This is a genomic window from Paracoccus broussonetiae, assembly GCF_031854425.1.
Taxonomy (GTDB): Bacteria; Pseudomonadota; Alphaproteobacteria; order Rhodobacterales; family Rhodobacteraceae; genus Paracoccus; species Paracoccus broussonetiae.
In genome coordinates, this window is record NZ_JAVRQI010000008.1 from 1 (window position 1) to 56,439 (window position 56,439).

52 protein-coding genes and 1 pseudogene are annotated in these 56,439 nt (G+C 64.0%); 23 read left to right on the forward strand and 30 right to left on the reverse strand.

The features are described 5' to 3' along the window. From RM190_RS11240 to RM190_RS11260, 5 genes and pseudogenes are all read right to left on the reverse strand, one after another. A pseudogene (locus RM190_RS11240) lies at positions 1-130 on the reverse strand (bifunctional methylenetetrahydrofolate dehydrogenase/methenyltetrahydrofolate cyclohydrolase); the annotation flags it as partial. Next, complete coding sequence (locus RM190_RS11245; protein WP_311759536.1) at positions 127-675, reverse strand: sarcosine oxidase subunit gamma; 549 nt, start codon at positions 673-675, stop codon at positions 127-129. The gene RM190_RS11245 and the pseudogene RM190_RS11240, both read right to left, overlap by 4 nt. Next, positions 668-3,598 carry a sarcosine oxidase subunit alpha family protein gene (locus RM190_RS11250; RefSeq protein WP_311759537.1) on the reverse strand — a complete coding sequence of 977 codons (2,931 nt, stop codon included), beginning with the start codon at positions 3,596-3,598 and terminating at the stop codon, positions 668-670. Before RM190_RS11250 ends, RM190_RS11245 begins: the two co-directional genes overlap by 8 nt. After that, positions 3,595-3,876 (reverse strand): sarcosine oxidase subunit delta, encoded by a 282-nt coding sequence (locus tag RM190_RS11255; RefSeq protein ID WP_311759538.1) that lies wholly within the window; start codon positions 3,874-3,876, stop codon positions 3,595-3,597. Before RM190_RS11255 ends, RM190_RS11250 begins: the two co-directional genes overlap by 4 nt. Before the next feature lie 25 nt (positions 3,877-3,901). Continuing rightward, positions 3,902-5,152 (reverse strand): sarcosine oxidase subunit beta family protein, encoded by a 1,251-nt coding sequence (locus RM190_RS11260; protein WP_311759539.1) that lies wholly within the window; start codon positions 5,150-5,152, stop codon positions 3,902-3,904. A gap of 136 nt (positions 5,153-5,288) precedes the next feature. On the opposite strand from RM190_RS11260, the gene RM190_RS11265 reads away from it, so the two are divergent. Then, a complete protein-coding gene (locus tag RM190_RS11265) occupies positions 5,289-6,266 on the forward strand; it encodes a GlxA family transcriptional regulator (protein ID WP_311759540.1) in 978 nt (325 codons plus the stop codon). Between the two features lie 246 nt (positions 6,267-6,512). Then, positions 6,513-8,309 carry an APC family permease gene (locus tag RM190_RS11270; RefSeq protein WP_311759541.1) on the forward strand — a complete coding sequence of 599 codons (1,797 nt, stop codon included), beginning with the start codon at positions 6,513-6,515 and terminating at the stop codon, positions 8,307-8,309. A gap of 52 nt (positions 8,310-8,361) precedes the next feature. Here RM190_RS11270 and RM190_RS11275 read toward each other — a convergent pair whose 3' ends face one another. The 6 genes from RM190_RS11275 to RM190_RS11300 all read right to left on the reverse strand — a co-directional run bounded on the left by RM190_RS11275 (position 8,362) and on the right by RM190_RS11300 (position 15,967). Next, a complete protein-coding gene (locus tag RM190_RS11275; RefSeq protein ID WP_311759542.1) occupies positions 8,362-9,402 on the reverse strand; it encodes a heme-dependent oxidative N-demethylase family protein in 1,041 nt (346 codons plus the stop codon). 12 nt (positions 9,403-9,414) lie between these two features. Then, positions 9,415-10,344, reverse strand: coding sequence for a PDR/VanB family oxidoreductase (locus RM190_RS11280; protein ID WP_311759543.1), 930 nt, complete (start codon positions 10,342-10,344; stop codon positions 9,415-9,417). Next, positions 10,344-10,946, reverse strand: a complete 603-nt coding sequence (locus tag RM190_RS11285) for a dimethylamine monooxygenase subunit DmmA family protein (RefSeq protein WP_311759544.1) — start codon at positions 10,944-10,946, stop codon at positions 10,344-10,346. The genes RM190_RS11280 and RM190_RS11285 overlap by 1 nt, the downstream gene beginning before the upstream one ends. Before the next feature lie 69 nt (positions 10,947-11,015). Then, positions 11,016-12,155, reverse strand: a complete 1,140-nt coding sequence (locus tag RM190_RS11290) for an aminomethyltransferase family protein (protein WP_311759545.1) — start codon at positions 12,153-12,155, stop codon at positions 11,016-11,018. Between the two features lie 38 nt (positions 12,156-12,193). After that, positions 12,194-14,566: a DUF1989 domain-containing protein gene (locus RM190_RS11295; RefSeq protein ID WP_311759546.1), complete on the reverse strand. Its 2,373-nt coding sequence runs from the start codon at positions 14,564-14,566 to the stop codon at positions 12,194-12,196. 57 nt (positions 14,567-14,623) lie between these two features. Next, complete coding sequence (locus RM190_RS11300) at positions 14,624-15,967, reverse strand: NAD(P)/FAD-dependent oxidoreductase (protein ID WP_311759547.1); 1,344 nt, start codon at positions 15,965-15,967, stop codon at positions 14,624-14,626. Positions 15,968-16,134: 167 nt separating this feature from the next. Between RM190_RS11300 and RM190_RS11305 the strand changes: the two genes are divergently transcribed. Continuing rightward, positions 16,135-17,400: an ABC transporter substrate-binding protein gene (locus tag RM190_RS11305; RefSeq protein ID WP_311759548.1), complete on the forward strand. Its 1,266-nt coding sequence runs from the start codon at positions 16,135-16,137 to the stop codon at positions 17,398-17,400. Here the strand turns inward: RM190_RS11305 and RM190_RS11310 are convergent. From RM190_RS11310 to RM190_RS11340, 7 genes are all read right to left on the reverse strand, one after another. Then, complete coding sequence (locus tag RM190_RS11310; RefSeq protein WP_311759549.1) at positions 17,384-18,031, reverse strand: FadR/GntR family transcriptional regulator; 648 nt, start codon at positions 18,029-18,031, stop codon at positions 17,384-17,386. The two genes, RM190_RS11305 and RM190_RS11310, sit on opposite strands and share 17 nt — an antisense overlap. Before the next feature lie 175 nt (positions 18,032-18,206). Next, entirely contained in the window at positions 18,207-19,550 is a 1,344-nt protein-coding gene (gene glnT, locus RM190_RS11315; RefSeq protein WP_311759550.1) for a type III glutamate--ammonia ligase, read from the reverse strand. A 55-nt stretch (positions 19,551-19,605) separates the two neighbouring features. After that, positions 19,606-20,931 carry an FMN-binding glutamate synthase family protein gene (locus RM190_RS11320; protein ID WP_311759551.1) on the reverse strand — a complete coding sequence of 442 codons (1,326 nt, stop codon included), beginning with the start codon at positions 20,929-20,931 and terminating at the stop codon, positions 19,606-19,608. An 11-nt stretch (positions 20,932-20,942) separates the two neighbouring features. Further along, positions 20,943-21,626 carry a GXGXG domain-containing protein gene (locus RM190_RS11325; protein WP_311759552.1) on the reverse strand — a complete coding sequence of 228 codons (684 nt, stop codon included), beginning with the start codon at positions 21,624-21,626 and terminating at the stop codon, positions 20,943-20,945. A 1-nt stretch (position 21,627) separates the two neighbouring features. Continuing rightward, entirely contained in the window at positions 21,628-22,515 is an 888-nt protein-coding gene (locus RM190_RS11330) for a class II glutamine amidotransferase (protein WP_311759553.1), read from the reverse strand. A gap of 255 nt (positions 22,516-22,770) precedes the next feature. Next, complete coding sequence (locus RM190_RS11335) at positions 22,771-23,067, reverse strand: hypothetical protein (protein ID WP_311759554.1); 297 nt, start codon at positions 23,065-23,067, stop codon at positions 22,771-22,773. Positions 23,068-23,185: 118 nt separating this feature from the next. Continuing rightward, positions 23,186-25,474, reverse strand: coding sequence for an arginine/lysine/ornithine decarboxylase (locus tag RM190_RS11340; protein WP_311759555.1), 2,289 nt, complete (start codon positions 25,472-25,474; stop codon positions 23,186-23,188). A gap of 290 nt (positions 25,475-25,764) precedes the next feature. Between RM190_RS11340 and RM190_RS11345 the strand changes: the two genes are divergently transcribed. Continuing rightward, positions 25,765-26,154 carry a DUF6152 family protein gene (locus RM190_RS11345; protein ID WP_311759556.1) on the forward strand — a complete coding sequence of 130 codons (390 nt, stop codon included), beginning with the start codon at positions 25,765-25,767 and terminating at the stop codon, positions 26,152-26,154. 4 nt (positions 26,155-26,158) lie between these two features. Further along, positions 26,159-26,629, forward strand: coding sequence for a DUF2214 domain-containing protein (locus RM190_RS11350; RefSeq protein ID WP_311759557.1), 471 nt, complete (start codon positions 26,159-26,161; stop codon positions 26,627-26,629). Between the two features lie 20 nt (positions 26,630-26,649). On the opposite strand, the gene ald is transcribed toward RM190_RS11350, so the two are convergent. Together ald and RM190_RS11360 are read right to left on the reverse strand one after the other, a co-directional pair. Continuing rightward, entirely contained in the window at positions 26,650-27,768 is a 1,119-nt protein-coding gene (ald, locus tag RM190_RS11355; RefSeq protein ID WP_311759558.1) for an alanine dehydrogenase, read from the reverse strand. 162 nt (positions 27,769-27,930) lie between these two features. Next, the gene (locus RM190_RS11360) at positions 27,931-28,395 is read right to left on the reverse strand and encodes a CYTH domain-containing protein (RefSeq protein ID WP_311759559.1); all 465 of its coding nucleotides are present in this window, start codon (positions 28,393-28,395) and stop codon (positions 27,931-27,933) included. A gap of 153 nt (positions 28,396-28,548) precedes the next feature. On the opposite strand from RM190_RS11360, the gene RM190_RS11365 reads away from it, so the two are divergent. Next, on the forward strand, positions 28,549-29,607 hold the full coding sequence (locus RM190_RS11365) for a bifunctional transcriptional activator/DNA repair enzyme AdaA (RefSeq protein ID WP_311759560.1): 1,059 nt from the start codon (positions 28,549-28,551) through the stop codon (positions 29,605-29,607). 6 nt (positions 29,608-29,613) lie between these two features. Here the strand turns inward: RM190_RS11365 and RM190_RS11370 are convergent, their stop codons facing one another. Continuing rightward, on the reverse strand, positions 29,614-30,075 hold the full coding sequence (locus RM190_RS11370) for a YaiI/YqxD family protein (protein WP_311759561.1): 462 nt from the start codon (positions 30,073-30,075) through the stop codon (positions 29,614-29,616). 152 nt (positions 30,076-30,227) lie between these two features. On the opposite strand from RM190_RS11370, the gene arfA reads away from it, so the two are divergent. From arfA to RM190_RS11395, 5 genes are read left to right on the forward strand one after another with little or no spacing between them, the layout of a single operon-like run. Continuing rightward, positions 30,228-31,727: an arabinosylfuranosidase ArfA gene (gene arfA, locus RM190_RS11375; RefSeq protein ID WP_311759562.1), complete on the forward strand. Its 1,500-nt coding sequence runs from the start codon at positions 30,228-30,230 to the stop codon at positions 31,725-31,727. Positions 31,728-31,730: 3 nt separating this feature from the next. Further along, positions 31,731-32,798 carry an ABC transporter ATP-binding protein gene (locus tag RM190_RS11380; RefSeq protein ID WP_311759563.1) on the forward strand — a complete coding sequence of 356 codons (1,068 nt, stop codon included), beginning with the start codon at positions 31,731-31,733 and terminating at the stop codon, positions 32,796-32,798. A gap of 43 nt (positions 32,799-32,841) precedes the next feature. Next, positions 32,842-34,122, forward strand: coding sequence for an extracellular solute-binding protein (locus RM190_RS11385; RefSeq protein WP_311759564.1), 1,281 nt, complete (start codon positions 32,842-32,844; stop codon positions 34,120-34,122). Positions 34,123-34,177: 55 nt separating this feature from the next. After that, the gene (locus RM190_RS11390; protein WP_311759565.1) at positions 34,178-35,062 is read left to right on the forward strand and encodes a carbohydrate ABC transporter permease; all 885 of its coding nucleotides are present in this window, start codon (positions 34,178-34,180) and stop codon (positions 35,060-35,062) included. After that, complete coding sequence (locus RM190_RS11395) at positions 35,059-35,889, forward strand: carbohydrate ABC transporter permease (protein ID WP_311759566.1); 831 nt, start codon at positions 35,059-35,061, stop codon at positions 35,887-35,889. The genes RM190_RS11390 and RM190_RS11395 overlap by 4 nt, the downstream gene beginning before the upstream one ends. On the opposite strand, the gene RM190_RS11400 is transcribed toward RM190_RS11395, so the two are convergent. Beyond that, positions 35,879-36,649: a FadR/GntR family transcriptional regulator gene (locus tag RM190_RS11400; protein ID WP_311759567.1), complete on the reverse strand. Its 771-nt coding sequence runs from the start codon at positions 36,647-36,649 to the stop codon at positions 35,879-35,881. The genes RM190_RS11395 and RM190_RS11400 overlap by 11 nt on opposite strands. Positions 36,650-36,907: 258 nt before the next feature. Here RM190_RS11400 and RM190_RS11405 point away from each other — a divergent pair, with 258 nt between their 5' ends. After that, entirely contained in the window at positions 36,908-38,074 is a 1,167-nt protein-coding gene (locus RM190_RS11405) for an HPP family protein (RefSeq protein WP_311759568.1), read from the forward strand. Positions 38,075-38,131: 57 nt separating this feature from the next. Here RM190_RS11405 and RM190_RS11410 read toward each other — a convergent pair whose 3' ends face one another. Next, a complete protein-coding gene (locus tag RM190_RS11410; RefSeq protein ID WP_311759569.1) occupies positions 38,132-38,407 on the reverse strand; it encodes a hypothetical protein in 276 nt (91 codons plus the stop codon). Between the two features lie 2 nt (positions 38,408-38,409). After that, the gene (locus RM190_RS11415; RefSeq protein WP_311759570.1) at positions 38,410-38,649 is read right to left on the reverse strand and encodes a hypothetical protein; all 240 of its coding nucleotides are present in this window, start codon (positions 38,647-38,649) and stop codon (positions 38,410-38,412) included. A 270-nt stretch (positions 38,650-38,919) separates the two neighbouring features. Between RM190_RS11415 and RM190_RS11420 the strand changes: the two genes are divergently transcribed. Next, entirely contained in the window at positions 38,920-39,546 is a 627-nt protein-coding gene (locus tag RM190_RS11420) for a dihydrofolate reductase family protein (RefSeq protein WP_311759571.1), read from the forward strand. A 203-nt stretch (positions 39,547-39,749) separates the two neighbouring features. On the opposite strand, the gene RM190_RS11425 is transcribed toward RM190_RS11420, so the two are convergent. The 3 genes from RM190_RS11425 to RM190_RS11435 form a co-directional block, all read right to left on the reverse strand. Continuing rightward, positions 39,750-40,682, reverse strand: a complete 933-nt coding sequence (locus RM190_RS11425; protein ID WP_311759572.1) for a DMT family transporter — start codon at positions 40,680-40,682, stop codon at positions 39,750-39,752. 108 nt (positions 40,683-40,790) lie between these two features. Then, positions 40,791-41,720, reverse strand: coding sequence for a CDF family Co(II)/Ni(II) efflux transporter DmeF (gene dmeF, locus RM190_RS11430; RefSeq protein WP_311759573.1), 930 nt, complete (start codon positions 41,718-41,720; stop codon positions 40,791-40,793). Then, on the reverse strand, positions 41,717-41,995 hold the full coding sequence (locus tag RM190_RS11435; RefSeq protein ID WP_311759574.1) for a metal/formaldehyde-sensitive transcriptional repressor: 279 nt from the start codon (positions 41,993-41,995) through the stop codon (positions 41,717-41,719). Before RM190_RS11435 ends, dmeF begins: the two co-directional genes overlap by 4 nt. A gap of 112 nt (positions 41,996-42,107) precedes the next feature. On the opposite strand from RM190_RS11435, the gene RM190_RS11440 reads away from it, so the two are divergent. The 8 genes from RM190_RS11440 (at position 42,108) to RM190_RS11475 (ending at position 48,945) form a co-directional block, all read left to right on the forward strand. Further along, the gene (locus RM190_RS11440; protein ID WP_311759575.1) at positions 42,108-42,674 is read left to right on the forward strand and encodes an isochorismatase family protein; all 567 of its coding nucleotides are present in this window, start codon (positions 42,108-42,110) and stop codon (positions 42,672-42,674) included. Positions 42,675-42,761: 87 nt separating this feature from the next. Then, positions 42,762-43,805, forward strand: a complete 1,044-nt coding sequence (locus RM190_RS11445; RefSeq protein ID WP_311759576.1) for a YeiH family protein — start codon at positions 42,762-42,764, stop codon at positions 43,803-43,805. Beyond that, complete coding sequence (locus RM190_RS11450; protein ID WP_311759577.1) at positions 43,802-44,722, forward strand: LysR family transcriptional regulator; 921 nt, start codon at positions 43,802-43,804, stop codon at positions 44,720-44,722. The genes RM190_RS11445 and RM190_RS11450 overlap by 4 nt, the downstream gene beginning before the upstream one ends. Before the next feature lie 200 nt (positions 44,723-44,922). Continuing rightward, complete coding sequence (locus RM190_RS11455; RefSeq protein WP_311759578.1) at positions 44,923-45,288, forward strand: hypothetical protein; 366 nt, start codon at positions 44,923-44,925, stop codon at positions 45,286-45,288. 9 nt (positions 45,289-45,297) lie between these two features. Beyond that, positions 45,298-46,023: a hypothetical protein gene (locus tag RM190_RS11460; RefSeq protein WP_311759579.1), complete on the forward strand. Its 726-nt coding sequence runs from the start codon at positions 45,298-45,300 to the stop codon at positions 46,021-46,023. Between the two features lie 20 nt (positions 46,024-46,043). Then, positions 46,044-46,679, forward strand: coding sequence for a COG1470 family protein (locus tag RM190_RS11465; RefSeq protein WP_311759580.1), 636 nt, complete (start codon positions 46,044-46,046; stop codon positions 46,677-46,679). A 1-nt stretch (position 46,680) separates the two neighbouring features. Continuing rightward, positions 46,681-47,136: a hypothetical protein gene (locus RM190_RS11470; RefSeq protein WP_311759581.1), complete on the forward strand. Its 456-nt coding sequence runs from the start codon at positions 46,681-46,683 to the stop codon at positions 47,134-47,136. Between the two features lie 24 nt (positions 47,137-47,160). Beyond that, positions 47,161-48,945: a PHA/PHB synthase family protein gene (locus tag RM190_RS11475; RefSeq protein ID WP_311759582.1), complete on the forward strand. Its 1,785-nt coding sequence runs from the start codon at positions 47,161-47,163 to the stop codon at positions 48,943-48,945. Positions 48,946-49,262: 317 nt separating this feature from the next. On the opposite strand, the gene RM190_RS11480 is transcribed toward RM190_RS11475, so the two are convergent. Beyond that, on the reverse strand, positions 49,263-49,697 hold the full coding sequence (locus RM190_RS11480) for a hypothetical protein (RefSeq protein ID WP_311759583.1): 435 nt from the start codon (positions 49,695-49,697) through the stop codon (positions 49,263-49,265). On the opposite strand from RM190_RS11480, the gene RM190_RS11485 reads away from it, so the two are divergent. Both RM190_RS11485 and RM190_RS11490 read left to right on the forward strand, forming a co-directional pair. Further along, entirely contained in the window at positions 49,680-50,972 is a 1,293-nt protein-coding gene (locus tag RM190_RS11485; protein WP_311759584.1) for a glycosyltransferase family 61 protein, read from the forward strand. The two genes, RM190_RS11480 and RM190_RS11485, sit on opposite strands and share 18 nt — an antisense overlap. 30 nt (positions 50,973-51,002) lie before the next feature. Continuing rightward, positions 51,003-51,725: a hypothetical protein gene (locus tag RM190_RS11490; protein ID WP_311759585.1), complete on the forward strand. Its 723-nt coding sequence runs from the start codon at positions 51,003-51,005 to the stop codon at positions 51,723-51,725. 15 nt (positions 51,726-51,740) lie between these two features. Here RM190_RS11490 and RM190_RS11495 read toward each other — a convergent pair whose 3' ends face one another. Both RM190_RS11495 and RM190_RS11500 read right to left on the reverse strand, forming a co-directional pair. Continuing rightward, positions 51,741-54,830 (reverse strand): polysaccharide pyruvyl transferase family protein, encoded by a 3,090-nt coding sequence (locus RM190_RS11495; protein WP_311759586.1) that lies wholly within the window; start codon positions 54,828-54,830, stop codon positions 51,741-51,743. A gap of 29 nt (positions 54,831-54,859) precedes the next feature. Beyond that, positions 54,860-56,218: a glycosyltransferase family 61 protein gene (locus tag RM190_RS11500; protein ID WP_311759587.1), complete on the reverse strand. Its 1,359-nt coding sequence runs from the start codon at positions 56,216-56,218 to the stop codon at positions 54,860-54,862. Between the last annotated feature and the right edge of the window lie 221 nt (positions 56,219-56,439).

The following is a 56,439-nucleotide window of genomic DNA, read 5'->3' on the forward strand; positions in this document are numbered from 1 at the left end:
CCGGATCCTCGCCAACAAGCACAACCGCAAGACCGGGAACAATTCCCAAACCAGAAAGCTCGGTGACGTGGTCCGCGACGCGGCCACGGATCGCAGCGGCAAATGCCTTGCCGTCGATGATGTTCGTCATGCCGCGACCTCCAGTCGTTCGGCGGCCTCGGCAAGCCCGTGCCAGATCGTGCCCGCGGCCGAGCGCATGCCCAGGATCGCAAGCCGGTTTTCGGCACGGCGGATGACGAAGATGCTCATATGGTGAAAGCCGGTCCGCGTGGCCGAACCGGCGCCGAAGCGCCCGGCATCGACATTGACCAGCCGTTCCAGCAGCTGGACGATGGCGGGGGCGGGCCCCTCGGCCTCGAAGGCCACGAAGCCGTCGGTCTGTTCGGTCACCGAGGCGCCGGGCGCGCGGGTTGCGATCTCGGCGGCAAAATCCGTCTCGGCGCGGCCCGGACCCTCAACCATCCATTGTTCGGGACCGGTCCAGAACGCGGCAATGCCATCCGCCTCGACCCATTCGCCCGGTCCCGGCAGGGGCAAGGCGGGGGCCGAACCGCCGCGGCGCAGCGCCACCGAGGCAAGCGCGAGGTCAGAATTCTCGGCCAGCGACAGCCCCCCGAAGCGGGCAGTGCGCGGCGTGGGCGCCCCGAGGGCACAGATCGGTTGCAGGTCAGTCACGCAGACGCACTCCTTCGGGGTCGACGAAATGGGCCGAGACGACGCGCATGGCGACGCTTTGCCCTTGCAGCGGGTTTGCGGCGACGATCACCTCGCCCATGCGCTCCGCGCCATTTTCCAGGTAGCCAAGGCCAATGGCCGAACCGACATGCGGCGAGAAGCAGGCCGAGGTGATCCAGCCCTGATCCGTCGCCGTGCCCTGCGCCGCGCCTTCGGTGAAAAGATGCGAACCCGCGACCACCGGTTCGCTGGCATCAACAGGTTGCAGCCCGACCAGCACGCGCCGTTCGGCGACCATGCCCGCGCGCCGCGACATCACCGCGCCGATCGAGTCTTTCTTGGTGCTGACCATCTTGCCCATGCCCAGCATCTGTGCGGTGGTCTGGCCGTTCAGCTCATTCCCGGCGGCATGGCCCTTTTCGATCCGCATGACGCCAAGCGCCTCGGTGCCGTAGGGGGTGGCGCCCAGATCAGCGCCTTTTTCGATCAGCCGGGCCATAAGCGCGTGGCCATAGCGGGCAGGAACCGCGACCTCATAGGCCAGCTCGCCCGAGAAGCTGATACGGAACAGGCGCGCACGCAACCCACCGCAAACCGTCAGGGGTGCGCAGGCCATGAACGGGAAGGCCTCGTTCGACAGGTCGAACCCGTCCACCACGCGCTCGAGCAGTTTGCGGGCATTCGGTCCCGCGAGCGATATCTGCGCCCAGGCGTCGGTGGTCGAGATCAGCTGCACATCCAGATCCGGCCACAGGCCTTGGCGGCAGAACTCCATATGGCGATAGATGGTGCCGGCATTGGCGGTGGTCGTGGTGACGACGTAGTGATCCTCGGCCAGACGGGCACAGGTGCCGTCGTCCCAGGCAAAGCCGTCCTCGCGCAGCATCAGGCCATAGCGGACCATGCCGACTTTCAGGCTTTTCATCGCGTTGGCATAGACGCGGTCCAGGAATTCGGCCGCATCGGCCCCCTGCACGTCGATCTTGCCCAGCGTGGTCACGTCGCAGATGCCAACGCCCTTGCGGGTGGCCAACACCTCGCGATCCACGGTCTGGCGCCAGGTCGTCTCGCCCGGCTGCGGGAAGTATTGCGCCCGCATCCATTGCCCGACCTCGACAAAGACCGCGCCCTGTGCCTTGGCCCATTCATGGGTGGGCGTCAGGCGGCGGGGCCGGAAATGCGGCCCGGTATCGCCTCCGCCCAGAACCGACAGGGAAACCGGGGTATAGGGCGGGCGGAAGATCGTGGTGCCGGTCTGGTTGATGGTCCGACCGGTCAGTTCCGCCATGACCGCCAGCGCCGTCACGTTCGCAGTCTTGCCCTGATCTGTGGCCATGCCCAGCGTGGTCCAGCGCTTCAGATGTTCGACCGGACGCATGTTTTCCTGATGCGCCAGCTTGATGTCCTTGACGGTGACGTCATTCTGGAAATCGACCCAGGCTCGGCCCTTGCCAGGGACATGCCAAAGGGGGTGCTGGTTCTGCGCCGCGTCCTCGGCCTTGGGCAGGTCGGGCAGGGTGGCGGTGATGCCAAGCGCCTCCAGCGCCGCGCGCGCGGCTTCCGCCCCCGAGGCCAGAGCCTGCGTGGTCGTGCCCTTGCCCGCCGCAGCGCCTGCGATGGTCAGGCCCGGGACATTGCCGTCTTCCGCCAGGAAGGCCTGCGCGGCGTCGTCCCATTGCGGGCGACCGCGGTGATGCGAGGCAAGATGCAGGTTCGGGTTCCATCCGCCCGTGACGCCAAGCGCGCCGCAATCCAGCCATTCGGACTTGCCGCCCTGCGTGATCTCGATCCGGGTCAGGCCCAGGCGGCCCTTGCTGCCCGTCACATGCCCGCCGGCGATGGTGCGATAGCCACCCTGCGACGCCGCGCCGCTGCGGGCATCGATCACGGCTGCGATCTCGACCCCCTTGACGGCCAGATCCAGCGCGGTGCGATGGCCGTCGTCATTGTTGGTGAAGATCGCGACGCGCTTGGCCGGGCTGACCGCCCACCGGTTGGCATAGGCCCGCATCGCACCCGCCAGCATGATGCCGGGGCGGTCGTTGTCGGCAAAGGGAATGTGGCGCTCGGTCGCGCCGGCGGCCAGGATGGCGCGCCGCGCGGTGATCTTCCACAGGGTCTGGCGCACGCGCTTACCCGGCACCGCAAGATGGTCCGACACACGCTCGACCGCGCCATAGACGCCGTCGTCGAAGGCGCCCCAGACCGTGGTCCGGCGCATGACGCGCAGATTCGGCAGGCTGGCGAATTCGGCCTCGACACCGGCGATCCAGTCGGGGGCCGGCATCTCCAGCGGGTTGCTTTCGGCAAGCAGGCGGCCGCCGAGGCGGAAATCCTCGTCGGCGAGGATCACGCGGGCCCCGCTGCGCGCCGCCGTCAGCGCCGCCGCAAGCCCGGCCGCACCGCCGCCGATCACCAGCAGGTCGCAATGCAGATAGCCCGCGTCATAGCTGTCCGGATCGGCCTGATGGGTCAGGCTGCCCAGCCCCGCCGCGCGGCGGATCATCGGCTCGTACAGCTTCTCCCAGAAGGCCTTCGGCCACATGAAGGTCTTGTAATAGAAGCCCGCCGCGAAGAAGGGCGACATCAGGTCGTTGACCGCCAGCAGGTCGAAGCTGAGCGAGCCGACGCGGTTCTGGCTTTTCGCCTCAAGCCCGTCGAACAGCTCGGTCACGGTGGCGCGGGTGTTCGGCTCTTGCCGGGGGCCGCTGCGCAGCTCGACCAGGGCGTTCGGCTCCTCGGAACCCGAGGAAAAGACGCCGCGCGGGCGGTGATACTTAAAGCTGCGGCCCATCAGCCGCACGTCATTGGCCAGCAGCGCCGAGGCCAGCGTATCGCCCGCATGGCCCTGATAGGTCTTGCCGTCGAAGGTAAAGTTCAGGCTGCGCGAACGATCCACCAGCCCACCGGAAAGCCGCGTCATGCCGCACCGCCCTTCTTCACGTCGCTGGCCAATTCCGCGCCCAGGATTTCATGCGTCAGCGTGTTGCGGGTCACGACCAGCCACGAGCGGTCGCCCTGTTCGTGGAACCACAGTTCGCGGTGGACGCCTGCGGGGTTGTCCCGCAGGTGGACATATTCATGGAAGCGTGCGGCCGCGTCCGCGGCCATGCCATCGGGCCGGTCCAGCAGCGAGGCATCGCCCAGATAGCTGAATTCCGAAGAATCGCGCGGGCCGAGAAGGGGATGAGGGATCAGCATGTCGGGTTTCGGTCCAGGATTGCGCTCAATGCAGGTTGGGCGTCGCGCCCATGCCTTTTTCGTCGATGGGATAGCCGCGCTCGAACCGATCAAGGCGCAGGAAGCGCGCGGTTTCGTGCGGGGTGTCGGTTGCGAGCAGATGCGCGAAGGCATAGCCGCTGGCCGGTGTCGCCTTGAAGCCGCCATAGCACCAGCCGGCATTCAGGTAGAGGCCCTCGACCGGGGTCTTGTCGATGATTGGACTGCCGTCCATCGACATGTCCATGATCCCGCCCCAGATGCGCAGCAGGCGCGCGCGGCCGATCATCGGCATCAAAGCCATGCCGCCCTGGGCCACGTCCTCGACCACCGCCATGTTGCCGCGTTGGGCGTAGGAGTTGTAGCCGTCGATATCGCCGCCAAAGACCAAGCCGCCCTTGTCCGACTGGCTGACATAGAAATGGCCCGCGCCAAAGGTGATGACACCGTCGATCGTGGGCTTCAGCCCCTCGGACACGAAGGCCTGCAGCACGTGGCTTTCGATCGGCATCCGCATCCCGGCCATCGCCATGACGCGCCCGGTCGAACCGGCGACCGCAACGCCGACCTTGCCCGCCGCAATATAGCCGCGCGAGGTTTCAAGGCCGCGAAGACGCCCGTTCTCGATCCGCATGCCGGTGACTTCGCAGTTCTGGATCAGGTCGACACCGGCCCGATCCGCGCCACGGGCATAGCCCCAGGCGACGCCGTCATGGCGCGCGGTTCCGGCGCGACGCTGCATCAGCCCGCCCTTGATCGGGAAACGGGCATTGTCGAAGTTCAGCCAGGGATACATGGCGCGTACGCCGGCCTGGTCCAGAAGCTCGGCATCGGCCCCGGCAAGCCGCATCGCGTTCCCGCGCCGGCGATAAGCGTCGCGCTGCGCGTCGGTATGCAGCAAGTTCAGAATGCCGCGCTGGCTGACCATCGCGTTGAAGTTGAATTCCTGCTCCAGCCCTTCCCAGAGCTTCATCGAGAATTCATAGAAGGGCTCGTTTCCCGGCAGCAGGTAGTTCGAGCGGATGATCGTCGTGTTCCGCCCGATATTGCCCGAGCCGAGCCACCCTTTCTCCAGGACCGCGATGCGCGCCTTCCTGAAGGTGTTCGCCAGATAATAGGCGGTCGCAAGACCATGTCCGCCGCCACCCACGATCACATAATCATAGGCGGGTTGCGGATCAGGATTGCGCCAGATTGGCTTCCAGCCCTTATGGCCGGTCAGCGCCTCCTTGATGACCCTAAGCCCCGAATATCTCACGGTTCCTGCTTTCTCGCTTCGTTGTCCTTGACCTTCAGATTAGCCCCGGCAAGGGGCGTTCGTTTGCCCTTGGGGGACAGGTTCTTGCCTGTTGCGGACAGGCCGGGATATATTTTCGTGAAGACGAGGTTTCGCCATGCCCACGACCCCGCCAGCGCCCCTGCGCGTCGGCTTCATCCTGACGCGTGATTACTCGCTGATGTCGCTGACCTCGGCGGTCGAGCCGCTGCGCGCGGCGAATCATCTGGCTGGGCACGAGCTTTACCGGCCCGGCTATTACTCGGTCGAAGGCGGCTTCTCGGCCTCGACCTCGGGCGGGGGGTTCCCGACGCTGCGGCTGGCCGAGGCGGGGCCGATGGATCTTGCCTTTGTCGTCGCCGGTGGCAATCCGCTGCGATATGAGGATGCGGCGCTGGCCCGTGGCCTGCGGTCCCTGCAGGCGGGCAAGGTCCGGCTGGGCGGGATTTCCGGCGGGGCCGCAATCCTGGCACGTCTGGGGCTGATGGAGGGGCGGCGCTTCACCCTGCATTGGGCCCATATCGATGCGCTGGCCGAGAACATGCCCGACCTGCTGATCGACCGCGCCCTGTATGTCGTGGACCGCGACCGCTATACATGCGCGGGAGGCGTCGCGGCGCTGGACATGATGTGCGCGCTGATCGCCCGCGACCACGGGGCCGAATTTGCCCGCAGCGTCGCGGACTGGTTCATCCACCCCCGCACCCGCGGCGCGGACGAGCCGCAGCAATCCCCGACCGCGGAACGGTTCGACCTGCGCCATCCGATGTTGGCGGCGGCGGTCGACCTGATGTTCAGCCACCTGTCCGACCCGCTTTCGCCCGGACAGCTTGCCGCGCAGGCCGGGTGCAGCCCGCGCCAGTTGCAGCGGTTGTTCAACGATCAGCTTGGCTGCTCGATGATGCAGTTCTATCGCGAGATGCGGCTGAAAAAAGCCGACGAGCTGATCCAGCAAAGCGCGTTGTCGGTCCTGGACATCGCGCTGATCACCGGCTTTGTCAGCGCCGCGCATTTTTCCCGATGCTTTGCAGAACGATACGGGATGACACCCAGCCGTCGCAGGCAGGGCGCGCGCCCCGGCAGGGCATCGGCCTGATCCCTTCCGCAGCCCGCGTGGACTGGCCGGGAGAGGAAAATAATATTCCTGAGCGTAAGTTTTTCTTGCCTGTCGGGGCCTTTCGGCACAGCCTTTCCGCAAGGGCGAAACGCGACGAATTGACGCAGTAAGGCTGGAAAATCCAACTGCGCGCCGCATGAGCTCCAGCGGGAACGACGGTCCGAGAAACGAGGCCGCGGCCCTGAAAACGATAACAATGGGGAACTGTCTGATGGAGAGGGTGTCATGTCTTCGGTATCTACCGAGACGTCTTCGGCTGCGACGGAGGATCAGGGCTCACTGATCCGCTCGCTCAGCTGGAAAGGCGCGTTCTGGATCGCGGCGGGCGTGCCGCCGCTGGTCCTGTTTTCGATCGGAGGGATCGCCGGAACCACCGGCAAGGTCGCCTTCGTGGTGTGGACCGTGTCCATGCTGATGGGGTTCCTGCAATCCTTCACCTATGCCGAGATGGCGGGCATGTTCGGCAACAAGTCGGGCGGCACCTCGGTCTATGGCGCGACCGCCTGGTTGCGCTATTCCAAGCTGATCGCGCCGCTGTCGGTCTGGTGCAACTGGTTCGCCTGGTCGCCTGTCCTGTCGCTTGGCTGCGCCATCGCCGCCGGCTATGTGCTGAACGCGCTGTTCCCGGTGCCACTGGCGACCTCGCAGCCGGTGCTGGACTGGGTCACGGCCCATCTGGCCAGCCTGCCACCGGGCAGCCCGCGCGTCGCAGAATACCTGGCCGCCAATCCCGCGATCCCCGAGGCCGATGCGATCCGGTCGCTGCTGACCACCGATGCGGTCGCCGCACTGACTCCCGCGATCCGGACCTGGTCCGCGCTGGAACTGCCGATCCCCGGCCTTGGCTCGCTGCACCTGAACGCGACCTTCGTGATCGGGACGGTGCTGATGCTGCTGATCATTGCGATCCAGCACAGGGGGGTGTCCTCGACCGCGGTGGCGCAGAAATGGCTGGCGATCATCGTGCTGGTGCCGCTGCTGCTGGTCGGTCTGGTGCCGATATTCTCCGGAGCGATCGACTATTCGAACGTCACTGCGCTGGTCCCGCCCACCGCCGCCTATTCAGGCGAAAACGGGGCTTGGAATGTCGGCGGCTGGACGCTGGTTTTGGGCGGGCTTTATATCGCGGCCTGGTCGACCTATGGGTTCGAAACGGCGGTCTGCTATACCCGCGAACTGCGTGATCCGCGGCGCGACACGTTCAAGGCGATCTTCTTCTCGGGCCTGCTTTGCTGCGTGTTCTTTATCTTGATCCCCTTCTCGTTTCAGGGCGTCCTGGGGCTGGAGGGCATGCTGGCGCCGGGCATCATTGACGGCACCGGCGTGGCCGAGGCGCTTGGCGGGATGATCGGGGCAGGGCCGGTGATCGCGCAACTGTTCACCATCCTGATGATCCTGGCGCTGTTCCTGTCGATCATGACCGCGATGGCGGGATCCTCGCGCACGCTGTACCAAGGCTCGCGCGATGGCTGGCTGCCCCATTACCTGGGCCATGTGAACGAACAGGGCGCGCCGACCAGCGCAATGTGGACCGACTTTGCCTTCAACCTGTTCCTGCTGGCGCTGGCCTCAGATGCGAGCGGATATTTCTATGTCCTCGCGATCTCGAACGTTGGCTACATCATGTTCAACTTCCTGAACCTGAACGCCGGCTGGATCCACCGTATCGACAGCCCGCATCTGCCGCGGCCTTGGAAGGCACCGGTGCTGCTGATCGGTCTGAACACGGTGCTGGCCTTCGTCAACGCGCTGTTCCTGGGCGCGGGTGCCAAGGTCTGGGGCTATTCCAACGCGCTGGTCTCGGGGCTGATCTTTGCCGCGCTGATCATCCCGGTCTTCTGCTGGCGACACTACATCGTTGACAAGGGTCGCTTCCCGAAAGAAGCGATGGAGGATCTGGGTCTCAGCAATGACGATACCAGCCTTGGACCGCGGCGCGCCGGCATCCTGCCCTATCTCGCGCTGATCGCCGGGGCTGTGCTGGTGGCGTGGGCGAACTGGTTCTTTGTGCTGCCCACGTAAATCAAAGGGGCTGGCCTCAAGGGCCAGCCCCATCCAGACACGGCCGGGCGTCTCAGTCCGGATAGATGCCCGGAGAGGTCGGCGCCCCGTCGTCAAAGCGCGACAGATAGTCGACGATCATCGGGCGGTTGACCAGGAAGCCCTTGTAGGTAGCCAGATCCTCGGGCAGGTCACGCAACACGCGGTGGAACCGGCGCCCCCATTTCGGCACCGTCACCAGGTCCTGCAACGAAATCAGATAGCAGCGGATCGGAAAGGCCAGCCCGTTCGAACGCGGCAGCCGCCAGAAGGACTGCAGCTCGACTCGCAGATACTGTTTCTGTCCCAGGTTTTCGGGGGTCAGGCTGCGCTTTTCCGGGCCCCATTCGGGATAGGTCTCGGGGCTGGTGTCCAGCCGTGGATTTACCGTCATGGTCCAGTTCAGCCGCCGCGCGGGCGTGTCCTGGCGGACGTTCAGCAGGAATTTCAGTGCCCGCTGAAAGATCCCCATCTCGGCTGCGCGCGGCACCGGGGCGTGCCATTCGAAGAAATTCATGCCGATGTCGAAGTCCAGGCTCCAGTCCGCCTGGCTTGTGACCATGCCGGCATCCATCCACAGGTTGCCCTCGCGCTGGTCCAGAACCGCGAAATCCCCCTGGGTCTGGCGGGTGATGTATTCCATCGGGCCATAGGGCAGGGTGGATTCGTCAAGGAAGGTGAAGGTCTCGTCGATCCCCAGCGGCCTGTTGATCCAGCGCCAGCGGTCCCCGTCACGATGCAGTTCGAAATGTTCGGGGTAATCCTCGGCCTTGCTGGTCATGATCAGTTCCAGCAAGTCCCAGCCGGCCAGCGTCATGTGCGGCAACGACTGGCAGCGGCCCGGATCGCGCATCAGGGTGATGGCGCGGTCTTCCATCTCGGCGACGTAATGTTCGTCGACGTCGAAGCGGGCCTGAAAGACACTCCCATCTGGGCCGCCCTTATGCGGCTCCATATTGACCGAATACATGTATTCGTCCCGGTCGAAGGGGAACGGGAAGCGTCGGATTGCGGCGGGAGAGTTGCAGTAGCTGTAATCGCCGCGGAAGGTCTCTTTGTTGAATTGCATGATCATCACGGGGATTCCCTATCGGTCGATGGTCAGAAGCCTGCCCCGGAATCGGGAAACGCAGGGCATGATCTTGCGCTTGCGTTCCTCGGGTTCCAGCCAGTGGTCGTGATGGTCGATCGTCCCGTCGCAGGATAGGACGTCGGTTTCGCATTGCCCGCAGGCACCGCCGCGACACAGCCATGGTGCATCGATCCCCGCGGCTTCAAGTGCCTCGAGCATGCTTTGATGCGGGCCGACGGTCAGGGTACGGTTGGATCGCGCACAGGCGACCTCGAAAGGTTCGCCCGGTGCGGGTGCAAGGAATTCCTCGGCATGCAGGGTGTCGCCCGGCCAGCCAAGCGCGGCGGCCGTGTCCAGCACCGTTTCGATCATCCGGGCCGAGCCGCAGACATACAGATGCGTGCCCAGCGGCTGTGCCGACAGGATCGCGTCAAGATCCATGCGCGAGCCTTCGCCGCTGACATGCAACCGGGTCGTGTCGGGCAGCATCGGCAGGGCCGCCAATTCGTCCCGCGCCCGGACCGCGTAATGCAGCTCATAGGCCGCGCCCAGCCGCGCCAGCTCCGGCAACTGAGCCAAAAAGGGCGTGATCCCGACCCCGCCCGCGATCAGCAGGTGCTTGCGCGCGGCCAGGTTCAGCGAGAACAGGTTCACCGCCGGCCCGATCTGCATCAGCATTCCGGGCTGGGCGTCACGATGCATGAACAACGAGCCGCCGCGGCCATGATCTTCGCGCTGGACGGCGATTTCATAGCCCGAGCAATCCAGCGGGTCCGAGATCAGTGAATAGGCATTGCGGCGCAGGACGGGACCGTCCTGCATCTCGACCATGACATGGGCGCCGCCGGAAAAGACCGGCAGGGGCGCACCTTCGGGATGTTCAAAGCGGAACCGCGTGATGCGGGGGGAAAGCGGTTCCTTGCGGGTCAGTTTCAAGGTTTGCATCAGATCCGGATCTCCACGGATTCAGGCACTTCGCCCGGTGTTTCGGCATCGATGCAGACGCCCTGGAACGCCCCCACCCGGCGCGAGAAATGGTCGCGCACATAAAGCGACCGCCCGCAGCCGGGGCAGATGTAGGGATCGACGGTCACATCCTCGGCCACGGTCTTGCAATGGACGCATTGCATCCGCCGTGCGGCGGTGCCGCGATGCTCGGCCTGGATCGCGCCCAGGGGCACGCCCGCCGACAGCAGTTGCGACTGGACCTGCGCGATCAGTCCTTCGGCCCCGGCCAGAAAGACCTGAAGGCCCATGCGCGCGTCGCCAAGCAGCGTCGCGATCGCCGGCGAAAGCCCGGCCGTAGACGAGGTTTGTAAAAGCCGCGCCGCCCCGCGCGCCTGCAGGGCGGGGGCGTGTTCGGCTGCATCGCACAAGACCACGCTGGCCTTGGACATCAGTTCGGGGGCGTCATCGGCCAGCGCAAGCAGGGCGGCTGCGCCGGATTTGTCCGCAACCATCAGCGCGGCCCCGCAGCGCCGCGTCTGAAGACGGGCATAACGGGGCCGGCTGGCAATCGGTGCAGGTGGTGGTGGGGTGGCGCTCATTCCAATCATCCCTGGCAGGTTGCAAAAGGCTGCCGGAGGGAGTGTCGGACGCCCCCCGGCCAGGGGGGCCTATCCTTTGGCGGTACGACGCTTCTTGTCGGGATCGAAGAAGGGCATGGTCCCGGTCGTCGCGGCGATCTGGCCATGCGTCTCGCAGTTCACGGTCAGCTTGGTCCCGTCATTGGCGCAGTCGACCGGCAGGCGCGCGATCGCGACGGTCCAGTTGTTCAGCGGAGAATGCATGGCCTGAGTCACGACGCCGATCTGCTTGCCGTCGCGCAGGACCGGAGCGCCGTTTCCGGGAACCTTGTCGCCTTCCAGCTTCAGGCCCCAGATCTTGAAACGTTCCTTGCCCTTCAGGCGGTAATGTTCGTCGGCGCCGCGGAAGCCCTGCTTGCCGGGCGAAACGGTGAAGTCCAGCCCCAATTCCCACAGCGTGTCGCCGCCGGGCTGATCCGCAAAGGGATACATCTCGGAGTTGTCGTAGGGGAAGAACAGCAGGTAGCTTTCAGTCCGAAGCATGTCGAGCGTGGTGAAGCGGCAGGGGATGATCCCCATCTCGGCGCCTTCCTCAAGGATGCGGTCCCAGACCATCGGCGCGTCCTGGCCGCGCACGAACAGTTCATACCCGCGCTCGCCGGTATATCCCGTGCGCGAGATCATTGCGGGCTTGCCGAACAGCGAGGTCTGCAGATGCGCGAAATAGGGAAGCTCGCGGATGCCCGGCACATGCTTGGCCAGATAATCGACGGCCAGCGGCCCTTGCAGCGACAGGTCATGCAGGTTGTCGTCAAAGCGGATCGCGACATCGCGGCCATTTGCCGCCATGCTCAACTGCTCGAACCCCTGGCCCGAGCCGTGGACGACCATGAAGGCGTTCGGGCCGGTCCGATAGACGACGCAATCGTCGACGAACTTTCCGGCGTCGTTCAGCATCGTGGCATAGACCGAACGGCCCGGCATCAGCTTTTCCATGTTCCGCGTCGTCGCGCGGTCAATGACGTGGCTGGCGGCGGGGCCGGTGATATGGACCTTTTTCAGGCCCGAGACGTCCATCAGCCCGGCTTTGGTGCGGATGGCCATGTATTCGGCATCAGGGTCGCCCTTGGCATAGGACCAGGCGGTGCCCATGCCGCTCCAGTCCTCAAGCTCGGACCCAAGCGCGCGGTGGCGATCGGCAAGGGTCGAGAAGCGCCAGGATGCTGTCATGTTCTTTCCTCCGTGTTGTCTCTGACTCCGCGCCCGTCTCAGGACCGCGGCCGTTCCTTTTTCGGGTCGTAATGCGGGAAGGCGGTGATGCGCGCGGGCAGGCGCTTTTGCTGCCCGTCAAGCTTGCCGACCTCGATCGTGGTGTCCTCGGTGGCATGGGTCACATCGACGCGGGCCAGCGCGATCTGGCTGTCCAGCAACGGCGACCACATTGCCGAGGTGATTTCGCCCACCTGCGCGCGCCCGACATGCAGGCAGTCGCCGTGATGGGCGGGAATGCGGCTTTCGATCACCAGCCCGACCAGCTTGGTTCGGGGGGTTTCCTTGCGCCGGATCAGCGCCTCGCGCCCGACGAAATCGTCGGTCTTGGATTTCAGCGGCACGGTGAAGCCCACGCCCGCCTCGAACGGGTCGGTCTGGTCGGTGAATTCGTAATCGGCAAAGACCAGTCCCGCCTCGATCCTGAGCAGGTCCAGCGCGGCAAGGCCCATTGGCTTGATCCCGCGCGGAGCGCCCGCCTTGAACACGGCTTCGAACAAGGCCGCGCCGTCCTTCGGGTGGCAGAATATCTCATAGCCCAGTTCGCCGGTATAGCCGGTGCGCGAGACGACGACCGGCGCGCCTTCGGGGCCGCCGACGCGACCGGGCGTCCAGCGGAACCAGCCCAGTTCCTGGATCGCGGTCTGGTGCGGCGCGGTCCAGATCACTTCGTCCACAAGATCGCGACTTTTCGGACCCTGAACCGCGAGGTTGTGCAGCTGGTCGGTCGAGGAGCGGATCATCACGTTCAGGCCAAGCGCCTCGGCCTGTTCGCGCATCCATTCCCCGCCGTAATCGCTGCCGCCGATCCAGCGGAAGCGATCCGGACCCATGCGGAACAGCGTGCCGTCGTCGATCATGCCGCCATGCGGATAGCACATCGCGGAATAAACGACCTGGCCATTGCCCAGCTTCTTTACGTCCCGCGTCAGCACCCATTGCATCAATGCCTCGGCATCGGGGCCGGTCACCTCGAACTTGCGCAGGGCCGACAGGTCCATCGCCACCACGCCTTCGCGGCAGGCGCGGTATTCCTCTTCCGGGCTTGAATTCGGGAAGGTGCTGGGCAGCCAGAAACCCTTGTATTCGACGAAATCGCGGGTCAGCGCGGCGAACTGGTGATGGAAGGCGGTCTGGCGGGTCATGATTGGCTCGGAATCCGGCATGGGGCGCCAGGCGACGGCGCGTTGGAACCGCTCATTGGCGGCATAGCTGCGGACATGGATGTCGCTCAGGTGCCAACCATTGGCGGGAGAGGTGTCATCCGGGCAGGCCGAGGATACGCAGACGATATCGGTCAGCGCGCGCATCAGGACGTAATCGCCGGGCCGAGACCACGGCTCGTCCGTCATCAGCACGCCATGCGCGTCGATCCAGGTGTTGAAGAAGAAGTTCGCGGCCATCCAGCCTTTGCGCGGATCGACGCCATATGGCTTCAGTGCGGCATTGAAGTTGTCCGAGCAGTTGGCGTGCCCCGGATATCCGATATCGTCGTAATACTTGGACGCGCAGGCCATGGCAAAGGCATCGTGCCGGCCACAGGTGTCCTGCACGACCTCGATCAGCGGCGTCATGTCCTGGTCGAAATATTTCGAATGCAGGCCCGGCATCGCATAGCTGTGGCCAAGGATCGTCCGCGTCGTGGTGACGTCCAGAGGGTTCTGGATGCCGCGGTCAAGCTTCCTTGCGTCGAAGCACTGGAAATCGGTGCATTGGCGTCCGTCGACATCAAGGACCTGGATATATTCACCGGCACGGACCAGATAGGCGCTGGCCGTCGCGGACTTGATGCGGATGTCCAGGATCGGGTCGGCCAGCGGGTCGGGCAGTTCGAAACCCTGCATCGCGCGGGGCCGCGCGCGCCGGATCAGCAGCGTCAGGGGGGTCGCGGTTTCGCCGCTTTCCGGATCCATCGGATCGGCAGGGGCGGCGACGATCAGCCAACCGGGCTGGGTCGCGGTGAACTCGACCCGGTCGCCGGCGGGGCTGTCCGCCCCGAAAACCACGGTGGCGCAGGGCTTGCCAAGATCGATGCCGCGCGCGGCGATGCCACGGCGAAGCCGCGTCAGGCTTTCTTCGCCCGACGTCAGCGCGCGACGCAGACCGTGGGGTTCGTCCTGCGCGGGAACACCCAGGACCGTGCCATCGGTCCGCCCGTCCATTCCGGCGGCGATGATCTCAGCCCGCTGGGCGCCTTCGGCATTGATGACGGCGACGTGGTCGCCCTCGGCCAGCGCCAGAAGTAGTCCGCCGGCACCGGGGACGGTGTGGCGTTCTTCCGTCGGGGCCTTGCCCACCGCCGATGCCACGCGCAGCCCACTGGGCTGCGGTGGACCGGGACGGAACAGGCGGGGATAGGTGACGCTGGTCATTGCACCATGCCTTGCAGAAAAAGAGGAGCGGTGGGGAACCTCCGCTCCAGTAAGGGATCAGTTGCGAAGATAGGCTTCCATCGAATCGTCCAGCGCATCCTTCCACGGCGTGTGGTGCGGGGGCGCCATCGTCCCGGTGATGACCGAGCGATACGAATGGTTGCGGAAGCCCATGATGTCGTCGACCTTGTGATGCTTCCATTCATAGAAAGCCTCGCAGGCGCCATCGACGTCGAAATTGGGATAGTCGGTTTCGGCGATCAGTTCCTTGACGTAGTCGCCCTGATACTTGATCGCGTATTTCACGTCCTCGCCCGCTTCCTCGCGCGCCTCGCGCTCGGCCACGTCGGACATCATGGTCTGCTTTTCGTCCGGGACCTGGATCCGGTCCAGGATGATGTCGCGGACATACCAGGCCTGGGCGTCGAACATGTTGAAGGTGAACCACTGGTCCTGCATGCCCAGATAGAACAGGCGCGGGTTGTGGACATAGACGACCCCCTTGTAGAGATCAGCCGCCGCCAGGCGGTTCGCCGTCTTCAGCCGGAGGTCATCGGGCAGGAAAGGGAAGTAATGCCTGTAGCCGGTGCACAGGATGATCGAGTCGATCGCCTTGCTGCTGCCATCGGTGAAATGTGCGGTCTTGCCCTCGACCCGGACAAGCGCGGGCTTTTCTTCCCAGTTGTCGGGCCAGGCAAATCCCATCGGCGCCGAACGATAGCAAGAGGTCACCGATTTCGCGCCGTATTTCCAGCATTGCGAACCGATATCCTCGGCCGAATAGGACGAGCCGACGACCAGCACGTCCTGCCCTTCGAATTCGCGCGCGTCGCGGAAGTCGTGGGCATGGGTGATGCGGCCGTAGAATTGCGAGAAACCAGGATACTCCGGCACGTTCGGGCTGGAGAAGTGGCCTGACGCGATAATGACGTTGTCGAAGCGTTCCTTGTAGACATGGTCGTTCGCCATGTCGTGCACGGTCATGGTGAAATCGTCGTTCTCGGCATCGTACTCGACCCAGCGGACCACGGTGTTGAAGCGGATCCAGTCGCGGACGCCGGCCTTCTTCACACGACCCTCGATATAGTCGACCATGACGGCGCGCGGCGGATAGGACGCGATCTGTTTGCCGAAATGTTCTTCAAAGGAATAGTCGGCGAATTCCAGACCTTCTTTCGGGCCGTTGGTCCACAGATAGCGGTACATCGAATTGTGGACCGGCTCGCCATGCTCATCGGTGCCGGTGCGCCAGGTATAGTTCCAAAGGCCGCCCCAGTTCGCCTGCTTCTCGAAGCAGACGATTTCGGGAATCTCGGCCCCTTTGCGGGCGGCCGACTGGAAAGCCCGGAGCTGGGCCAGCCCAGAAGGCCCGGCGCCGATGACGGCGACGCGTTGCGACATTTCAATCTCCCCGACTTTTGGTTTGGACCAGTTTTCGATTCCGATCCATTTGGTGTGATCCAATTGAGCGACCAATTTTTGCGTCGGTCAAGAATTTTTCCTCGGAGAATAATTAATGCGTCATATTTCGCCTTCCGAGACTATTTTTCGCGATCTAGGATCACGCGATGCGCACATCCCTTGCACAGCGTCTTTCGGTCAGCGGCAGCCTTCCGCGTGCGATGCGCAAGGCGCCCGATGCGGTGCCCATCGGTTTCCTGGCACCGCTGACCGGACCTTCGGCCCCCTGGGGGCGTCCGGGGCTGGAAGGCTGCCAGCTTTGGGCGGATTGGGTGAATGAACATGGAGGGTTAGCGGTCGGGGGGCTGCGCCTGCCGGTCCATATCGTGGCCCGCGATGCTGCGCTTTCGGATGCCGAAACGGTGATCGCCGCCCGCGAACTGGTCGAGCAGGCGGGGGCGCGGCTGGTCCTTGCGCTTGGCGGTGACAGCCTTGCCCCAGCCTTGCCCTGGCTGATGGCGCGCCGGGTCCTGACCACCACGTTGCTGCCGTTCGATCTGTCGCCCCATACACCCAGCCTGATCGCCCCGGCCGAGGTGCATCCGCTGTTTTCCGTTACCGGGGCCGAATGGCTGGCCGCGAATCGGCCCGGTTTCCGGCGGGTCGCGCTGTGCAGCCAGGATGACATGATGGGCCTGCCCTCGCTTGCCACCTATCGCGCGGCCTTTGCGGCCGAAGGGATGCCTGTCGTGCGCGAGATCCGCTATTCCCCCGAACGGCGCGATGCGGCCGCGATGGTGCAGGCCATGCTGGCCGCGGATCCACAGGTCCTGTGCTGGTGTTCGTCCGAGCCCCACATGGTTCACGCGCTGACCGAAGCCGCGTTCGAGGCCGGTTTCCGTGGTCCGATCCTGTCGTGCACCGGTGACAATTACAGACGGTTGGTCGGCGTCACCTCGACCGCCTTCATGCAGGATTTCATCTTCCAGTTTCCGGATTTCGACGATCCGCTGTTGAACGGGACCGCCTTTTTCTTTCGCCAGCCGCAGGCGTTCCATGCCGACTACCGCCAGCGATTTCCGGGCCATTGGTCGGCGGTCAGCTGGGAATACGCCTCGATCCTGGACCTCTGGCAATCGGCGGTCGAAATATGCGGCCGGACCGAGCCAATGGCGGTGCTGGACGCTATGAAGCGCGGCGGCCAGATGATGCAGGCATTCGGTCCCGCGCGTTGGTATGGGGATGCGCTGTTCGGCATCGACAATGCGCTGATCGGGTCATGGCCGGTGGTCAGGGTGGAAAACGGCACCGCGCGGATCCAAGAGTTCCGCTCGGTCCTGGATTGGCTGGGACGGCACGAAGCACTGCTGCTACGGGAAATGGCCAAGCTGGGGCTGCTGTGGCAGCAGCGTGCGCTTAGTCCTCCTGCATAAGCTGGCGCTGTTCGTCCATCAGCCCCTGCTGCACCAGGTCCAAGGCGCGCGCGATGTCGCGGTCCGAGATCGCCCCGACAAGTGCCGCGTAATCCGCGCGCAGGCGGACGATATTCTCGGGCGTCAGCCGCCGACGCTGCAATCCGGCGCGGTGGCGCTGGCGCCCGGCCTTGACCAGCAACCCATAGCAGGCCAGCAGCAGCGGGTTGCCGGTTCCTTCAGCCAGTTTCAGGCGGAACTCCTCTTCCAACCTGGCGAAGCGCGCGGGGTCAATGGCGGCTTCCATCCGCTGGACGATCTCGTTCAGTTGGTCGATGGCCGAAGGTGGCATGTGGATCAGCGCCAGCCGGATCATCTCGGGCTCAAGGATGCCGCGCATGACCTGCAAATGCAGCGGACCGGTCGCGGCGGCGATCGGGGCAGCCTCATCCCAGGTGCCGGGATCGGCGACATAGGAACCAGCGCCAGCGCGGCGGGTGATCAGGCCTTTGCGTGACAAAAGGTCCAGCGCCTCGCGCAGGGTATTGCGCGCGATACCCAGGCTGGCGGCCAATTCGCGTTCGGCCGGCATCCGGCTTCCATGCGGATATTCGCCCGAGGCGATGCGATGGCCCAGGGTTTCGGCGACCATCTGGACAGTGGAGCCCGAGGCGGGGGATTCCACCAGGGCCGTTGGAACATTGCGCGGCAAAGAGGTCACGTCGCCTCCGGGATGCTGGACAGCCCGATTGAAACCGGGCTGAACCTTTTGCGCAAGTGACGATGAACCAATTATACCAATTAAGTTCGCCGTCGTGGCTTCCGGGTCAGATATCCAGCGTGTTGTCGCGTTCCCATTGCGACAGATGCGCAGAATAAGTGTCCCATTCCTTGGTCTTCAGCTTGATATAGGCATTCGAGAACTCAGTCCCCATCGCCTCTTTCAGCTCGCTATCCGCGTCAAAGACCCGGATTGCGTCCAGAAGGTTCAGTGGCAGCTTGGGCGCGTCTTTGACGATGTGACCCTCGGCATACATGTCGATGTCCCAGCGCTTGCCCGGATCGGCCTTGGATTTCAGGCCGGAAAGCCCCGCTGCGATGATGACCGCCTGCAGAAGATAGGGGTTCACCGCGCCGTCGGGCAGACGCAGCTCGAACCGGCCGGGACCGGGGACGCGCACCATGTGAGTCCGGTTGTTGCCGGTCCAGGTCACCGAGTTCGGCGCCCAGGTCGCGCCCGAGCTGGTGCGCGGGGCGTTGATGCGCTTGTAGCTGTTGACTGTCGGGTTGCAGATCGCCGCCAGTGCCGAGGCGTGCTTCATGATCCCGCCCAGGAAGTGGCGGCCGCTGTCCGACAGGCGCAGCTCCTTGCTGTCATCGGCGAAGGCGTTCTTGCCGCTGGCGATGTCCCAGACCGAGATATGGGCGTGGCAGCCATTGCCCGTCATGCCCATGATGGGCTTCGGCATGAAGGTCGCGCGCATGCCGTATTTCTCGGAAATGGCACGCAGCATGAACTTGAAGAAGCTGTGCTTGTCGGCGGTCTTCATGGCCGAGTCGAACTTCCAGTTCATCTCGTACTGGCCGTTCGCGTCCTCGTGGTCGCACTGATAGGGTTCCCAGCCCATCTCGAGCATGTAGTCGGTCAACTCGGCCATCATGTCGAAGCAGCGCAGAACGACCTGCTGGTCATAGCAGGGCTTGACCGAGCAGTCCTTGCCGTCGAACAGCGCCTGGCCTTCGGGGGTCAGCAGAAAAAATTCGGGCTCGACGCCAGTTTTGACATCGAGCCCGAGATCTGCTGCCTGAGCCACCAAGCGGGAAAGCACATTGCGCGGTGCCTGGCTGAGATCCTCATCGTTCATGATACAACGAGCGGGAACCCAGGCGACCTCCTTTTTCCAGGGAAGCTGGACCGCGGCGGAGGGGTCTGGAACCGCCAGCATGTCCGGGTGGGCGGGGGTCAGGTCCAGCCAGGTGGCGAAGCCCGCAAAGCCGGCACCGTCCCTTTCCATGTCGGCAATGGCCTGCGCCGGCACGACCTTGGCGCGCTGCGCGCCCATCAGGTCGGTGAACGAGACCATGAAATACTTGATCCCATTCTCGCGGGCGAAGTTCGTCAGCCGGCTCGCCTTGCTTTTTTCATGATTGAATGTGCTGAGGTCGGTCATCTCTAATCCTGTTGGGTTGGTGGAGACGGCTCACTTTCGCCGTCTCTCATTCACATCAGAAGCCTGACTGACCGGGGATCCAGCTGGTCCCGGCAAGGGGCACACCCGCCATGGCGGCCGCTTCGATCGTCAGGGCGCAAAGGTCTTCGGGCTCCAGGTTGTGGACATGGCTCTTGCCACAGGCGCGGGCGATGGTCTGGCATTCCAGCGTCATCACGGCAAGGTAGTTGCGCAGACGGCGCGCCGCCTCGACCGGGTCCAGGCGCTTCATCAGCTCGGGATCCTGGGTGGTGATGCCGGCCGGGTCCTTGCCCTCGTGCCAGTCGTCATAGGCATCCGCCGTGGTGCCAAGCGCCTCGTATTCGGCGGCCCATTTCGGATCGTTCTCGCCCAGGGCGATCAGCGCGGCGGTGCCGATAGCCACCGCATCCGCGCCAAGCGCCAGCGCCTTGGCCACGTCTGCGCCCGAACGGATCCCGCCCGAGACGACCAGCTGGACCTTGCGGTGCATTCCCAGATCCTGCAGCGCTTTCACCGCGGGACGAATGCAGGCGAGGGTCGGCTGGCCGACGTTCTCGATGAAGACGTCCTGCGTCGCGGCGGTGCCGCCCTGCATCCCGTCCAGCACCACGACATCCGCGCCTGCCTTGACCGCCAGCGCCGTGTCGTAATAGGGGCGTGCGCCACCGATCTTGATGTAGATCGGTTTTTCCCAGTTGGTGATCTCCCGGATTTCAAGGATCTTGATTTCCAGGTCGTCCGGCCCGGTCCAGTCCGGGTGACGGCAGGCCGAGCGCTGGTCGATTCCGACCGGCAGGTTGCGCATGTTGGCGACGCGCTGGGTGATCTTCTGGCCCAGCAGCATGCCGCCGCCGCCCGGTTTCGCACCCTGACCCACCACGATTTCGATCGCGTCGGCGCGGCGAAGGTCGTCGGGGTTCATGCCATAGCGGCTGGGAAGGTATTGATAGACCAGCTTTTCGGAATGGCCGCGTTCCTCGTTGGTCATGCCGCCGTCGCCGGTCGTGGTCGAGGTGCCGGCCAGCGTCGCGCCGCGACCCAGGGCCTCTTTCGCGGGACCGGAAAGGGCGCCGAAGCTCATCCCCGCGATGGTGATCGGGATCTTCAGCTCGATCGGCTTTTTCGCAAAGCGGGTGCCGAGCACGACCGAGGTGTCGCATTTCTCGCGATAGCCTTCCAGCGGATAGCGGCTGATCGAGGCCCCAAGGAACAGCAGGTCGTCGAAATGGGGAACTTTGCGCTTCGCGCCGCCGCCACGGATGTCGTAGATGCCGGTATCGGCGGCGCGGCGGATTTCGGCGTTGATGCCGGGGGAATAGGTCCAGCTGTCACGCGGCAGGGTCTGCGGGGTTTTGTCCATGATGTCTCTCATCAATAGGCTCCGGCATGATCGACGTGGAAGTTGTAAAGCTTGCGGGCAGAACCGTAGCGCTTGAACTCCTCGGGCTTGGCATCGGCGCCCGAACGTTCCAGCAGGTCGCGCAGGATTTCCAGATGCTCGGGCCGCATTTCCTTTTCGATGCAGTCCGAACCCAGCGACTTGACCTTGCCGCGCACGAACAGCCGCGCTTCGTAAAGCGAGTCTCCCAGCGCGTCGCCGGCATCGCCCAGCACCACCAGGTTGCCCGATTGCGCCATGAAGGCGGACATGTGGCCGATATTGCCGTGGACGACGATGTCGATGCCCTTCATCGAGATCCCGCAGCGGGACGAGGCATTGCCCTTGATGACCAGAAGGCCGCCATGCCCGGTCGCCCCGGCATATTGGCTGGCATCGCCGTCGATGACGACGGTGCCCGACATCATGTTTTCGGCGACGCCCGGACCGGCCGAGCCGGTCACGCGGATCGTTGCCTGCTTGTTCATGCCGGCGCAATAGTAGCCGGTCGAACCCTTGACCGTCACCTCGATCGGGGCGTCAAGGCCGACGGCCACCGCATGGGCACCCTTCGGGTTCTCGATCACCCAGGCGGTCTGGTTGGTGGCCAAGGCCTGTCCCTGCAGGGTGCTGTTCAGTTCGCGCAGCGGCGTGTTCGCAAGATCGATGGTCTGCATCTCAGCGTTCCCAGAAATAGACGGTGGCGGGCTCGGGCTCCCAGACGCGGGCGTTCTCGATCCCCGGAAGATTGGCGAGCGCGCGGTATTCGGAACCGAAGGCGACGTAATCATCGGTTTCGGCCATCACGGCAGGCTTGCAGGCAATCGGATCGCGCACGACACCGAAGCCGTTCTTGGTCCCGACCACGAAGGTGAAGAAGCCGTCCAGATCCTCAAGCGTGCCTTCCAGCGCCTCGCCCAGGTTCGCGCCATCTGCGAGCCGCGAAGAGATGTAGCAGGCCGCGACCTCGGTATCATTCTGGGTCTGCGGGGCGAAGCCCTTCTGCGTCAGTTCGCGGCGTAGCTGGTTGTGGTTCGACAGCGAGCCGTTATGGACAAGGCACTGGTCCGCACCGGTCGAGAAGGGGTGTGCGCCCAGCGTCGTCACCGCGCTTTCGGTCGCCATGCGGGTGTGGCCGATGCCGTGGCTTCCTGCCATGTCGCGCAGGTGAAAACGATCTGCGACGTCCTTGGGCAGGCCGACTTCCTTGAAGATCTCCATCGAGTGGCCGGCGCCCATCACGCGGATACCCTTTTCGGCCATGAAGGCACGGGCCTGGGCCTCGGTCCCTTCGGGCAGCGTCAGGACGGCGTGGGTGTCCACGACCCGCATCGACACCGGCCCTTCAAGGGCGTGGGACAGCGCGGTGTCGAGACCGTGGAACGTCTCGTCCGGGGTGTCCGACTGGACGGTGATCTTCAGTTTTCCGCTGTGGTCGCCATAAATCGCGATCCCGGCGCTATCCGGGCCCCGATCGGTCATGGTGATCAGCATGTCGGTCAGAAGATCACCAAGCTTCGGGCGCAGGTCTTCCTTTTTGAGGAAGAGGCCAACAATGCCGCACATCCTTGTCTCCAGTGTTGCGTTGCGTCTTCCTATATAACCGCTAAGAAAATTAAATTCGCAACAGGAAAATTGATGGCGATGAAAAGGCGGCTGCGAAAAGCCGGTCTGCCCGATTTGGCGTCAGGGCAAAGCCCGCTCGGGCACGGGTTTGGCCCGCGCCTGAAAGGGCAATTCTGCCAACGAATTCACAGTGGAATTTCAGGAAAAGCAGGGTGGGGGACCGGAGTTTTCCGGTGCCGGAGGCATCGGCGCGGCTCAGCCGTGCTCGGCCAGCGTGCAGATGCCGTTTGCCCCTTTAGGCCCGGTATAGGACAGGCTGGACGAGCCGTCGGGATTGATCGAGATCGAGATCACGACCTTGCCGTGCTGGGCCTCATAGTAATTGTCGTTGAAGGTCTTCAGCTTGGCTACCTGCCCGTTCACATAGACCGGACCGCCTTCATCCGCGTGGACTTCGATCTTGCCGGGACAGGTGGCGTTGATCAGCGGGATATTTGCCGAAGCGGCGTGTGCCAGAACAAGCAGCGCGATGGTCACGGGAACAAGACGCATGACGATTCTCCCCAAAGGATGGGGAAAGGCTAGGTCGGCGCGTGCGAGGGTTCAAGCGTTGTCGGAAGGCGGGATGTCCCCGGCCGCTGGGGCCGGAGGCGGGGCAGGTCGAGTCGGGTCAGCCGGCGACGCAATCGGCGAAGTAGTGCATCCGCCCGTCTTCGCCGATCTCCTGAACCAGACCGTGGATGTCGGTTTCGAAGCCGGGGCATTCGCGCGCAAATTCGCGATTGAATTTCAGGTATTCCACGATCTTGCGGTTAAAGACCTCGCCCGGGATCAGAAGCGGGATGCCCGGCGGATAGGGGGTGACAAGGCTGGTGGTGATGCGCCCCTCAAGCTCGTCGATCGGCACGCGCTGCGTGGTTCGCTGGGCGATATGGGCAAAGGCGTCGCTGGGCTTCATCGCGGGGGTCAGTTCGCTCAGATACATCTCGGTCGACAGGACGGCGACGTCGTATTTCGCGTACAGCGTGTGGACGTGCTGGCACAGGTCGCGCAGACCCAGCTGTTCATAGCGGGGATGCTTCGCACAGAAATCCGGCATGGTCCGCCACATCGGCTGGTTGCGGTCGTAATCGTCCTTGAACTGCTGCAGCGCGGTCAGCAGCGTGTTCCAACGGCCCTTGGTGATGCCGATGGTGAACAGGATAAAGAAGCTGTAAAGCCCGGTCTTTTCGACCACGACCCCGTGCTCGGCCAGATATTTGGTGACGATCGAGGCCGGGATCCCCGTCTTCTCGAAGCGCCCGTCCAGATTCAGGCCGGGCGTGATGATGGTCGCCTTGATCGGGTCCAGCATGTTGAAGCCCGGCGCCATGTCGCCGAATCCGTGCCAGCTGTCCTCGCCATCGCGCTGGACGCCGTCGGCATCGGTGCGGCGCAGGACCCAGCTTTTCGTGCTGCCGATACCTTCCTCTTCCAGCTCGTCCGGTCCCCAGACCTGGAACCACCAGTCGTCATCGCCAAATTCGGCGTCGACCTTGCGCATGGCGCGGCGGAAATCCAACGATTCGGCGATGCTTTCCTCGACCAGCGCGGTGCCGCCCGGAGGTTCCATCATCGCCGCGGCGACGTCGCAGCTGGCGATGATCGAATATTGCGGACTGGTCGAGGTGTGCATCAGGTACGCTTCGTTGAACAGGTGCCTGTCCAGTTTAGTGTCCTGCGAATCCTGCACCAGCACATGGCTGGCCTGGCTGATCCCGGCCAGCAGCTTGTGGATCGACTGCGTGGCATAGGTCACGGAATGCTTGGTGCGCGGCCGCTTGCGGCCCATCGCGTGATAGGTGCCATAGAAGGGGTGGAAGGCGGCGTGGGGCAGCCATGCCTCGTCGAAATGCAAGTTTTCGACATAGCCGTCCAGCAGGCCCTTGATGACCTCAGTATTGTAAAGGACGCCGTCATAGGTCGATTGCGTCAGCGTCATGATGCGCGGTTTGACCGCCTCGGCGTCGACGCCGTCCAGCAGCGGGTTCGAACGGATCTTGGCCTTGATGGTCTCGATCTCGAATTCGCTGTAGGGAATCGGACCGATGATGCCGAAATGGTTGCGCGTCGGCTTCAGGAACACCGGAATCGCGCCGGTCATGATGATCGAATGCAGGATCGACTTGTGGCAGTTGCGGTCAACGACGACCACGTCGCCCGGCGCGACCGTGTGGTGCCAGACCATCTTGTTGCTGGTCGAGGTGCCGTTCGTCACGAAGAAGCAGTGGTCTGCGTTGAAGATCCGCGCGGCGTTCCGTTCAGAGGCGCCGATCGCGCCATTATGGTCCAGAAGCTGGCCCAGCTCCTCGACCGCGTTGCAGACATCGGCGCGCAGCATGTTCTCACCATAGAACTGGTGGTACATCTGCCCGATCGGGCTTTTCAGGAAGGCGACGCCGCCGGAATGACCGGGGCAATGCCAAGAATAGGACCCGTCTTCCGCATAGTCGAGCAGCGCCTTGAAGAAGGGCGGCTGGATGCCTTCAAGATAGCTTTTGGCCTCGCGGATGATGTGGCGCGCGACGAATTCCGGCGTATCCTCGAAGGCGTGGATGAAGCCGTGCAGTTCGCGCAGGATGTCGTTGGGCAGATGGCGCGAAGTCTTGGTCTCGCCATAGATATAGATCGGGACATCTGCATTCTTCCAGCGCACTTCCTCGATGAAGTTGCGAAGGTTGACGACGGCAGGGTCCAGATCGGGACCGGGGCTGAATTCCTCGTCGTCGATCGACAGGATGAAGGCAGAGGCGCGCGATTGCTGCTGCGCGAACTGGGTCAGGTCGCCATAGCTGGTGACGCCCAGAATCTCAAAACCCTCGCTCTCGATGGCCTCGGCCAAGGCGCGAATGCCCAGCCCCGAGGAATTCTCCGAGCGGAAATCTTCGTCGATGATGACGATGGGAAAGCGAAACTTCATGCAGGTCTCCTGACGGGAGGGCAGCCCTGCGGGAAGACACAGCATGTCACGGTTGCTCGTCCTCCTGCTCTGTCTGGTCGGGTTGGGTTCAAAGGGCCGTTTGTGCCATTGAGGGGGTGTCGTCAAGCCTGAATGACCGGGCAGGGCAAAAGCGGCGGATCCCCCCGGCGGGGCGTGCCGCAAATACCGCCGTGCACCCGCTTCGATAACGCGATTGTCACAGCCCGGCGGGGCGGTTCCGGGTTATCATTGGGCTCTGCGAAGGATCGCCCCCAAGCCGGGAGACGCACATGCTGATCTGTCGCCGCCACCTGATCGCGACCTTTGTCGCCCTGGCCTGCGGGCTGGGGTCCATTCCCGCCTTGGCCCATCACGGCTGGTCCTGGGCCGAGCCCGAGCAGTCGCGGATCGAGGGCACCATCGCCTCGGTCTCGATGAGCCCGCCCCATCCTTCGCTGCGCGTCAAGGCCACGGACGGGACGCTGTGGCAGGTGGATCTTGCCAACCCGAACCAGACCGCGCGCTCTGGCTTCACCCAGGATGTGGCGCCCGAGGGCGCGGCCATCGTCGTGATCGGAAACCGCAACAAGGACCGCGACCGACCGCACATGAAGGCGGTGCAGGTGGTAATCGACGGCAAGGTCTTCGACATCTATCCCGATCGCATCCGCAAGGATTAGCGCCTTGGACCAGCTCGCCGTCTGGATCGAGCATTGGACCCTGGCCGAGGCGCTGCGCCGACCCGGCGCACTTTATCCCTTGGTGAATGCGGCGCATGTGCTGGGGATTGGGCTGCTGCTGGGCGCGATCCTGCCCCTTGATCTGCGGCTGCTGCTGGGTGGGAGTACGCCCCTGCAGGTGCTGGCACCATTCCTGTCGCGCGCGGCCGGGATCGGTTTGACCCTGGCGTTGCTCACTGGCTTTGCACTGTTCGCGGTCAAGCCGCGGGAATATCTTGGAAATGGCGCCTTCATCTGGAAAATGGTGCTGCTATCGCTGGCACTGATCAATGTCGCGTTGCAGCACGTGAATCCGGGTTGGGCACGCGTGGTTCGGCATGGAACCGTCGATGCTCCGACCCGGATCCTGGCCGCCCTGTCGGTTCTGGCATGGCTGGGCTGCCTTGTGGCGGGGCGCTGGATCGGCTTTCTGTGACCCCGCCCGCTACTGTCGGATCAGCTTGCCAGCAGCTCCTCAGGCGTGAGCGAGGCCAGACCAAGCGCCGCCCCAACCGGGGGCGAGGTCAGCCGCCCCTCATGCGTCGCCAGTCCCGCGCGCAGATGGGGATCGTGCTGGATCGCGCGCCGCCAGCCGTGATCGGCCAGCGCGAGGACAAAGGGCAGCGTCGCGTTCCCCAGCGCCTGGGTCGAGGTCCGCGCCACCGCACCGGGCATGTTCGCGACGCAGTAATGGATGATGCCGTCCACCTCATAGATGGGGTCGTGATGGGTGGTCGGGCGCGATGTCTCGAAGCAGCCACCCTGATCGATGGCCACGTCGACCAGAACCGCGCCGGGTGGCATGGTGGCAAGCTGCGCCCGCGTCACCAGCTTGGGTGCCGCCGCCCCCGGCACCAGCACCGCACCGATCACCATGTCGGCGGTTGTCAAAAGCTCGGCCGTGGCGGCGCTGCTGGCATATTGCGTGGTCAGCTTGCCCATGAAGATGTCGTCCAGATAGGACAGGCGCGCGACCGAGCGGTCCATGACGGTCACGTTTGCGCCCATGCCTACCGCGACCCGCGCCGCCGCCGCGCCGACTACGCCGCCGCCGATGATCAGGACATTGGCCGGGCGCACGCCGGGCACACCCCCCATCAGGACGCCGCGCCCGCCATTGGCCTTTTGCAGCGCCCATGATCCGACCTGCGGGGCAAGGCGACCGGCGACCTCGGACATCGGCGCCAGAAGGGGCAGGCCGCCGCGCGCATCGGTCACCGTCTCATACGCGATGGATGTTACGCCCGAGGCCAGCAGATCGCGCGTCTGCGCCGGGTCCGGAGCAAGGTGCAGATAGGTGAACAGCACCTGTCCCCGCCTCAGCATGGCGCGCTCAGCCGCCTGAGGTTCCTTTACCTTCACGATCATCTCGGCCCCGGCAAACACCGCCGCGGCGTCGGGCGCAATGCCCGCGCCCGCAGCCTGATAGTCCAGGTCCGTGAAGCCGGAGCCCTGGCCGGCGCCGGTTTCTACCAGAACCTCGTGCCCGCGGCCCACCACCTCGGCCACGGCGGCGGGGGTCAGACCCACGCGGAATTCCTGCGGCTTGATCTCTTTCGGGCACCCGATCCTCATGGTTTCCTCCTCTGCCCTGCGGATGTTGCTGAGACGAAGTCTGGCACCGCTTGGGCAAAAGATCATGCGAAGCATCAGTGGAAAACGGCGCTCCGGCGGCAGGATTCGTCGCAAAATGGCACTGTCGCGCAAGAAACGGGCGTTTCGCGCGCCTTGGGTTTTTCAGCTGGCGAGGCGGGCGCGCACCATGTTGGTCTTGCGGTAATCGTCGTTGCCGGTGACCTCCTCGCCCAGCCAGGGCGGGGACGAGATGGCCGCATCTTCGGACGGCAATTCGATCTCGGCCAGCACCACCCCTTCAAGCAGGCCGTGATATTCGTCGACCACCCATTCCTGTCCGTCGGCCATAATGTGGTGGCGCGTCTTTTCCAGGATCGCGCTGTCGCAATGCTGCTCCAGCATGATACGCGCGTCGGTCGCCGGGATCTCGTACTCGAATTCGTCGCGGCTGATGCCGATTCGCTTGCCCTTGACGGTCAGAGTGGCACGGTCGTCATAAAAGCGGATGCGGACCTTGCGGCCATCCTCGACCGCGACAAGGCCGTCGCGTAGGTTGACCTTGCGCAGGACCTGCGCGCGCCACAGATCGTTCGCGACCAGGAATTTTCGTTCGATCTCTTTGGGCATGAACGCTCGGAACAGGATTCGCGGGCCTTATCGCCGCTTCGCGGCGTTTTGCCAAGGCAGGCTGGACAGTACCGGACGAAGGTCAGGGGGAATTTCTGCAATAGACGCCCGATTTCCGGCCCACCGGCCGCGTTCATGGTGCTAACAGAGGCCATGCTGTTCGATCTTCCAGACCATGACACCCTGTATCAGGCCCTGCTGTCCCGCGATGCGCGGTTTGACGGACAGGCCTATGTTTGCGTGGCGTCGACCGGGGTCTTTTGCCGGCTGACCTGTCCGGCGCGCAAGCCCCTGTCCACCAATTGCACCTTCCGCGCCACCATCGGCGAATGCATCGAGGCCGGGTTCCGTCCCTGCCTGCGCTGCCATCCGCTGCAGGCCGCGGCAGGGTCGGATCCGACCATCGCCGCGTTACTGCGGGCGCTGGACGACCAGCCGGGACGGCGCTGGAGCGAACAGGATCTGAAGGACATGGGGCATGACCTGTCCACCGTACGGCGTAGCTTCCGGCGGCATTTCGGCATGACATTTCTTGAGATGGCGCGGCAACGGCGCCTGCGCGAGGGGTTCGAGACGCTGTCGGGCGGCGGCCCGGTGATCGCGGCGCAAGTGGATGCGGGCTTCGAATCGGCCAGCGCCTTCCGCGTGGCCTTTGCCCGGATCCTGGGCGCGGCCCCGGCCGAGTTGGCGCACGGGGGCCATTTGCGCGCAAGCTGGATTCCGACGCCCCTTGGCGACATGGTGGCCGTGGCGAGCGACACCCACCTGCACTTGCTGGAATTCGTGGATCGTAAGGCCCTGCCGACGGAATTGCAGAAGCTGCTGGCGGCCACACCGGGCGGGCTGGGGCTGGGCCGCACCCGCATCACCGAACAGGCAGCGGCCGAGCTTGAGGCCTTTTTCGCCGGGCGGTTGCCCCGCTTTTCCACCCCCGTGCATCAGCTTGGCAGCGCCTTCAGCCGCGAGGTGTGGGACGAGTTGCGCCGCATCCCGGCCGGGGAAATCCGCAGCTATGCCGATGTCGCGCGGCGGATCGGGCGTCCTTCGGCGACGCGGGCCGTGGCGCGGGCAAACGGTGCGAACCAGATCGCGCTGATGGTCCCTTGCCACCGAGTGATGGGCGCGGACGGATCCCTGACCGGATATGGCGGTGGGCTGTGGCGCAAGCAGCGCCTGTTGGAGATCGAGCGCCAGTATCGCCCCATGGCCTAAGTCGGTTCAGCCCCGCGGCACCCGCAGCGCCGCGGTCATCATCCGGTCCAGCGCCTGCAGGAAACGGGCGCGGTCAGCCTTGGAAAACCCGGCCCCGCCGCCCTGCAGGAAGGGATTGGCGGCGCGCAGGTCGCTCATCAGGTCGCGGGTCGCAAGGCGCGGGCCGATATTGGCCATGTCCAGCACCTCGCCATTCGGCTGCACGACCTGCGCCCCGGCTTTCAGGCAGCGGTCAGCCAGTGGGATGTCGGCGGTGACGACGACATCGCCCGGACCGCAATGTTCGGCGATCCAGCGATCGGCCATGTCCGGCCCCTCCTGCACGATCACCAGTGAGACCAGCGGATTGGCGGACGGGCGCAATCCACCATTGCAGACGAGCACCATCGGCAGGCGCAGGCGCGTCGCGACGCGCTCTGCCTCGGCCTTCACGGGGCAGGCGTCGGCGTCGATGTAAAGCGTGGTCATGCGGATTTCCCTGCGAGGACAGTCGGGGCGGCAGTCTTGCACCGGATTGGCGACGGGTGAAAGGGGGCGGGGCGCGCCCTGCCGTGAAGAAGTGTTTGACAGGTCCGACGCCACTTTTTATTTGTAAGACAAATTAAGGGAGAGAGGGATCCATGCGGGTCAACGCCGCCATCCATCGCGATTTCGCGATTTCCGAAATCGACGACAGGCTTTACGCCGCCTTCATCGAGCATATGGGCCGCGCCATCTATTCCGGCATCTATGAGCCGGGCCATGCGCAGGCGGACGGGAACGGCTTTCGCCGCGATGTCGCGCAACTGGTGCGCGATCTGAATATCCCGGCGATCCGTTATCCGGGCGGCAACTTCGTGTCCTCGTATAACTGGGAAGACGGCATCGGCCCCAAGGAAGACCGTCCGGTGCGCCTGGACCTTGCCTGGCGCAGCAAGGAAACGAACCAGGTCGGCATCAACGAATTCGCCACGTGGGCGGATGAACTGGGCATCGACATGATGCTGGCCGTCAACCTGGGGTCGCGGGGGATCGAGGAAGCCCGCAACTTCATGGAATATGTGAACCATCCCTCTGGCAGCTACTGGTCCGATCTGCGCCGCAAGCATGGGGTAGAAAAGCCCTATAACGTCAAGATGTGGTGCCTGGGCAACGAGATGGACGGCCCGTGGCAGATCGGTGCGAAGCAGGCGCGCGAATATGGCCGGCTGGCGGATGAAACCGCCAAGGCGCTGCGCGCGATGACCCCGGATGCCGAACTGATCGTCTGCGGGTCGTCCAACGACCAGATGCCGACCTATCCCGAATGGGAACGCTCGGTGCTGGAAGAATGCTATGAGCATGTCGACTATATCTCGCTGCACAAGTATTTCGGCAACTCGTCGCGCGACACGCTGAACTTCTTCGGCAAGATCGAGGAAACCGGCCGCTATATCAACGCGATCGGCGGGGTGATCGACTTCGTCAAGGCCAAGAAGCGGGCCAAGAACGACGTCTATATCTGCTTCGACGAATGGAACGTCTGGTATCACCGGCGCGAAGAGGATTCGCGGCGCTGGCGCAGCTGGGACTGGCCCGAGGCGCCCGCCCTGCTGGAAGAGGACTACACTTTCGAGGACACGCTGTTCGTCGCTGGGCTTCTGAACGAATTCATCCGCCGCTCGGACCGGGTGAAGATCGCCTGCATCGCGCAGCTGGTGAACGTCATCGCCCCGATCCGCGCCGACAAGGGCGGCAAGGCGTGGCGGCAGTCGATCTACTGGCCCTATCAGTTGGCTTCGCTTTACGGGCGCGGCACGGCGCTGCGTGTCGCGGTGGACGGGCCGAAATACGATTGCGAGGTCGCCTCGGACGTCGATTACCTGGACATCAGCGCCGTCACGCGGGACGGCACGGTCACGGTCTTCATCGTCAACCGCCACCTGACCGAGACGCTGGACCTGCGCCTGTCGCTGACCGGCTATCCCGGCGCGACGGTCGAGTTCCACAAGGTGATCGAGGGGCATGACCTGATGGCGACGAACGGCCCGGATGCCGAACCGATCGCGCCCACGGACGGCAAGGGTCTTGCGGTCGAGGATGGCGCGCTTGGCGGCAAGCTTGCGCCGCTGTCCTATCACGTCGTCCGGCTGAAGGTCTGACGCATGTCGGGCGTTGTCCTGCGCAATGTGCGAAAGTCCTTCGGTGGCGTCGATGTCATCCGTGACGTGTCGCTGACCGTCGAAAAGGGCGATTTTGGCGTCTTCGTCGGCCCTTCGGGCTGCGGCAAGTCGACCTTGCTGCGGATGATCGCCGGGCTTGAGGACACGACCTCGGGCATGATCCAGATCGGCGGGCGCGACGTGACCCAGGTCGAACCCGCCCGCCGCGGGGTCGCAATGGTGTTCCAGTCCTATGCGCTTTATCCGCATCTGAGCGTGGCCGAGAACATGGCCTTTTCCCTTCGGCTGGCGCGAAAGTCGCGTGCCGAGCGCGAGGAAAAGGTTCGCGAGGCCGCCCGCATCCTGCAACTGACCGACCATCTGGACAAGCGCCCCGCCCAGCTTTCGGGCGGGCAGCGCCAGCGCGTCGCCATCGGCCGCGCCATCGTGCGCGAACCCGAGGTGTTCCTTTTCGACGAGCCCTTGTCGAACCTTGACGCGGAACTGCGCGTGCAGATGCGGCTGGAACTCAGCCGCCTGCACAACCAGATCGGCGCGACGATGATCTATGTCACGCATGACCAGGTCGAGGCGATGACGCTGGCCGACGACATCTTCGTCCTGCGCGGCGGCGTGGTTCAACAGGCGGGCGCGCCGTTGCGGCTCTACGACGACCCCGACAACCGTTTTGTCGCGGGCTTCATCGGCTCGCCCGCGATGAACTTCATGGCTGGGACCGTGATTGCGCAGACACCCCGGGGCATCCGCGTCGCCGCCGAGCAAGGCGAGGTCGACGTGCACTTGCAGGACCGGCCGTCCGAGGGTGCCGCGGTCATCGTCGGCATCCGCCCGGAAAGCCTGGCACCTGCGGAAACCGGCATCCCGGTTACGGTCGAGATGGCCGAGGAACTGGGCGGCAACGCCTTTGTCCATTGTCGGCTGACATCGGGGGCGGACATCGTTTTCGAACGTCGCGGATTGCGCGACCGGCTGGATGGCCAGCGCATCAAACTGGCAGCGGACCCGACACGGGTCCTTTGCTTCGCACCCGAGGGAAATCGGCTGCGCTGACCAATCCGGACGGGGAGAGTCCGGTCAAAAAGGGGAGAGAAGAATGAAACTGTTTACCTCGCTGGTGACGGCGGCGCTGCTGAGCGGCGCGATGCCGGTCATGGCCGAAACCCAGAACATCACCTGGTGGGATTTCTTCGCCGGCGGCGACGGCGTGCGGATGAAGGCCCTGATCCAGCAGTTCAACGAGGAAAACCCCGATATCAAGGTCAATGCGACAACGCTGGAATGGGGCACGCCCTTCTATACCAAGGTGCGCACCTCGGCCGCGGTGGGGCAGGGGCCGGACGTGATGACCTATCACCTGTCGCGACTGCCGATGGGGCTGAAGGAAGGCATCCTGACGCCCATCACCGATGCCGACCTTGCCGCGGCTGATCTGAAGCAGGACGATTTTTATGCCCCGGCGCTGGCCGCGGCAAAGGGACCGGACGGCACGCTTTACGCGGTGCCCTTCGACATCCATTCGACCTTGCTGTTCTACAACAAGAAGCTGCTGGAGGGGACGCCCTATCTGGACGCAGACGGCAACCTGACGGGCGTGGATTCGCTGGAAGGGTTCGAAGGCGCACTGGCCGCCGCCAAGGAAAAGGGCTCGACCGCGCCGATTTCCTACGCCACGGGCGATGATGGCGGCGTCTATCGTGTCTTCTATACCTTGCTTGCGCAGCAGGGGGGCGAGCTGATCTCGGCCGATGGCCAGGTCCTGCCCGGCGACAGCGCCGACAAGGCGGTGCGCGCGGTTGAGATCATGACCAAGTGGTATGAGAACGGCTGGCAGCCCGAACAGGCGCTTTACGAGGCTTCGGTCGCGCTGTTCACCTCGGGCAAGTCCGCTTTCTTCTTCAACGGCGCCTGGGAAGTCCCGACCATGGTCGATCTGGAGGCGAAGAAGGAACTTGGCTTCGAATGGGGCGTGGCCGAAATCCCGCCGCTGATGGGCAAGCAGACCAACTGGGCCGACAGCCACGGCTGGGCGATCCCGATCCAAGGCAAGTCCGAGATGTCGCCTGAAAAACGTGCGGCCGTGATGAAGCTGATCGGCTGGATGGAGAAGCATTCGCTGGCCTGGGCGGCGGCGGGCCATATCCCGGCCTACAAGCCGGTCGCCTCTTCCGACGAGTTCAAGGCGATGAAGCCGAACTCGAACTATGCCGGCCTTGCCGACCACGCCACCTATGATCCGCGCAGCCCGGTCGCTGGCGTCGCCTCGCCCGTCTATGACGCGGCGGTCAATGTCCTTGCCCCCGCGATCCACGGCTATATGCCCGCGGATGAAGCGATCGCGCAATTCCGTGCCGAAATCGAAGGGGCGATGAAGTAGGACCATCACGGCCCCCGGATCATTCCGGGGGCCGCGCACCCGAAAAGGACCGCCCATGGCGATGATACGAAACCAGAGGCGGCACCGGCTTGTCGCCTATTCCCTGATCCTCCCCTTCGTCGCGATCTTCGCGCTGGTCTTTGCCTATCCGATCACCGAGGTCATCCGGCTGAGCTTTACCAACGCGACGCTGATCGGCGGCGGGGACTGGATCGGGCTTGAAAACTACCGCCACCTTCTGGCCGACCGGCTGTTCTATACCTCGCTGAAGAACAACGGCTATTTCGTGCTGCTGACGGTAATCCCGACCACCGCCATCGCGCTTGGCATCGCGCTGATGGTGCAGCGCCTGTCGGGCAGGGTACAGGCGCTGGCGCTAGCGCTGTTCTTTCTGCCCTATATCCTGCCCGTCTCGGTCGTGACCCAGATCTGGGCCTGGATGCTGGACTTTCAGTTCGGCATCCTGCAACCCGTGCTTGAACTGATCGCCGGAAAGCCGGTGCCGGTCTTCAAGAACCCGCATTGGGTCATGCCGATGATCGCACTGGTCACGGTCTGGTGGACCAACGGCTTCAACGTGCTGCTGCTGCTGGCTGGGCTGCGCAACATTCCCCAGGATCTTTACGAGGCCTCGGCGCTGGACGGGGCGACCCGCTGGCAGCAATTCACCCGGATCACATGGCCGCTTTTATGGCCGGTCGTGACACTGGTGCTGACGCTGCAACTTATCCTGCAGCTAAAGCTGTTCGACCAGGTCTATCTTCTGTCCGAGGGCGGGCCGTTCAACTCAAGCTCGGTCCTGCTGCTGATGGTCTATCGCGAGGCGTTCCAGCAGAACAACGGCGGTTACGCGGCGGCGATCTCGCTGGTGGTGTTTTTGCTGATCGTGGCCGTCTCGGTCTTTCAATATCAGGTGCTGCGCATCAGGGGGCGTCGATGACACGGCAAAGACGGTTCGAAAACCTGGCGCTGACCGCCTTCACGCTGGTCGCAGGCGCGATCTGGATCTTTCCGCTTTACTGGGCTTTCGTGACTTCGATCCGGACCGAGAACCGGGTGGTGTCGGAACATGCGGGCCTGCTGCCGGACGAATTCAACCTGAGCGCCTATTATGACGCCCTGTTCAATTCGAGCTTGCTGAAATGGTATGTGAACTCGATCGGCACCTCGCTCATCATCACGGCGGTTGTGCTGGTCGTGGGCATGATGTGCGCCTATGCCATCAGCCAGATGGAGTTTCCAGGTCGCCGCCTGCTTTACGGCGTCGTGCTGGGCAGCTTCATGGTTCCGGCGCAGGTGCTGGTCGTGCCGCAGTTCATCCTGATGAACGATCTTGGCCTGATCAACAAATGGGGAGGGATCATCCTACCGCAGCTGGTCGTGCCGGTGGTCATCATCGTCTACAAGCAGTTCTTCGACGCCGTCCCGAAAGAGATGAAAGAGGCGGTCGTGCTGGACGGGGGCAGCGATTACACGATGCTGTTCCGCGTCTATCTGCCGCTGAACTGGGGCATCACCACGGCGTTGGCGATCATCACCTTCATTTCGTCCTGGAACGCGTTCCTGTGGCCCTTCCTGGTCATCACGACCGAGAACATGATGACGATTCCGGTCGGGATCACGCAGGTGAACGATGCCTTCGGCGTCGCCTATGCCCGCGTGATGTCGGTCGCGCTGCTGGGGGCGGCCCCGGTCGCCATCGCCTATCTGCTGTTCCAGAAGCGCGTGACCGAGGCGGTGATGATCTCCTCGGGGGTCAAGGGCTGACCTGGCGCAGGTCGAAGACCGTCCTGCCCGAGGTGTCGAGCAGCGCGGTATCGACCAGCTCCGCCATCAACTGCCGGGCGCCCGCGGCATCGCGGGCCTCGATCCGCTCGAAGACGGCAGCATGTTCCTCGACCGGATTGCGGGTATGAGGATTGGGCATGTCGCGATAGCGGAAGGCGGTGGTAAAGGCCACCGCCGCGCAGATCCCCGCCTCAAGCGTCGCCAGAACCGGGTTGTGCGAACTGCGCAGGATCGCGCGGTGAAAGCTGGCATCCGCCTGGTGCCAGCTTGTCTCGGTCATGTCGCAGGTCCGCATCGCGTGGAGCGCGGTGCGGAAAGCGACAAGGTCGTCGTCGCTGCGCCGCGTCGCCGCCAGTGCCGCGGCCGAAGGTTCGACCATCGCGCGCAGTTCATAGATCGCGCCGATGAACCAGTCCGGCGGCGTTCCGGATTCAAAGAACCAGCGCACGACATCGGGGTCCAGCAGGGTCCAGCCTTCGCGTGGGGCAACGCGGGTGCCGCTGCGGGTGCGGCTGATCAGCATCCCCTTGGCCGCGACTTGACGCAGCGCCTCGCGATAGGCGCCGCGCGAGACGCCGGCCATTTCGCCGAACTCCATCTCTTTCGGGACGGGTTCGCCCACGGCAAGTTTCCCGGCGACGATCTGCCGTCCCAGCCAGTCCGCAATGGAGCCGTGGATGCGCCGCGAACTGTGCGTCGAAAAGACCGGGGCCGTGCCTGAATCATGATCCTTTTTCATCCCACAGTCATAGACGATCGGGGGACCAAGAGCAGCGGGAATATTGCGGGAATCCCTGCTTGCGCGCAGGTTTCGGCGACGGGTTGGCCACGCCTGTCAAGCATCCGGCGCGTCGCTGGCCATCATGTTCGCGGATAGCTGCCATTTTGGGCACTGCCCGACATTTGGTCACTTTGCACGATTGCGCCCGGCCCGCTGCGGGAGTAGCGGGTTTTGCCATCCGACAACAAAGCAAGAGACTCAGGAATGCCGACGCCGATGACCCATTTCCTGCGTGCGGTCGGCCCCGCCGTTCCCCACGCATCGCCCCGAGAGGCCGTCCGGGCCGGGTTCGGCGCAATCCTGGGTCTGCTCGCGGCCGGTTTGTTCCTGCTTGCACCCTCTGTCGACATCCGGTTGGGGCTTTACCTGATCGCGCCATTCGGGGCGACCTCGGTGCTGGTTTTCGCGGCACCGAACAGCCCTTTGGCGCAGCCATGGTCCGCGATCATGGGCAATGTCGTCGCCGCGTTCGTGGGAATCGCGACCTGCATGGTGATCGCCGATCCGGTGATCCGCGTCTCGGTCGCGGTGGGGCTGGCCATCACCGCGATGATCCTGATCCGGGCCCTGCATCCGCCGGGGGGCGCGGTGGCAATGACCGCCGCCCTCAGCCCCGAAGCAACGCTGAAGCTGGGCTGGTATTTCGCACTGGCACCTGTGGCCTGTGGCACGATCGCGCTGGTGCTGGTCGCAGTTGTCTATGCGCGCCTGACGGGGCGGCGCTATCCCTTTCGCCAGTTCGAGGAAAAGAACGCCCACGGCACCGGAGATCTGGATCCGATCAAGCGCATCGGGCTGAGCGAGGGTGAGCTGGTCACGATCCTTGAGCGTTACAACCAGACCATGAACCTTGGCGTCGCCGACCTTGCCCGCCTGATCGGGGCGGCAGAGATGGTCATGGCAAGCCATCACGGCGCAGGCTCTACCGCAGCGGATATCATGGCGCGCGACTTGGTCTCGGTCACCTCCGAGACGCCGCTTTTCGAAGTGGCCGACCTGTTCCGCCGCCACGGCTTCACCTCGCTGCCGGTTGTGCGGGGACAGGACGAATTCCTGGGGATCATCTTCCAGATCCACCTGATCCGCCGCGTTGGCGAAAGCTCGCCACGCCGTCCCGGTGGCTTCCGCACCGCGATGGCGCGGCTGACGGGGCGCAGTTCTCCCGCCCGCGCCTGGGAGATCATGGAAACCCGCATCCCGCGCGCGACCCCCCAGACCCCGATCGCAGCGTTGCTGCCCCTGATGGCCGAGGGTCATTGCGAGGCCGTCCCGGTCCTTGAAGATCATCGCATCGTCGGCATCGTGACCCGCACCGACATCATCGCGGCCCTGGCGCATCAAAGCGCGCAGGACCAGCAGGAACAGGTCGCGACGCAGCCTTAACGCCGGGTTTCCCACGCCCCGTTCCCATCAGGCGGCGCCGGGCGGCGCGGACACTGTCTAGGCTGGCGGGCGCCGGTCCCGTCGCAGGGCGCAGACAAAGCGGAACAGCACATAAACAGCGGACAGGACGTAAAGCGCCCCGCCGATGAACAAGATCCCAATGATACCCGCGAAAAGTTCTCGGTCATGGGCATAGGTGTCGGGGTGCAGCACCGCGGAATAGACGTTGAGCGAGACGAGATAGCCGATCCCGTAGCCCAGCAGCGCGCAGACCGGGACCAGCGCGACAAGGCCAAGGATCAGGACCAAAATCCGGGCGGGCAGGGACTGCATGATCAGAACAGGGTCAGCTGGTCGCGGGAAAACCGGTCGGAGCCCGCCTCGCAGCGATGCCAGGCCTTCAGGGCGTTCGGCTCGGCTTCGTGGCCAAGGCACCAGCCGCGTTCGTTCAGCGCGAGGCCATAGATCAGCATCGACTTGCAGGCGACGGCGATGCGGACATCGGGGCTGGGATTGTGCAGGCAAAGATCGCCCGCCTCGTCGTAAAGCTCCCGCAACTGGTCGTCACTCTCCATGGCTCCCTGGAAAAGCAGAGTTTGGGCGGCGGCGGGCGGGGCTGGGCCGAAAGTCGCGATAACGGCCAGACAAGCAGGTGCGAGCATGCGCATGGGCCTTCCTTTCTGCATCCAGGTAGGGCGCGCAGGTAGGATCATACCACGATCCGTCAGTCGACCAAACCTTCGGGACCGGGACCGGCGAAGCCCCGCCGGTCGGAGCGGAACTGGCGGGGTCCCGGCCTTCCTGCTATCGTCGGTGCGGAACCGCCCTCAGGGAGAGATGGTGGGATGAGGAAGATCGTCGCGATCACCTATGTCAGCCTTGACGGCGTGATGCAGGGCCCCGGGGGCCCGGACGAGGATCGCAGCGGCGGCTTTGCCCTTGGCGGCTGGACCGTTCCCTTTTGGGACGAGATGATGGGCGGCCTGCTGACAGGGCTGATCGAGGGGGCCTTCGATCTGCTGTTGGGGCGGCGCACCTATGACCTTTGGGCGGGCTATTGGCCGCAGAATGCCGACAACCGGATCGGCAGGAAATTTGACGCGGCGACGAAATACGTCATGACCCGCGGCGCGCCGGACCTTGGCTGGGTGCGCTCGCAGCGCATCGCGGGGGATGCGGCACAAGGCGTCGCGGACCTGAAGGCCGGGGCCGGGCCGGACCTGCATGTCTGGGGCAGCGGGGATGCGCTGCAAAGCCTGATCGCCACCGGGCTGGTCGATGAGTACCGGACATGGATCTTTCCGGTGCTGCTGGGCGACGGCAAGCGCCTGTTCCGGCCCGGCCTGCCCGCGACGTCACTGGCGTTGACCGGGTCGCAGGTGTCCACGACCGGTGTGCTGATCAATACCTATCGCCCGGACGGTCCCGCGCGGACAGGTGCCGTGACCTCGGCCGCTGACGATGGAAGTTGACGCTGTGGCAACCCATTGAGGCTTCGCTCTCAGATCTGCGACTTGCGCTCATTTATCATCACGCCTGCTCGCCCTTCGCGCGGGACGGCGACGAGCAATTGGTGTGGCCCACCAACAACTGGCCCATCCTTCGAACGACATTGCACGGGATCACGGTGAAACCCGCACGCTCGTATTCAAGATGCGCAGGGCTTGCGGGGCGGCTAGGCCCGCCGCCCCCGACCTTCGCCGCGCAGCAACCTCCATGCACGGCCGTCGATCGCAAGCAGCCCCAGCCCGATCAACACAAGGCCCGCATAGTGGTTCGGAGACAGCCGTTCGCCCAGCACCAGGCTGCCCAGCAGGATGGCGCTGGCGGGGATCATCAGGGTCACCAGAGAGGTGTTCAATTGGCCGATCGTGGACAGGCAGCGGAAATAGATCGCGTAGCCCAAGGCGGTCGAGAACAGCGCCAGCCCGATCAGCGCCGCAACAGTGATCGGCCCAGGTGCGGCCAGCGTCCAGGGCTGGTCGATGACCGCCGCCAGTGGGATCATCATCGCGGCCGAGGCGGTCAGCTGACCGAATGCGCCCGTGGCGGGGGCGATCCCCATCTGCCGGAAGCGCTGGCCGAAGAACCCGGCGAAGCCATAGGACAGCGCCGCGCCCAGACAGGCGAACATCGGCAGCACAGGAAAGCCCTTGTCCGACAGCGCATCCAGCCCGACCAGCACTGCCACCCCGGCAATCCCGAACAGGATGCCCAACAGGCGGTTCGCGGTCACCTCGGTCTCTGGGGCAAGCGCCTTGGTCACCAGGATGGCGAAGACCGGCGTCGTCGCGTTCAGGATCGAGGCAAGGCCGCTTGCAATCTGGGTCTGCCCCCAGAAGAGCAGGCTGAAGGGGATCACGTTGTTGATCAGCCCCATCCCGAAAAAGGCGCGCCAGACCGACCATGACCGCGGGATCTCGCGTCCGCTGGCTCGCAGCCAGGCAAACAGCACCAGCGCCGCCAGCGTGACCCGGACCAGCACGACGGTCAGCGGCGGCAGCTCTGCCAATGCCAGCTTGGACAGGAAGAACGAGCCGCCCCACAGCAGCGACAACAGGATCAGGAACGCCCAGTCGAGGGGCTTGATGGCAGGTTGCTGGGACATGTCGCCTCGGCTGCGTTGGAGGGGGCCGGCCGCGATCTTCGCGATGCCGGCGCTGCCCATATCTCTACCCGTCCCGCGCGGCGATGCCAGTATTTCCGTGAAGGTTACTCAACCCGCCTCGACCTCGATCGTCAGGTGGGACAGGTCGTGGATATGGGCAAGCCTATCGCGATAGGCCTGCAGGCTTTGCGGCGCGTCCGACCGGATCGAGACGATGGCGCCGTGATGGCCGGGGCCAAGCTGCCAGACATGCAGGTCGGTGATCCGGTCGCTGCCGGTTTCGATCGCGGCGCGGATTTCGTCGGGAAGATCCTCACCCTCGGGAAGATAGTCCATCAGCACCCGTCCGGTGTCGCGGATCAGGCCCACCGACCAGCGGGCGATGACCAGCCCGCCGACGATGCCCATCGCTGGGTCCATCCAGTTCAGGCCGTAAAGGCTGCCCATGACCAGCGCCGCGATGGCCAGGACCGAGGTCAACGCATCGGCCAGCACATGCAGATAGGCGGCCCGCAGGTTGTTGTCCCCGCCATGCTGGTCGTGATCGTGGTGATCGTGCCCGTGATGGTGGTGGTGATGATCGCCCCGCAGCAACCAGGCGCAAAGCAGGTTCACCGCCAGCCCCAGCACGGCAACGGAAATCGCCTGTGGGAAGCTGATGGCGACCGGGTTGTAAAGCCGGATCAGGCTTTCCCAGCCGATCAGCAGCGCGATCAGTGCCAGCACGACGGCGCTGGCAAAACCCGCAAGATCGCCCAGCTTGCCGGTGCCGAAGGTGAAGCGCGGGTTTCGGACATTGCGCCGCGCGAACAGATAGGCCATCGCCGCGATCAGCATGGCCGCCGCATGGGTCGACATGTGCCAGCCGTCTGCGACCAGCGCCATCGAGCCGAAGATGTTTCCGGCCACGATCTCGGCAACCATCATCGTGGCGGTGATGGCAATCACCAGCCAGGTCCTGCGCTCATTCCGTTCATGGCTGTCGCCCAGGAAGACATGGTCGTGAGGGGTGGAGAGGCGCGAGGTCAGGTCGGTCATTTCAGATAGGTCCTGATGACGTCGATCAGTTCAGCCGCGCCTTGGGCGCGGTCCGTATCGTCGTCCTTGTCGGGGTTCGAGATATGCTCGCGGATGTGATCCTCGATCAATTCGGCCGTGAGGCCCGAGACCGCGCCGCGGACCGAGGCGACAAGGTTCAGCACCTCGCCGCAGGGGGCCTCGGCTTCCAGAGACCGCTCGATCGCCTCGATCTGGCCCTTCAGGCGGCGCACGCGCGCAAGAAGCTTCGATTTCTGCTTGGTGGTATGAGACATGACATAGGGGGGTACCCTATCTTTCGCGCGACGTCAACCTGCGGCGCCCGTTCCCGTCGTCCGCAAGGGGTGCTAGCAGGGGCGCGCAAACGGGCAGGGGAAAGGGAACGCCATGCAGGCACTCGTCATCATCGACATGCAGCTTGAGATACAGCGCCGGATCGAGACCGGGCTGGATCACGTCAATCCCGGAACGCCCACCCGGATCGCAGCGCTAGCCGACGCCTTTCGCCACCGGGGTCTGCCGGTGCTGCATGTGCGACACGCGGATCAAAATCCCGCTTCGGCCTTTCACCCGGCCTCTGCGGGTCACGGTCCGATGCCCTGCGCCGAAGCGCAGGAAGGCGAGGCGGTGTTCGTAAAGTCGACCTCGTCGGCCTTCGCGTCGACCGATCTGGCCGACCACCTGCGCCGGGCGGGAATCCACCGGCTTGTGGTCGCAGGGGCGGTTGCCGGATTCTGTGTTAATTCCACGGTGCGGGCAGGGGCCGATCTGGGATTCGAGATGACCGTCCTGCGTGATGCTATTCTGGGATTCGGGCTGCCAGATGCCGGGCTTTCCGCCCGGACGGTTCTGGATGTCACGCTGGCACTACTGGAGGCAGATTTCGCGCGAGTGCTGCCGACGGCCGAGGTGCTGGCACGGATCGACGCCGATTCATTCGATTTAGCCGATTGATCGGACCAATATATTCAATTGGATTGATTTTCAGGGCGGGTGCTATCTGCACATCCACAGGGCAGCAAAATCCCAAGGATGGCAGATATGGCGACCAAGGCATATGCGGGTAGACCGGCACAGAGGGCGCAAACAGGCAGCACTGCAGGGCGCATCCTGCCGGGGTTGGGACTTGCGGCGCTAATCGCGGCGGCCGCCTTCGGCTTGCGCTCGGTCATCGGGATCGACGCACTCAGTCCCCTGATCCTGTCCATCCTGATCGGCATGGCCTTTCACAACCTGATCGGCACGCCAGCCATCGCCAAGCCCGGCGTGACCTTCTGCCTGCGCCGGGTGTTGCGGGCGGGGATCGTGCTTCTGGGCCTGCAACTGACGATTCAGCAGGTCGGCGCGGTCGGCGGAATCGGGCTGGCGGCGATCGCGGTGACACTGGTCTGCACCTTCCTGTTCACCACCTGGCTGGGCCGCGTGCTGGGGGTGGATCGCGGACTGACCCAATTGATCGCGGCGGGCAGCTCGATCTGCGGGGCATCGGCGGTGGTGGCGACGAACACCGTCACCCGAGCGCGGGACGAGGACGTGGCCTATGCCGTTGCTTGCGTTACCGTCTTCGGTTCGCTGTCGATGGTGCTGATGCCGTTGATCGGGCAGGTGCTGCATCTTGGGCCGCGCGCCTTCGGTCTGTGGACCGGCGCCTCGATCCATGAGGTCGCGCAGGTGATCGCGGCGGCCTATGCCCGCGGACAAGAGGCGGGAGAGTTCGGTACCATAGCCAAGCTGACCCGAGTGATGATGCTGGCGCCGATGGTGCTGGCGCTGGGGGCGGCTGCCGCCCGGCGCGCCCGTCACCAGGGCGGCACCGCCGGTCACGCCGCCCCGCCGATGCCGTGGTTCGTTCTGGGGTTCATTGTCATGGTGGCGCTGGCCAGCATCGGCTGGATGCCCGCTGCCACCGCGCCATATACGACGGCGATCACCCAGTTCCTGCTGGCCACCGCGCTGGCTGCGATGGGGCTTGAAACAGACATCCGCAAACTGGCAGCCGCGGGTCTTCGCCCGGCGCTTCTGGGTGCCGGAGCTTGGATTTTCGTTTCCATTTTCAGCCTGCTTCTGGTTCTCATGCTGGCATGACGCTGGATCAGCTTCGCATCTTTGCCGCCGTCGCCGAGCGTGAGCATGTCACGCAGGCGGCGGCCTTTCTGAACCTGACCCAAAGCGCGGTCAGCGCCGCCATTTCCGCGTTGGAAGAGCGCCATGCCGTCCGCCTGTTCGACCGCGTCGGGCGGCGCATCGTCCTGACCGATGCCGGGCGTTCCTTCCTGGTCGAAGCGCGGGCAATGCTGGGCCGGGCCGAGCAGGCCGAACGGCTGTTGGCGGATCTGGCCGGGCTGAAGCGCGGCACCCTGCGCCTTGCCGCCAGCCAGACCGTCGCGAATTACTGGCTGCCTCCGATCATGCACCGTTTCCACTGCACCTATCCAGGCTTCGAATTGCAGCTTTCCATCGGCAATACCGCCGAGGTCGCGCAGATGGTTCACGAAGCCAGCGCCGATCTGGGTTTTGTCGAAGGCGATATCGAGGATGCTTCGCTGTCGATCCATCCGCTGCCCGGCGACCAGTTGTCGCTTGTGGTCGCGCCGGGCCATCCTTGGGTCGCTCAGCCACCGGTCACGGCCCTAGACCTTGCCGCCAGTCCCTGGGTGCTGCGCGAGCCGGGATCGGGCACGCGCATGGTCAGCGAGGCAGTGCTGCTGGCGCATGGTCTGACCATCGGCGATATTCAGGTAGCGCTGGAGTTGCCTTCGAACGAATCCGTCCGTGCTGCGGTCGAGGCCGGCGCCGGGGCGACCCTGATCTCGGAACTGGTCGTCACGCCCTCGGTCGAAACCGGGCGGTTGGCGCGCATTGCCCTTGACCTCCCGCGCCGCGATTTTCACGTCCTGCACCACAAGGAGCGGCAATTGTCACTGGCCGAGCGCCGCTTTCTGGAAATGGCCGAAACGCCCGGCGACAAGCACGCAGGATCGGCCTCTGCTCAACATCGTTAGATTACATAAGTTTGGTTATCGATGTTATTGGCTGCTGCAAGGGGTGCCCAGGCGCCTCGCCAAAGAGACAGCCGCCTGCCTGAACTTTTGGCGACAGGGAAACAATCTTGCGCCATACCACCTTTGCGAATGTGTTTCCTTTTGCGATCAACCCCGGTTCGTGGTAGAAAAGCTCATTGTTCTATGGGATGGGTTTCCCCATGAGCGTCAAGATTCCATCCAAATTCACCTTTGGGATCGATGTTGACGGCGGCCTCGATCTCGATATTCCGACCAGCTACAGAATCGACATTCCCACGGATTTCACGATGCGGGTAAAAGAACTTGCCCCGATCGAGATCCGCCCGATCGACCTGTCGCTGCGCATCAAGGAGATTCCCGCGATCCGCGGACATCTTCCGCTGAACTACAAGGTAGGATTCAGGCTGTTCGGGCGCGAGATTGCCTGCGTGTCGCTTTGCGGCCAGGGGCAATTCATCACCGAACCCTATGTGCCCTATCCATGCGAGCCGCGGCCGCAGCGGCTGACCAGACCGGATCCGGTCGATCCGGTCCCCGTGGGCTAGGATCGTGCCATGGCCAAGCGCGCTGTCAGCACCCCTGTAGCCTCGCTGGAGTTCGTGGGACCGCCACGCCGCCTGATCGCGGTCGGGACCATCCCGCAGATTGGAGCCGGGGCCGAAGTTTCGGGCCCGGTCACGCGGTTCATGCCCGCGGACGGTCCCCCGGCGCTGAGATTCAGCCCCGAGGGCCGGCGCGGCGCGGCGCGGCTGCGCCTGCGCCTTGATGCCCGAACGCCACCGGGCGCCTATGAAGGAGCGATCGGCGCGGACAAGGCGACCCTGCCCTTTGTTGCACGGGTGCTGCCGGAAACTCGCGTATCGCTGCTGGCGGGTGAGCTGGCGTTTTCCGGTCCGCAGGGGGCGACCCCAATGGCGACGCTGGCCCTTGCGAATGACGGCAATACCGAAATCACCTTGCCGCGCGCATTTGCGATCGGGCTTTTCGACGATGACGGACTGGAGACGGCCTTTGCCGCCTCTTACGTCCGCCCGATCAAGGGGATCGACGCCTTTGTCGAGACCTTCCACGGCAAGCTGCGCGAGGCGCATAGCGGCATCCTGAAGCTTGCGGTGACGCGGGGCTATGGCCCCCATGCCCCCGGCACCTCATTCGCGGCCGATTTCGCGCTGGAGATCGGCCCGACGCTGCGACCCGGGCATCGCTACCACGGGGTCGCCAGCACCGAATTCGCCGACCTGCCCATTACCGTGACCGTCATCAACGGAGCTGTCAAATGACCTCCAAATGCAAACCAGACATGGATATCAGCGGGGTCGATTCCGCACTTGGCGATCTTATCGCGGCGCAGCTGGGCCTTGGCCGCGAACTGATCAAGGCGTTGGTCGCGGGCGGCGCGCTGCTGGCGGACGGGGCCAAGGGACTGGGCCTGCCCAAGGGCGAGTGCTGCTGCGACATCCCCGAACCCTGTTGGATGCCGCGCGCCGTCGGCGAGGTGAAATGCCGCCTTGCCACCGGGGCCCAGGGTGAGGTCTGCCTGCATGTGACGAATGGCGATTTCCGCCCCCACAAATACGAAGTTCTTGCCGCGGGCGAGGATGCCGGGACGGTTCAGATCGACCCGCAGGATCGTTCGTTCACGCTGGGTCCGAAGGAGCGTCGGACGGTGTCGGTCCGGGTGGTTATGCCCAAGGACGACCGCAACCCGGACCGGCGGCAAAGCTGCTGCGAATGCGACGACCTGGACCTGCTGATCTGGGTCCGGGGTTGCGCAGATCACTACCTGCGCTGGATCGTCTGCCGCGACGACAAGGCGACCAAGCCCTGCTGCCATTGCGTCTGCGTCAGCGACGATCCGAATTATGAACTGCACTGGTACGACCATTTCCATATCCTGCGGCCCTGCCCCTCGGAAGCTGGCAGGGTGGGAGGTTGAGATGGCCGACAGAAAGCTAAGCGAGACGATCCGCGGTGCCTCGGCGGTGAACCTGAAATACTCGGCCGAACTGCTGAACCTGGGGCGCGAATATGTCCGCGCCTTCACCTCTGCCTTGACCGAAGGGAACGGGGCGCCCGGACCCGAAACGCAGCGCCCACCGCTGCTGCTGGCGGGCCGGACCGGAGAGACGGCGAACGCGGCCTTTGCCATCGGCAACCGCGGCGCGATGAAGGGCACGGTGACGGTTTCGGTCAGCGGCGATTTTGCCGATACCAAGGTCAGTGTCGAGCCAGAGCGGCTGGCCTTGGACAATGCCGCCGAAGAGATCATCGTCCGCATCCTGGCCCGGATCGGGCCCAAGACGGAAAGCGGCAAGGATTACATCGGCACCGTCCTGATCCCCGAGATGGATCACAGGTTGACGGATTTCGTGCTGCGCAAACTACCAGACTGACGTGCCGGCTTTTGAGGTCTGCCGATGGAAGACGCGGACGAAGGCGGGCTGCGCGATCGCGACCTGTCGGACATCATTGAGGAGATGCTTTCGGGCGGTCGCAATCCGGTCGACAAGCTGACGCGGCTGCTGCGCGTCGCCTCGGATGTGCTGTCCAGTCCGCCACGGCAGGATGCCGCCCCCGAAGCGGCGACGGGCAAGGGCTTTCTTGAAACCCTTGCCCATATCGTGACGCTGGCGCTGGACGATTCCGACATGCTGGCCCGGCACCTGTCCGCCTTTGCGGGCGACGCCGTCGCAATCCTGCAGCAGTCCGGTGATGCCGTCTTTGAACCCAGCCCCAAGGACCGCCGCTTTCGCGACCCGTTGTGGCGAGAAAGCCCTGTCCTGCGCGGGCTGATGCAGCTTTACTTTGCCTGGAACAGCCATGTGCAGGACTGGCTGGACGCACAACCCATCGAAGCAGCCGACCGCCTGCGCATCCAGTTCGTGCTGGACCAGATGAAGGCCGCCCTATCGCCCACCAACCTGCCGATCCACCCCTCGGCCATGAAGCGGGCCGAGTCGAGCGCGGGCCGCTCGGCAGTGCAGGGGCTGAAGAACTTCGCGCTGGATCTGCAGGCCAATCGCGGCATGCCACGCCAGATCCGCCCCGGTGCCTATCGCCTGGGTGAGACGCTGGCGATGACACCCGGTGCGGTGATCTTTCGAAACGAACAGCTTGAACTGATCCAGTATGCCCCACAGACCGACCGCGTCCATTTGCGCCCGGTGCTGCTGATCCCGCCCCAGATCAACAAGTACTACGCCTTTGACCTGAAGCCGCAGAACAGCGTGCTGGGCTATCTTGTCTCGCAGGGGTTCCAGGTCTTTACGATAAGCTGGAAGAACCCCGGCCCCGAATCCGCGCTTTGGGGGATCGAGACCTATCTGACCGCGATCCTGCAGGCCATCGGGGCCATCCGCGTGGCGACCGGCGCGGACAAGGTCAACCTGATTTCGGCCTGCGCGGGTGGGTTGACGGCGATTTCGTTGCTGGGCCATCTGGCGCAGGTGAATGCACCGCTGGTCGCCAGCCATTCGTTGCTGGTCACGGCACTTTACCCCGGCAACGGCTCGATTCTTGAGGCGTTCACCACCGCCGGGAATTTGGAACTCGCCCGCCGCATTTCCGAGGCCGAGGGGACGATGGACGGGCTGGACCTGTCGCATCTGTTCGTCTGGCTGCGGCCCGAGGATCTGGTCTGGAGCTTCTGGGTCAACAACAACCTTCTGGGGCGACAGCCGCCGCCGTTGGATGTGCTGTATTGGGACAATGACCCGACACGGGTGCCGGCACGGCTGCATTCCGATTTCATCGACGTCTTCCTGTGGGATGTCTTCCGCACCCCCGGCCGCCAGATCCTGTTCGACCGCCCGATCGATTACGGTCTGGTGCGAGTGCCGACCTATTTCGTCGGCGGGCTTGAGGATTACCTGATGCCCTGGCGCGGCATCTATCGCGCGGTGGACGCCTTCGGCGGGCAGAACCGCTTCGTGTTGTCCACCAGCGGTCATGTGCAAAGCATCCTGCGCCCACCAAATCTGGCCAATACCGAGTATTTCGTGAACGATGACCATCCACCCGATCCGGACCGCTGGCTGCTTGAGGCAGAGCGCCGCCCCGGCACCTGGTGGGTGGACTGGACGGCATGGCTGCGTGGCCACGCAAGCGAGGAACGCCCCGCCCCCGCAACACTGGGCTCGGCCGAATTCCCGCCGCTTTGTCCCGCGCCGGGGCGTTATGTGCAGGAACGGATGCTGCCATAGGGCTGGAAGGCAGGCGAAGCCGGACCGTGGATAGCGTCAAGCGGGCTGCAATTCCTGCTACGATCCCGCGTGATAGTTCGGCTATCAATCAAAATGGTACATTACGATTCGAGAATTCCGGGTTTCGGGGCGGGAAAGGAAAGAAAGTCCAGGCAGGCCAGTAGTTGCGGAAAAAACGGGCACAGTTGATGTCAATGTCCCCAGCCCTGCTTTGCCTGTCGCAGAAGACGGCTTCTGTTACGCGGATCGGCCGGGGCGTTTCCGGCCAATCCTTCAGTCGGGTACAGTCCGGTCATGCAAGGCGGAGATAACGAGGGCTAATGTTCAAGGATGCAAGCAGGATTTCGTTTTTCGACGTCGGCAGGGACAGCGTCGCCGCGCTGCGCGATGGCGATCTGCACCCGCGATACGAAGATGCCGCCTGGCTTGGGGCCGTGGTTGCGACAAACAACCAGCAGCAAAGGCTTGGCCTTTACAAGTTCATCCGCAATTATCGGGACGAAAAAAGGGCGCGGAAATGCGTCGTCTTTCGGTCTTTTCCAATTATAGTCGAAAATTTCCGCTATGTCGGTAAAGTTCCGATGGTGAATGATCGCATCCTTCTGGCGGGCGCATCTGCATTGCGCGTCAGGATGAAGTTGGCCAAGAACCTTCCGGGAGAGGAGGTCGACAGGCGCATCATGGCAGAGACGGTATCGCGACATGCCGCCAATGACGCCGCCGCGACTAGCGAAATGGCCGAGATTGACCACGCCCTGCCCTTCGTGATCGAATGCCGAAACTTTTTCAATTTCTACCACTTCACGACGGAATCCCTGATCTATTTTCAGATGTATCGGGATTATGGGCTGACCGGTGAAATTCACCTGATCTCCAGCAGCGATGAGATCAAGGGCTTCATCGGCAGACTGATCAGTGATCTTTATCCGGATCTTGTGGAGCGAGTGAAATATGTCTCGGGCAGGGTCACGTTCAAGCGCGCGATCATTCCCTTCAACACCAATCATTTGTATCATCAGGCGACGCCAGAGGTCATCGAAGATATCGAGACCAAGGCCCGTTTCGCCAAGCTTGAACAGGATGGTGCGCTGCGCCCGCCCTCGATCGCAAATTACAAACGGATCTACAACAACAGCCGCGACGAATATATCGACAGGCACCGCCTGAATGCTTTGGCGCATTCCACACCGAAGCAACCGGGCGCGCGGCTTTACGTCTCGCGTCGGCCCGGCGCGGGCAAAGACCGCGAACTGAAGGGCGAAGACAGACTGGAAGAAATGCTTTCAAGGCATGATTTCAAGAAGATATATCTGGAAGACCTGTCCCCTCGCGAACAGATCGACCTGTGCCGGGATGCCGATATCTTCCTGTCGGCGCATGGCGCTGGCTTTGCCAACATGATGTATGCCCGGCCGGGCGCATGGTTTATCGAGTTGAGCCATCTGCAAACTGCGCGCCATCGTTTCGGTGATTTCAACATGCATGCGGCAGTCTCCGGCGCGCGCTATCTGCATTTCTTTGCCGATCACGCAACAAATGGCGCTGACGGGACGCCGAAGATGGAGGAAGCCGGCCATGCCGGGATTCACCTAACGAAATTTGCGCTGGATCGGCTTGAGGGGCTAGTATCCATCATCACCGATGTCCATGCCTATAAAGGCACGTTGATGCATATCAAAAATGCACTGCGGGAATCCCGCCCGGATATTGTGAAATCCTTTGTCGAGAAATGCCCCGCCTATCTTAAAGGTTGTGCAGAGATTTGCCTTGTCGCGGCTGAAGCCTGCATGATGCAGAACAAGCCCGAAAAGGCCATGCGCCACCTTTCCCGGGGGATAGATATTGCACCGTTCCGCGCCGATCTTTGGGACCGTTACCTTGAAATATCGCAGGCCACGAGTTCCGATGGCGCCGCCGCGCCAGAAGTCGGGATGAGGCATGCATTCCGCAATTTCCGCTGGATGCGCTCGGCCCAGGATGTCAGTGGCGCAACGCTGATCCAGGCTCCCGAGGGATATCGGAAGTAACCTTCCGCAACACCCTTCCGAAAGGTCACGATGGACATCCTGATCGACGATGACGGCTGCCGAGTCGAAATCGACCGGGCGGCCTTGCCAACGGCGGAGCGGATCGTCGTCACCTTTGCGGGCGTCGGGCGAGGTCGTATTCCGAAAGGAATTCCGGTTCCGCAATTCATCGGATCGGCATCGCGTTATGGCGCTGCCGTTTCCGTCATCGACAAAAACCGGACCTGGGGGAATGGCCTGAACGTTCCCGCGATCACTTCTGGTATTCTTGACCTGGCCGAAGGACGACCTGTCTTTACGCTGGGAACAAGCATGGGAGGATTTTTGGCAATCCTGTTCAGCACCCCCTTGCGCGCGGAGCGCACCGTTTCGGCCGGGGCACAGTATTCGGTTTGCCCAAGCGTGATGTCTTCTGAGCACCGCTGGGATTACTTCGCACGGCGCATTGGGGAATGGTGGTATCCCAGCCTGAACGGGTATTTCAACCTTGCGACCAAATACGTCACCCTGAACGGGAGTATCTGGCAGGAGCGTCGTCACTGGTCGCAATTCCCGCTGCAAGAAAATGCGCAGCATTACGTGATCGAGGGGATGGGCCATAACCTTGCCGCTCGCCTGAAGGATGCGGGCGCGTTGCCCGGCATCCTGGATCACGCCTTCCTTGCTGATTGGGGCAGCGACATGATCGACGCGGGCGTACTGGGCTTTCCAGCGCGCAGACTTGCGCCGAAAGGCCTGCATCCGGTGGGATAGCGGACCGGGGCGTTGTTACGTCCCGGCAACGGCCAGTCCAGCAACTCCGGTTCTTTGCGTTTCGGGCAACAGCGGCTCCAGCATCGCCAGATCCAGCTCTCGGCTGCGCAGCTTGCGCCGCAGCCAGCGCGTCATCGTGGCGATGGCCGGAACATCTGCACGACCAGGGCCAGAGGCAGGGACCAAGGCTGCCAGCAGCGCATCATAGATTTCCTGCGACTGCTTCTTGCGGGCCGTCGTCACCGCCTGCAACCGCTCGCGTGAGGATCGCATCCGTCGGTTGAAAACCGCAGCATTGCCGCTGTCGGGCCACAAGCGCAGGCTGTTTGCCCGCACCCTTTCGCGCAGTACCTGCACCAGCATGTCGGCGGCGGCGACCTCTTTCTCGACCCGGGTGCGGCAGGCGGGGATCGGCAAGTCGGTAAATTTGCGGCTGGTCCAAAGACGGAACTTCAGCGCGTTCATCTTGTGGTTCAGCCCGCCGCTTTGGGACCGCAGCACTAGATCGATCGGGGCGGTTTCCATCGTCAGCTCGCCCGCCGCGATACCGTCCCGGATGATCCGATCCGCCAGCGGGTTGCGGGTGACCACGACGCTGGTCCCCATCCCGTCGCGGTTGTATTCGGGGATCCAAGCATCCCCCAGCGAGATGTCGGCCAGTTCGGTCAGCACATCAGTGCAGAAATCGCAGGCCTTGTTCTTGAACAAACCCGATCCCCACATGTCGCCCAGCCGCCGCATGCGGATCCGTCGCGTCCGCAGGGTCTGGTCGCTGGCCGAAAAGAAATAGTCGTTGGCCTCTCCTTCGGGATTCTTCACGCGGTATTGCGCATCGGTATAGCTGCCCTGGATCCCGGCGCTTTGCGCCAGGAAGTCGGTATAGTGGCGGCTTTTCAGGCCACCGCAGATGATCCCGACCAGAAAGCGAATCCGTTCGCGCAGTTCGGGGTGGTAATGCTGCTTCAGGCGGATCGCCTTGACGAAGCAGGCGACGCCCGACACTGCCACGCGGCCCGGAGTCTGCTGGATGATCGAGAACAACTCGTCCATCGTGACCGGGAAGTAGCGGGTTTTCGAGATCGACAGGATGGCCTTTTCGTCGCGAAAGACGGCATAACGATAGCCGCCTTCGGCATCACCCTGCACCACGTAAAGGTAATCGACCTCGGCCCGGCGCAACAATTGCTGAAACACATAGGTTGCGACCCCGCCCGAGGACGAGGAGGGCCGGAACGCGTTGCTATGCCCGATATAGCTGTTCTCGAAATGCCCTCCGCGCTGATGGATGTTGGGGGCACGGCCGTGAAAGATCCGGCCCAAGGCATCCTCATCCCTGACCTCAGGCTCGGGCGTCGGGTTGAAGGGACAGACACGGACCGCTTCGGCCGGGATCTGCTTTCCGGTAGGGCGCGGCGACCAGAACCCTTCCTTGTCCCAGGCCATGGCCAGACTGCCCTGCGATTCAGACACGCAGACCCCGCAGCCCGTGCACATCACCTTCAGGGGATTGGCGCTGGCGATGCGGGCCTGTGGGCGCGCGGGCACTGGCTTGCGGGCCGAGGGTGGCACGTCGGTCGGCACGGTTTCCGGCCGCGCTTTGGGTGGCTTCGGCGCGGGCGTGTCGGCCAGGGCCAGTGCATCGCGCAGAAACCCGATCGAGCTTTCGCGCAGCTCGTCCAACCGTCGGTTGACCGACAGCCAGTCGATCGGCTTGAGAAGCGCAGCGCTATCTGCGGCGGCGGCATCGACGATCAGCCGGTCCTGCAAGCCAACTGCGCGCAGGATCGAGGTGAAGCGCGCCATGCCCCGGTTGGGATTGGCAAAAGCGATGAAGGGTTTGTTGAAGATGATCGAGAATGCTACCCCGTGGAAGGAATCCGTAACCACGAAATCGGCCTGATAAAACCCCATCAGCCACGCTTCGACCGACTTGTCGCCTCCGCCGGTGGCGGGCTTGACATCCATTGCCAGTCGTTTGGCGATATCCCCGACCAGCCGCGATTTTTCCGGGTTGGGATCAAGGATATAGCTGGTGATCCTGCGGCCCGCCGCAGGGTCCAGCCTGTCGGCGAACAGGCTGCGGTAGCGTTCGGGCGGCAGCAACAAGGTCGGGTCCAGGACATGGCGCGCCTCGACCCCCAGATTGTCCCGGCAAAGCGCCACCGCGCTGTCTTCGCGGACCGAGACGGCATCGAACAGGGCAAGGCGGCGCGCGGCATCGCGGGTTTGCGTCTCGTCATATTCCCAGCTGTCCGCCCCGAACGAGGCGGCATAGCTGATCCGCCGTATGTCTCGGCGTTCGGGGTCCAGATAGCCGTGAAAGAAGTCGGCCAGAATACCCCGCGCATATTTCGGTCGCCAGACCTGGTCGCTGCCCGCAATGACCGCGTCCAGCCCATAATCCCCCAGCCGGGCGCGAAGCTCGGCCGAGTTGCGGAAAGTCCGGGTGATTGGCAGGACGTGGCGTTCGATGAATGCGCTGTTCTGGCACTCCGTCTCGATCTCGATCCGGTTGGTGATCGCCGGGACTTCCGCGTCCTTGGGAGACTTGGCCGGACCCTGCGCGGCATAGCGGCGGTTGATCAGGACAGGGTCGCAATCCAGGTCGCGCAGCACCTGCATCAACGCAAGAGCCTGCAGGTTGCCGCCGTAATTCTTGCTGAGTGGCAGTGTCAGGATGCCGACCTTGCGTCGGTGCTTGGGTTCGGGGAGCGCCTCTGGCTGCACCTGCTTCGCCCCGCCCGTCGCGCGGAAGGCGTCGATCTGCCCGGTCAGCTTTCCCGCCCTGTCCACCAGTGCCGCGATGGCATCGTTCCGGTCCGCGCCGGTGGTCAGGACCAGCTTCCTGCTGTCGTCACCGGTCACCGAAAACGCCATCTGCGGATTGCCCCGCCGCACCAGCGCGACTGACAGCCCGCCTGCGTCGGGAAGGGTCAGGTCAAAGCCGAAGCCGATCCGGCGATAGGCGAAATCCACCACCAGGCAGCGTTTCTGAAAAACCCAGATCCGCTTCAGGTGCTGGCCCAGATCAGTGCTTGCCAGCGCCTCGATGACCGCAGCGGTCAGTTCTTCGGCCTTTTCAGGGCTTATCTTCGCATCGCTCATCTGCTGTCCTTGCTGGCTGGGGCCGCGACCTAGCGCGTCCCGGTCATTCTGTGCTGGGGTGCTTCGAGAGGGGCCGAGGCGCGGCCAAGCACCTCGCCAACGATCGCGATCACACGGTCGGTCGCATTCCGCCCGACCCGGATCCCGCGATGCCCGTCCGACATCGCGGGCACTCGCGCATCTGCATCGACCCCCTCGATATCGGCAAAGACCGTGTCATAGTTGCAGCGCGACACATGCGCGCATTTCAGGAAATCGCCCCAGCGGTGCAGTTGTGTCTGCCGGGTGCCGATCTCGATCACGGTCGCGCCGGGCCGGGCATAAATCATATTGGCCAGCCCCGCGCCATGCGGCGCGATCACGATGTCGGCGCCATTCATCGCAGCGACCTGCTCCAGCGGCGAAAGATGCTCGAACGCGACCTGTTCAAAGCCAAGCGCCGCCAGTTCCTCAAGCAGGGGCTTATGACCCTCGATCCCGCGGACGCGGGCGCCCTGCCCTTCGTCCCGGCCCATCCAGATCAGCCGTGGGGTGGAGGAGTGCCCTGCGCGTGGAAGCTGTGCCAGCGCGGCTTCTCGCAGCAGGCGCAGGCTGCTGTCATAGGTGAATTTCGCCGCCTGCTTGAAGCGGGAGGGGTCGCGCAGCACCGGGGGCCAGCGCGGATCGACCCCCGCCAGCACCGCATCGATCATGGGGTCGCGCACCGCGTAAAGCAGATGCTGGTGACTATAGACCGAACGGACCCGGTCATAATCCCCGGCCGCGCGCTCGAACGTGATGCGGTCGGCCAGGCTGGGAAAGATGGTGGCCACAAAGCGGCGGATAAAGCTTTTCACCTTGCCGCTGGGCAGGTGGATTCTGATCGGCGCGGTTGAGCCATCGTTCAGGAAATGCGCCAGCGAGCCCAGAGTCTCGGTCGAGAAATGATAATAGTTGAAGCCGTTCTTCAGTTCGATCGCGACGCCCAGTTTCGCGGCCTCGGCCGCGTCATGGGTGCCGATCCGCGCCGGGCCCTTGGCGCGGGTGCGGCGAATGGCGCGGTTCAACCGCTCCAGCCGCCAGCGTTCGTCATTGGCGGTAGCGAATTGCGTCCTGACGCGGCTGCCCGAGGCACCGTTCAACCAGAAGCGGTTGGCAAGCTGCACCATGCCCCGTTCGAAGCGCGCGTTTTCAAGGACCACCGGAGCCGACAGGATCTCAAGCACGTTTTCGGTCATCATCCGGCCTTGGCGGACCAGCATCGCGTGCTGTCGCGCGCAAAGCGCGGGATCGTCGCTGCCCGCGAACAGGCGCACGGCGGCGGCCTTGGCGGGCCGGATGATCCAGTCAGGGGGGTCGCCGACATAGGACAGGCCGGGATGCACTGCCGGCATGTGCAGAATGTCCATGGGGGGACGTCGGAAATCAAAGGTCATGAAACGTCCAGACTGACTAAACTACTGACGAGGTTCCGGGCGACGACCCTGGGGTCAACGCGGCACCCGGCCCTGCCTGCGCAGAATAATCAGAATGCGACTGATTCGCTCACGTTTATGTGATTATTGCTTTACAAAAAGGCTTCCCGCGAATTTTCGGGCAATCCACGGGGAAATGCGCGGCGACCGGAGCC

What these genes read in the sequence shown, in the direction of transcription:
- RM190_RS11250 (WP_311759537.1), bottom strand. Translation starts at nt 3,598, where the DNA reads ATGACGCGGCTTTCCGGTGGGCTGGTGGATCGTTCGCGCAGCCTGAAC.
- RM190_RS11255 (WP_311759538.1), bottom strand. Translation starts at nt 3,876, where the DNA reads ATGCTGATCCCTCATCCCCTTCTCGGCCCGCGCGATTCTTCGGAATTC.
- RM190_RS11265 (WP_311759540.1), top strand. Translation starts at nt 5,289, where the DNA reads ATGCCCACGACCCCGCCAGCGCCCCTGCGCGTCGGCTTCATCCTGACG.
- RM190_RS11270 (WP_311759541.1), top strand. Translation starts at nt 6,513, where the DNA reads ATGTCTTCGGTATCTACCGAGACGTCTTCGGCTGCGACGGAGGATCAG.
- RM190_RS11275 (WP_311759542.1), bottom strand. Translation starts at nt 9,402, where the DNA reads ATGATCATGCAATTCAACAAAGAGACCTTCCGCGGCGATTACAGCTAC.
- RM190_RS11280 (WP_311759543.1), bottom strand. Translation starts at nt 10,344, where the DNA reads ATGCAAACCTTGAAACTGACCCGCAAGGAACCGCTTTCCCCCCGCATC.
- RM190_RS11285 (WP_311759544.1), bottom strand. Translation starts at nt 10,946, where the DNA reads ATGAGCGCCACCCCACCACCACCTGCACCGATTGCCAGCCGGCCCCGT.
- RM190_RS11290 (WP_311759545.1), bottom strand. Translation starts at nt 12,155, where the DNA reads ATGACAGCATCCTGGCGCTTCTCGACCCTTGCCGATCGCCACCGCGCG.
- RM190_RS11295 (WP_311759546.1), bottom strand. Translation starts at nt 14,566, where the DNA reads ATGACCAGCGTCACCTATCCCCGCCTGTTCCGTCCCGGTCCACCGCAG.
- RM190_RS11300 (WP_311759547.1), bottom strand. Translation starts at nt 15,967, where the DNA reads ATGTCGCAACGCGTCGCCGTCATCGGCGCCGGGCCTTCTGGGCTGGCC.
- RM190_RS11305 (WP_311759548.1), top strand. Translation starts at nt 16,135, where the DNA reads ATGCGCACATCCCTTGCACAGCGTCTTTCGGTCAGCGGCAGCCTTCCG.
- RM190_RS11310 (WP_311759549.1), bottom strand. Translation starts at nt 18,031, where the DNA reads ATGGTCGCCGAAACCCTGGGCCATCGCATCGCCTCGGGCGAATATCCG.
- glnT (WP_311759550.1), bottom strand. Translation starts at nt 19,550, where the DNA reads ATGACCGACCTCAGCACATTCAATCATGAAAAAAGCAAGGCGAGCCGG.
- RM190_RS11320 (WP_311759551.1), bottom strand. Translation starts at nt 20,931, where the DNA reads ATGGACAAAACCCCGCAGACCCTGCCGCGTGACAGCTGGACCTATTCC.
- RM190_RS11325 (WP_311759552.1), bottom strand. Translation starts at nt 21,626, where the DNA reads ATGCAGACCATCGATCTTGCGAACACGCCGCTGCGCGAACTGAACAGC.
- RM190_RS11330 (WP_311759553.1), bottom strand. Translation starts at nt 22,515, where the DNA reads ATGTGCGGCATTGTTGGCCTCTTCCTCAAAAAGGAAGACCTGCGCCCG.
- RM190_RS11335 (WP_311759554.1), bottom strand. Translation starts at nt 23,067, where the DNA reads ATGCGTCTTGTTCCCGTGACCATCGCGCTGCTTGTTCTGGCACACGCC.
- RM190_RS11340 (WP_311759555.1), bottom strand. Translation starts at nt 25,474, where the DNA reads ATGAAGTTTCGCTTTCCCATCGTCATCATCGACGAAGATTTCCGCTCG.
- RM190_RS11345 (WP_311759556.1), top strand. Translation starts at nt 25,765, where the DNA reads ATGCTGATCTGTCGCCGCCACCTGATCGCGACCTTTGTCGCCCTGGCC.
- ald (WP_311759558.1), bottom strand. Translation starts at nt 27,768, where the DNA reads ATGAGGATCGGGTGCCCGAAAGAGATCAAGCCGCAGGAATTCCGCGTG.
- RM190_RS11360 (WP_311759559.1), bottom strand. Translation starts at nt 28,395, where the DNA reads ATGCCCAAAGAGATCGAACGAAAATTCCTGGTCGCGAACGATCTGTGG.
- RM190_RS11365 (WP_311759560.1), top strand. Translation starts at nt 28,549, where the DNA reads ATGCTGTTCGATCTTCCAGACCATGACACCCTGTATCAGGCCCTGCTG.
- RM190_RS11370 (WP_311759561.1), bottom strand. Translation starts at nt 30,075, where the DNA reads ATGACCACGCTTTACATCGACGCCGACGCCTGCCCCGTGAAGGCCGAG.
- arfA (WP_311759562.1), top strand. Translation starts at nt 30,228, where the DNA reads ATGCGGGTCAACGCCGCCATCCATCGCGATTTCGCGATTTCCGAAATC.
- RM190_RS11380 (WP_311759563.1), top strand. Translation starts at nt 31,731, where the DNA reads ATGTCGGGCGTTGTCCTGCGCAATGTGCGAAAGTCCTTCGGTGGCGTC.
- RM190_RS11385 (WP_311759564.1), top strand. Translation starts at nt 32,842, where the DNA reads ATGAAACTGTTTACCTCGCTGGTGACGGCGGCGCTGCTGAGCGGCGCG.
- RM190_RS11390 (WP_311759565.1), top strand. Translation starts at nt 34,178, where the DNA reads ATGGCGATGATACGAAACCAGAGGCGGCACCGGCTTGTCGCCTATTCC.
- RM190_RS11395 (WP_311759566.1), top strand. Translation starts at nt 35,059, where the DNA reads ATGACACGGCAAAGACGGTTCGAAAACCTGGCGCTGACCGCCTTCACG.
- RM190_RS11400 (WP_311759567.1), bottom strand. Translation starts at nt 36,649, where the DNA reads ATGAAAAAGGATCATGATTCAGGCACGGCCCCGGTCTTTTCGACGCAC.
- RM190_RS11405 (WP_311759568.1), top strand. Translation starts at nt 36,908, where the DNA reads ATGACCCATTTCCTGCGTGCGGTCGGCCCCGCCGTTCCCCACGCATCG.
- RM190_RS11410 (WP_311759569.1), bottom strand. Translation starts at nt 38,407, where the DNA reads ATGCAGTCCCTGCCCGCCCGGATTTTGGTCCTGATCCTTGGCCTTGTC.
- RM190_RS11415 (WP_311759570.1), bottom strand. Translation starts at nt 38,649, where the DNA reads ATGGAGAGTGACGACCAGTTGCGGGAGCTTTACGACGAGGCGGGCGAT.
- RM190_RS11420 (WP_311759571.1), top strand. Translation starts at nt 38,920, where the DNA reads ATGAGGAAGATCGTCGCGATCACCTATGTCAGCCTTGACGGCGTGATG.
- RM190_RS11425 (WP_311759572.1), bottom strand. Translation starts at nt 40,682, where the DNA reads ATGTCCCAGCAACCTGCCATCAAGCCCCTCGACTGGGCGTTCCTGATC.
- dmeF (WP_311759573.1), bottom strand. Translation starts at nt 41,720, where the DNA reads ATGACCGACCTGACCTCGCGCCTCTCCACCCCTCACGACCATGTCTTC.
- RM190_RS11435 (WP_311759574.1), bottom strand. Translation starts at nt 41,995, where the DNA reads ATGTCTCATACCACCAAGCAGAAATCGAAGCTTCTTGCGCGCGTGCGC.
- RM190_RS11440 (WP_311759575.1), top strand. Translation starts at nt 42,108, where the DNA reads ATGCAGGCACTCGTCATCATCGACATGCAGCTTGAGATACAGCGCCGG.
- RM190_RS11445 (WP_311759576.1), top strand. Translation starts at nt 42,762, where the DNA reads ATGGCGACCAAGGCATATGCGGGTAGACCGGCACAGAGGGCGCAAACA.
- RM190_RS11450 (WP_311759577.1), top strand. Translation starts at nt 43,802, where the DNA reads ATGACGCTGGATCAGCTTCGCATCTTTGCCGCCGTCGCCGAGCGTGAG.
- RM190_RS11455 (WP_311759578.1), top strand. Translation starts at nt 44,923, where the DNA reads ATGAGCGTCAAGATTCCATCCAAATTCACCTTTGGGATCGATGTTGAC.
- RM190_RS11460 (WP_311759579.1), top strand. Translation starts at nt 45,298, where the DNA reads ATGGCCAAGCGCGCTGTCAGCACCCCTGTAGCCTCGCTGGAGTTCGTG.
- RM190_RS11465 (WP_311759580.1), top strand. Translation starts at nt 46,044, where the DNA reads ATGGATATCAGCGGGGTCGATTCCGCACTTGGCGATCTTATCGCGGCG.
- RM190_RS11470 (WP_311759581.1), top strand. Translation starts at nt 46,681, where the DNA reads ATGGCCGACAGAAAGCTAAGCGAGACGATCCGCGGTGCCTCGGCGGTG.
- RM190_RS11475 (WP_311759582.1), top strand. Translation starts at nt 47,161, where the DNA reads ATGGAAGACGCGGACGAAGGCGGGCTGCGCGATCGCGACCTGTCGGAC.
- RM190_RS11485 (WP_311759584.1), top strand. Translation starts at nt 49,680, where the DNA reads ATGGCCGAGATTGACCACGCCCTGCCCTTCGTGATCGAATGCCGAAAC.
- RM190_RS11490 (WP_311759585.1), top strand. Translation starts at nt 51,003, where the DNA reads ATGGACATCCTGATCGACGATGACGGCTGCCGAGTCGAAATCGACCGG.
- RM190_RS11495 (WP_311759586.1), bottom strand. Translation starts at nt 54,830, where the DNA reads ATGAGCGATGCGAAGATAAGCCCTGAAAAGGCCGAAGAACTGACCGCT.
- RM190_RS11500 (WP_311759587.1), bottom strand. Translation starts at nt 56,218, where the DNA reads ATGGACATTCTGCACATGCCGGCAGTGCATCCCGGCCTGTCCTATGTC.